The following is a 57,671-nucleotide window of genomic DNA, read 5'->3' as shown; positions in this document are numbered from 1 at the left end:
GATTTCCATCCAATCGGAAACGGCGTGTTTTGTCGTTTTTCTGGCTTTTACGGAGCCTGCCAGATGAATGGCGCCGCCGTAAAGCAGCAATTTTTCCGTGAGTGTCGTCTTGCCGGCGTCGGGGTGAGAAATGATGGCAAAAGTACGACGGCTGTTTACTTCCTCTATCAGTGACATTCAAATACCTCGTTTTCGTAATAAAATAAAATCAATATTGATTATATAGGGTTTTACTTCATTGCGCAAGCAAATCGCATTGTGGTATAATCGTTCAGACAGATGAATACCATACGGATGCAAAAGGGCTTTAGATTTCCTAAAGCCCCCTTTGTTGTGAGGTTAAAAACGGATGAATCATTTATTTTCCTTCCTGGAAACGGATGACAGTATACGCAGCGGCGCTGCGTTTTTTGCGAAACCGGGGCGGTACGGCGTTTACGGTCTCGGCGGTTCAGTCAAAGCTGCTTTTGCGGCCTGCGGCATTGCCGCTGCTCCTGCTCATTTGCTTATCGTTGCGGCAACGAAAGAACAGGTGGCGGCATGGCATACGGATCTGCGCTTTTTTGCTGCCGGCCGGGAGATATACGAGTTTCCCTTCGGCGACAGAGCTTCCTTTCATACGACTGCCAGGAGCATGGAACGGGCAGCGCTGCAAATGGAAATATTGGGTCGCCTTCGCGGAGAGAAGCCGATCATCGTTCTGGCATCTGCAGAGGAAGCGGCGCAGTATATCGTCGGGCCGCAGCAGATCGACAGCAGTGCCGTCGCTCTCCGGGTCGGGGCTGAATATGACCGGGAGAAGCTGTTGACGGATCTGGTTGCCGATGGATATGAACGCGTCGACATGGTGGAGCGGCGCGGTCATTTTTCGGTTCGCGGCGATATTATCGATATCTATGCGGTCAATTACGAAGAACCGCTGCGCTTTGCCTTTTTCGGAGACGGACTTGAAAGCATCCGCCCCTTCGACCCGATCAGTCAGACTTCTGTCGGCACTCTTTCGTCTGTGCGTATTTTGCCGTTGTCATTGGCTGCTGACGGCGGTGAATACACACTGCTTGATTACGCGGCTAACGGCGTCATTATCTGGGACGAAGCGAACCGGATTCGCGAAGCGTTAAAAAAGAGTCTCGGCGAAACGGCGGAGTACGGCCGCCAGCTGGCGCCGTGGCGCACGTGGGCAGGCAAAAATCGGCAGGGGACGGAGATTGTCCTTTCCTTGTTGTCTCAGGCTGCTGCGGAACTGGCGCCGCAGGCAGTGACGAGCTTTACGGCAAAAATCGTTGCTACATTTCAAAAACAATTCAATCTCCTTGCCGATGAGCTGCATGAATGGCTGCAGAAGGAATACAGCGTCATCTTCGTCATGACCGGCCGTGACCGGTCCCGATCGCTTGCGGCCTGGCTGCGGCAGTGCGGCTTGGCCTATAAGGAACTCGACGGGCAGATTGAAGTGACCGGTCCCGGCATGTATATCGTCAGCGGTGAAATCGGCAACGGGTTCGAACTTCCTTATGCCAAAACGGTATTCGTTGCTGAACGTGACGTTTACGGCATGCAGAAAAAACGGCTGCGGCGTCATTTCGGCAAAGCACAGGAAATCAGCGCATTTACCGATTTGAAGAGCGGCGACTATGTCGTTCACGAAATGCACGGCATCGGTCGTTATCTCGGGATCAAGACGATCGCCGTTAACGGTGTTCATAAAGATTATCTGGAGATTCACTATGCCGGACAGGATGTCCTGTATGTGCCGACAGACCAGCTTGAGCTGTTGCAGCGATATATCGGCAATGAAGGCGATACGCCGAAGCTGCACCGTATGGGTGGCAGCGATTGGCAGAAAGCGCGTTCGAAAGCGCAAAAATCGATTGACGATCTGGCGGAAAAGCTGGTGGCCCTTTATGCTAAACGGGAGGTCGTAGAAGGGTTTGCTTTTCCGCCGGACACGCCGTTTCAACAGGAATTCGAGGAAGCGTTTCCTTATGAAGAGACGCAGGATCAATTGAAGGCCGTTCAGGAGATCAAGACGGCCATGGAAGCACCGGCGCCGATGGATTGTCTTGTCTGCGGCGATGTCGGTTTCGGCAAGACGGAAGTCGCCATCCGCGCCGTTTTCAAGGCCGTTATGGGCGGCAAGCAGGTTGCTGTGCTGGTTCCGACGACGGTGCTGGCGCAGCAGCATTTTAAGACGTTTACCGAACGGTTCCGCAGCTTCGGCGTTCAATGTGAAGTACTCAATCGTTTCCGTTCGTATAAAGAGCGGAAATCGATTCTGGCCCGTACCGCAGACGGCGCCGTCGATGTCCTCATCGGAACGCACAGCATTTTGAACAAAAATGTGCAATTTAAAAACCTCGGCCTTCTCGTCGTTGACGAAGAGCAGCGGTTCGGCGTTGCCCAAAAAGAGAAGTGGAAGGCCTGGTCTGCGCACATCGACGTGCTTACGCTAAGTGCGACGCCTATTCCGCGAACACTGCATATGTCGCTTGTCCACTTGCGGCAGATGTGCATCATCGATACGGCGCCGATCGACCGTTTTCCGGTACAGACATATGTGACCGAGTACGATGCCCGTATTGTCCGCGATGCCGTTATGCGTGAAAAGAGACGGGGCGGGCAAGTCTTTTTCGTTTATAACCGCGTCGCCTCGATTGACCGCATGCGTCTCGAACTGGAAGCGCTGTTGCCGGATATCGCTGTCGGTACGGCGCACGGACAGATGACTGGTCCGCTGCTGGAACAGACAATGTTCGATTTTTATGAAGGAAAATACGATGTCCTCCTGTGCACGAGTTTGATCGAAAACGGCTTGGATATTGCCAACGCCAATACGATCATCATCTACGATGCCGACAGGCTCGGTCTTTCGCAGCTTTACCAGATGCGCGGCCGCGTCGGACGAAGTCACCGGATGGCGTATGCCTATTTTCTTTACCGTCGTAACAAGGTTTTATCGGAAGTGGCGGAAAAACGTTTGCAGGCGATAAAAGAATTTACCGAAATGGGCTCGGGCTTTAAAATTGCCATGCGCGATCTGGAGATCCGCGGCGCCGGCAATCTGCTGGGACGGGAACAACACGGTAATATAGCCAGTGTCGGTTTTGCCATGTACTGTACGATGCTGGAAGAGGCCATCGCCAAAGTGCGGCATGCGGAGCGGCGGGAAAAGCCTGTGCTGCATACGGTCTTCGAAGTTCATGTCGATGCGTTCATCGATGCCGCCTATATTGAAAACGGCGGCCAGAAGATCGAAATGTACCAGCGGTTGGCACTGGTCAGAAATACAGACGAGTTGGCGGCGTTGAAAAAAGAACTGATCGACCGCTATGGCAAACCGACGCGTCCGGTAGCGACGCTTCTGTTCGCTACGCGGCTGCGTCTGCAAGGACGCTCTCTGGGCCTGGTTTATATCGGTCAAAAAGCGGAATACATCGAACTGAAATGGCAGGAGGTAGCGGTTATGCCGCCGGCAGCTGCGTTGGAACCGGTTCTGCGGCGCCGTTGCCGTCCCGTTCCGGGCATTCCGACACTGCTGCGGTTTTCGCTGAAGAATATCCCCGATGTATTGACTTATATTGAATACATTTTTCAAGGCTTTGAGAAAGTAAGAAAGGAGAGGTCCTTTGCGTAAGACATCTTTTTTGCGAGGCGCCATGATCCTGACTGTTGCCGGCGTTGTTGTCAAAATGCTGGGCGGCGTCAACCGGATACTCCTGTCGCGTATTCTCGGCGGTGAAGGCATCGGTCTTTATCAAATGGCCTATCCGCTTTACATTTTGCTGCTGAGTATTGCCGGCGCCGGCATTCCTATTGCCGTGTCGATCCTTGTCGCCGAGAAAGCGTCGCAAAGCGCATACGGAGAAGGACGGCGGATACTGAAGATAGCGCTGTTGGCATTGGGCGGCTGCGGCGTCTTGTTGGCTGCCGCCATGATTCCTGCCGCCTCCATTCTCGTCTCTGCCGGTATCGTCAGCGACGGTCGTGTCCAGCTCTCCCTCGCCGTTTTGGCGCCGGCGCTGGCCATTTCGATCGTTACCTGCTGCTTTCGCGGTTACTTTCAGGGGCTACAGCTGATGACGCCGACTGCCGTGTCGCAAATGTGCGACCAGTTCATCCGTGTTTGCGTCATGCTTTCCCTGGCTTTTCTGCTGTTTCCGTCGGGACTGGAGAAGGCTGCCGCTGGCGCCGCTTTTGGCGCCGTTCCGGGTGCTGCGGCCGGGTTGGCCGTTATGCTTTTTTTCTATTTTCGCCATTTGCGTGCGGCGGAATATGCCGCTTTGTCTAACGGTGCGGCAGCGCGGGAATCGTCTTTGCATATCGTGCGGCGGCTGCTGACCTTGGCGATTCCCGTTGCGGCGGCCAACATGCTCTTGCCGGCAGTAGCCAGTATCGATCTTTTTATCGTGCCGCACCGCTTGACTGAAGCCGGCTATACCATTTCGGAAGCGACGACGCACTTCGGGTATTTGAGCGGTATGGCCAACGGCCTGATCCAGTTGCCGGCAATTTTGACGATCGCGTTGTCCACGAGCCTGGTGCCGGCCGTGTCGGCGGCGTATACCGGCGGTACGCGGAGCGACGTGCTGCGACGGACTCATGCCGCCATGGCCATTGCCAACTTGATTACAGTCCCTTCTTTTTTCGGCCTTGCCGTACTGGCGACGCCCATTTCACGACTGTTATATGGGACGGCTGCCGCCGGTCCCGCTATTTGCGTTCTTTCTTTGGCCGCTTTTCTGATCGGTGTACAGCAGGTGACGAGCGGCCTTTTGCAGGGGATCGGCAAGGCCTGTGTGCCCTTGTACTGCATTCTGGTTGCAGCGGTGCTGAAAATCGGATTGAGCTGGTACCTGACCGCGCTCCCCTGGCTCGGGGAAGAAGGGGCCGCATGGGCGACCAATGCGGATTTAGCTGTTGCCGCCGCTTTGAATCTCTGGTTTGCCGGCCGTTATGTCGCCTATCGAATGGATTGGCTGCACTTGGGGAAAATATTTCTGTCCGCTGCGGCCATGGCGGGAACGGCATGGATCGTTTCGGAAATATCCGGACCGCTTTTGCCGGATACGGCGGCAACACTTTTGGCCATCGGCACGGCGGCAGTCGTTTATCTTGTCAGCCTATTGGCCTTTCGCGCCGTCGACAGTGAACTGGTCGGAAAAATACCTGTTGTCGGCGCCAAGTTGAAGAACGTATCGGACCATTTAAGAAAATAAGGGGGAAATGCAGATATGAAAAAAATACGGATCGTCGGGCTGGGTCCCGGCGATGCGGGGCTGATCACCGTGGCGGCAATGCAGGCGATGCGGGAAGCGCCGTGCCTTTTGCTGCGAACGGCAATTCACCCTTCCGTCACCCGGTTGGATCAGGAGGGGATCCCGTATGAAGCGCTGGATCGTTTTTACGAACAGGGAGATTCCTTTGCGGCGGTCTACGCGGCAATCGTCGAGTATGTTTTGCAGAAAGCGGCCGATACCGATGTCGTCTATGCCGTTCCCGGCAGTCCCGTCGTCGCCGAAAAAACGGTGCAGCTTCTGGAAGCAGCGGGAAATAGAGCAGAGGTAACGGTCGAAGTGTTGCCGGGAATGAGTTTTCTGGAAACGTTGTATACACGGCTTCGCCTCGATCCCGTCAATGGCTTGACCGTCATCGACAGCAGCGATATTGCTTCGTTGCTGCCGCCGGCGGCGCCGGTTATCGTCACGCAGATCTATGACAGAAAGGTCGCCTCCGATGTCAAACTGGCCCTCATGGATATATATGGCGACGAATACGAGGCGCTGCTCGTTTATCACATCAGTTTGCCTGATGAAGCGGTCAGGCCTGTCAAGTTGTATGAATTGGACAGGTTGGAAACGATCGATCATTTGACGAGCTTGGTACTGCCGCGGCCGGCCTCACCTTCGCTGCCCTTTGATCTGACGCCCCTTGTCTCCGTCATGGCCCGTCTCCGCGGTGAAGCCGGCTGCCCTTGGGACAAAGCGCAAACCCATAAATCGCTGCGGCGGTATCTGCTGGAAGAAGTGTACGAAATGCTCGATGCCGTTGATGCCGGCGACGATGAAGGCATTTGCGAGGAACTGGGCGATATCCTCTATCAGGTCGTGATTCACGCCCGCATCGGAGAAGAAAGAGGACTTTTTTCGGCACAGGAAATTGTGGATCATGTGACGACAAAGATGATACGCCGTCATCCCCATGTTTTTGGCGAAAAAAGCCTTGAAAATAGTAGCGGTAGTGTGTTAAACTGGGATAGAATTAAGCAGGGAGAGCGCCGTCAGCGGCATCAGCATCTTTTGGACGGAGTCGTCAAGGGAATGCCGGCCTTGCTTGAATCGCTGAAGCTGCAGGAAAAATCGGCGAAAGTCGGTTTTGAATGGCCTGAAGACGCTTCCGTCTGGGACAAGCTCGAAGAAGAGCTGTCGGAATGGCGGGAAGCGTTGGGAGAGAACGATGCAGATCATGCTGAAGAAGAAGCAGGAGATGTATTATTCGTCTTGGCTAATTTATGCAGACGGCATAAAATTGAACCGGAATGTGCGTTACATCGTGCTAACAGTAAGTTCCGCCGTAGGTTTTCTCATGTGGAAGAGTGCGTGTTGCGTTCGCAACGAAAATGGGAAGACTATACACTGGCAGAACTGGATCGTTTCTGGCAGGACGCCAAAGCAATCGAACGCGGTCTATGAGGTTAGCCGGATTATTATATAGATGTAACTAATTAAAGGAGGACTTGTAATGAACAAAACTGAATTGATTGCTAGCGTAGCTCAAAAATCCGATTTGACAAAAAAAGATGCTGAAAAAGCTGTGAAAGCTGTTTTCGAATCGGTCAGCGAAACACTGAAGAAAGGTGATAAGGTTCAGATTATCGGTTTCGGTACTTTTGAAGTCCGTCATCGCAAAGCTCGTGAAGGACGTAATCCGCGCAACAATGAAGTTATCAAGATCAAAGCTTCTAAGACACCGGCGTTTAAGGCTGGCAAACAGCTTAAAGACTTAGTTAACAAGAAAAAATAATTTGTATCTACAAGGGCCGCTGTTCGTTACGGCCCTTTATTTTTCCTGCATATACAGCAGATACAGCGTATCGTTTTCCACATAAGAGAGGTAATAGTGATGGCTAGAAAAAAAGTGCTGATCATGTCTGCCTCCATCGGGACAGGCCACGCACAGGCTGCACGGGCGATAGAAGAATATTTGCGAACCATACCGGAAGAATGTGAAGTTGAGCATTTGGACTTTCTTTCCAATGATTTTCTTTCCTTCGACAATCTGGTCAAGGAAACGTACATTAAAATCCTCGATGTTTTTCCCATTCTCTACGATTTGATGTATTATTCTTCTCAAGGGTATAAGAAAGGTCTGGCGGTAAAGACTCTTATCGCCTGGGGACTTAAACGCCGAATGCTGCGCGTGTTGGCGGACAGGAAACCTGATATTCTCATTTTCACGCACCCTTTTCCCGCCGGGGCGGCAGCTCTTTTAAAGCGGCAGCACCGCTTGTCCGTTCCCCTTGTCGGCGTAATCACGGATTTTGCCATCCATCAGCTTTGGATCTATCCGCAGATCGATCAATATTGCGTCGCCGCGTCGCAGCTGAAAGAAATTTTGATCGGTCAGGGAGTCGACGGCAACCGGGTTTTGGTTTCCGGCATTCCTGTACGCAATACATTTTTACAGCACCGTTGGCAGTGGGATGAACGACATCGCCGCAATCGTAACGTATTGATCATGGGCGGCGGTCTGGGAATGGGTTCGATCAAGGAATCCCTCTCCGTTCTCGACTGCTTGACGGAGATTGATTCTTTTACCGTCGTTACGGGCCATAATGCCGATCTGTTCGATGAGCTGTCGCAGCTGAAGCAGACCATGCGGCACCCTGTGGACGTGTGGGGATACACGAATCAGATAGCGCAGCTGATGGTCAATGCTTCGCTCCTCGTTACCAAGCCGGGCGCTCTGACTTGTACGGAAGCGGCGGCGGCGCAAGTACCGCTCGTCCTGTTCAGTCCCATACCGGGACAGGAAGAGGCAAACGCTTCGTATATGCAGGAAAAAGGCTGCGCCTGCTGGGTAAAGAGCAAGGAGCAGCTGTCTGTTGTTGTTGCCGATTTGTTGGGACACCCCGACAAGTTGCAGCGTCTTTCGGCGGCAGCTCTGAATTGTCGTCGTGACGGCGCGCGGCGTATTGGCCGGCGCGTCATGCAAATGCTCGCGCCCGAAAGGAAATGGCCCGACCGTGCGGAACGGCCTTACTCACAGCCGTCTGTGTGACGTTTCGGATAAGAGCGGTGCAATACCTGCAGGTATTGGCCGCTTTTTTGTTTAGGAGGAATGATGATGAGGCAAAGAAAAAGAGGCGGTTCGCTCAGACCGGCAGCCGTTTTGATCCTGCTGATCGCCCTCTGCATCGGAGCATATTGGCTGCTGAACGGCGGTACGGTGTCAGAAAAGCTGGCCGACACGACGTTTGAAGAATTGCAGGGGCCTGAGGATGACGGAAAAAACGCCGATTATACGAAAGAGTCCGGTGAGATTCAAGCTGCAGTGACGGCCTGGCTGAAGTCGCAGGGGTATACGGCGGAAACGTTGCAGACCGAAGATCGGGAGGCGGCGCGGCGGCAGACGGGCGGCAAGATTCTCTGGACGACGGAAAGTGTCTTTGTTGCGCCGCCGCCGTCATTTTCCAAGGAAGCTTTGGAGCAAGAGTTGGCTAAAAGCGGCGGCAAAGTGACGTTATACCGTACGGAAAGCAAGCAGATCGGCGGCAGCGAGGTGACGGAATACGACATTGCGCTTTTTGACATGTTGGATAAAGAACAGCTCTTTTTAGTCGTAGCTAAGATTTATGTTGCGGCTTCCGGAACGGACAGCGCAGCGGCAAAGGCGGTCAGGGATACGCTCGCGAAGCCGGCGGGAAAGGATGCCGCAAAGAATAAGAGCAGTGCGCCGTCGGCGTCGCCGGTCAAAACGGAAGGCCGTCTGGCCATCGTTATTGATGACTGCGGCAGCAATTTGGGGCTCATTGAAGAGCTGAATGCGTTGCCTGTCAAATTGACTTATGCCGTCATGCCTTTCAAGTCGGCTACGGCGGCAAGCGCCGAAAGCGGTTATCAGGCGGGCCGCCGAATTATCGTTCATTTGCCGATGGAACCGCTGAATGTGGCTTCGTCGGAAGAGATCTTCATTTCCGGCGATATGAGTGACAGCAAAATCAAAGCGACGACGGCCGAACTTCTCGATCAGGTTCCTCATGCCGTCGGCATGAATAATCATCAAGGTTCGGCGGCAACCGCCGACAGCAGGACGATGAAGGCGGTCATGGCCGTTTTGAAGGAACGGGGTCTTTCTTTTCTGGACAGCCGTACGAACAGCGCTTCTGTAGCGGCGCAGACGGCAGAGGCCATGGGCGTTCCGGAGACGCGGAACAACTTGTTTATCGACAATGATGCCGACGTCGGAGCGGTCAAGGAGCGGCTGCGTCAGGCCGGCAGGATCGCCAAGGCCAACGGCAGCGCCGTCGTTATCGGCCATTGCCGGGCGAAGACGATTGCCGCCATTCGGGAAATGATTGATGAATTGCATCATGAAGGAATCGATTTCGTCTTTGTGACGGATCTGATGTAAATGGGGGAAGAAACTTGGAAATTTTTGGTATGACAATGTCTTTGTACACTTTTTTGCTGCTCCTTGGCGGCGGTTTTTTGGCCGGCTTTATCGACTCCATTGCCGGCGGCGGCGGTCTCGTTTCCCTGCCGGTGTTGCTGGCGTCGGGGATGCCCACTCACTTTGCCTTGGGAACGAATAAATTTTCCGCCACCTTTGGCGCCGTCATGAGTGCCTGGCAGTTTTGGCGTGCCGGAAAAGTCGACAGGGCGTTGCTGAAAAAATTACTGCCTTTTACTTTTTTAGGAGCGGCTGCGGGTTGTATGCTTATGGTTTTTCTTTCTGCAGCTCTTTTGCGTCCCATCGTCATCGCCGCCTTGATCGGCACTGCCGTTTTTGTCTTTACGAAACGTGATCTGGGCGTGCAGGTACGGTCGGCCGAAACGATTCGGCACCGCCTTGTCAAGGGGATAGCCGCCGCTTTTCTTATCGGCGCTTACGACGGCTTTGTCGGTCCCGGCACGGGGACATTTCTGATCATGTCTTTTGCCATGCTCGGCTTTGATTTTATCGTTTCAGCCGGGAACGCGAAGGTATTGAATCTGATGAGCAATGCGACTTCTCTCGCCCTGCTTATCTATTGGCGGCAGATCCTTTATTTTCAGGGGCTGGTAATGGCGGCGGCCATCTTCGGCGGCGCCTATTTCGGCTCGCGTCTGGCGATCCGCAGGGGCTCGTCGTTTATTTGGTATGTCATGCTGACGGTGACGACGGTTCTGATCGGTAAATTGCTGCTTGAATACGTCGGAATTCTTTAGAAAGGAAAGGAGCGGGCATGAGAAAAACGGTTCTTATCAGCGGCGGTACGTCCGGCATCGGCTTGGCGGCGGCGGAGATACTGCTGCGGCGGGATTGGCAGGTTGTGCTCAACGGCAGGAACCGGGAGCGGGGAGAAGCGGCGCTGCGCCTTCTTGGCGGCGGCAGCCGCGTCCTGTTTCTTGCCGGTGACATAACGGACGAGGCCGTTTGCACTGCCCTGGCCGACGAGACGGCGGCTCACTTCGGCAGCCTGGACGGTTTGGTGACGGCGGCCGGTTTTTATGATGAAAAACTGTTGGAATCTCTTACGGCGGCAGACATTCAGTCCATGTTTTCCGTCAACGTTTACGGCACCATTTATCTTTGCCGGGCCGCGTTGCCGTATTTGAAACGGCGCGGCGGCGCTGTCGTTACCGTCGCCAGTGACGCGGCGCTGCAGGGAAATGTAGCCTGCTCGCTCTATTGCGCGACAAAAGGCGCCGTCTTGGCTTTTTCCCGTTCGTTGGCGCTGGAGGCAGCGCCGCATCAGGTGCGTGTCAACTGTGTTTGTCCCGGTGATGTCAGGACACCGCTCCTGGCACGACAACTGGCTGCCGATCCGACTTTGACGGAAGCGGATCTGGCTTCGCATTATCCGCTGCTGCGTTTGGCGGAACCGGCTGAAGTGGGAAAAGCCGTCGCCTTTTTGCTCAGTGACGATGCTTCGTTCATAACAGCGGCTTCGCTGCCTGTTGACGGCGGTTTGACAAGCTGGTGAAAACATGGGAAAATATAATAAACACAGATAAACCTTTACCTATGTTCTAGTTCATACAAACGGGGTGGTTCAAATGACCGAAGCAGAATTGGAAGAAATGAAACGATTGCAAGATGAAGTCGCTAAATTGCAGGAAGAGCTGGCTAATGCGAAGACGACGCAGGATGCCGGCGAACAGAGCACGGCGCTGACGGTCTTGGACACGATAGACAAGACGACGACAGATGTCGATCTCAAGGTGGAGACCCTCTGCCGCTGGGCTGCCGCCCGTGCCGGAGCCATCGTTATTGCGCCGCTGTTGGGGACTGTCGCGCTTATGGCTAATGAAGTATACTTGGTCAGTCGTATTGCCAGAGAATATGACGTCAAGTTGACGGAGCGTGCCGTTTTGGCGTTTCTGGGCGCCATGGGCAGCCGCATGGCCGGCAATTTTTTAACGACCCTGATTCCTTTCAGCGCGATCCAAGTGCCTGTTGCCGTCGGCATTACATACAGCCTGGGACGGGTGACGCAGCGTTGGTTGAAGGATGGCATGCCTACGGACATGGCGCCGTATGCCGATATGATGTCCGAATGGAAAGACAAGGCAAGGGAACAGGTTGACAGGCTTCGCGCCAATCCGTTGAAAAACATTCCCCTTGGCGATGAAACGGTCGATTACATGAAGAAATGGGGCAATGCCGCCAAAGATGTCGTTATGGAAGTGAAGGAGAAGGGACAGGAAGCCATTCAGCACGTACGGCATCGGGATACGCTCGTAGAGGACGTTGCTGCCGAAAAGGAGCAGGCCGCCGCCGCAACTGCTGAAAAAGAGGAAGCGGAAAAGGCTGTTGCCGCCGAAGAAAAATCTGTCGAAGAACAGGTTCGCGCAGCTGTCGAAGATGCTAAAATTCCGTTGGATGAGTAATTGAAAAGGTGATACTGTATGGTAAGATGGCTAACCTTTTTTGCTCGTTTTTACACACCTGGAAAATTTATTCTTTTCCTGCGTACGGCAGGTCACAAGATTCATTTTTTGCCGAAGCTGTTAGCGGCGTATTACTGTATGCAGGATAAGGACACGCCGAACTATGTCAGGCTCGTCCTCATGGGAGCGATCGGCTATGCGATTTTACCTTTCGATTTTCTGCCGGATACGATTTTAGGATTCGGTTGGGTTGACGATGCCGCGGTACTGGCAGCAGCCTGGCGTTTTGCCGGCACCTATATCAAGCCGGAACATCGGGAAAAGGTAAAGCGTTTAATTCCCTTTGCAAAGGTGTAAATAATATGACAATTCCAACAGGGCGCGGCAGCGTTCTGTTGGAATTGTTTTGTTTTCTTTTCTCGATTATCGCTGCAACGGCAGTAACAATCAAATTGACAAACACTTTTAAACATCATAAAATTAAATGAATGTCAATTATTTGAGGAGTTATGTAGTATGGTCACCATTACAGAAAAGGTTCGTTTTTACGAAACGGATCTGATGGGTGTAGCCCATCATTCCAATCATATCCGGTGGTTTGAATGCGGCCGGTGCGCTTACTTTGAAGCGGCCGGCGTCGATCTGTTCAAATTGATGGATGAAGGAATTGTCTTTCCTATAAAAAGTGTTTCTTGCAACTATCTCGTTCCGATCCGATTTGCCGACGTCATCCGTATCGAAACCAGACTGATCAAGTTGTCCCGTGCGCAGGTCGTTTTCTCCTACCGCCTTATTCGCGACTATGACGATACGGTTTTGGCCGAAGGAACGACACAGAATGTCTTTACACATCAGGCGAGCGGCAAGATTGCGCGCCTTTCTGACAGCGATTTCCGGCGCTTCCAGAGCATGTATGAAGAGGACAAAAAAGCGGCAGGTAATGGAGGCATGTCCGTTGGATAGAAAGGAACGGCCCATCGGTGTCTTCGATTCCGGCATCGGCGGTTTGACGGTTGTCAATAAGCTGCGGACCCTGTTGCCCTATGAAAATATCATTTATTTGGGGGATACGAAGCGGAATCCTTACGGAACCAGGACGGCTGCGGAGGTCATTGCCTATACGCGGCAGATCCTTCATTTCATGGAGAAAAAAGGGGTAAAACTCGTTGCCATGGGGTGTAATACGGCGACGGCCGTAGCCTATGATACTGTTGTCAAGACGGTACCGTTTCCGTTGATCGGGATGAGCCGCGGTATTCAAACGGCGAAAGAGATCAGCTTAAAGAAACGGATCGGCGTATTTGCAACGCCGTTGACGATCGGCAAGCACATTCATCGTCGGGAAGCCGCCGCTGTCGATCCGACGCTGACGATTATCGAACAGCCGTGTCCGCCTCTTGCCGGTTTGATCGAGCGGGGAATCGTTTCCGGTCCGGAGATTATGGACGCGCTCAAAGAATACACAGCTCCCGTTCTGGCCGCCGGCGCCGATACGGCTATTTTCGGCTGCACCCATTTCCCTTTTATTCAAAATCTGTTTGAATCGCTTTGCGGCGATGCCGTTGTCTTTGTCGACCCGGCTCATGAAATGGCTCTGCAGACCCTGGATGTCCTGAAAAAGGACGATTTGCTGAAACAAGACGGCAAAGAGGGAGCCTTGCATCTTTATTTCACCGCCGAAGCGGAGCGCGGCGGCAACAGTGCGGCCCATCTGATTCCGCCCCACAAGTTTACAGTAGAAGAAATTTCATTGACCTGATGTATTCATCACAAAGGAGTCCTGCCTCGTGTTGCTGTATCTTATTTTGAACATTGTCATAGCTCTCATCGGTATCGGCGCATTGCTGTATATCCTTTTCCGCATCTATGCCTGGCATCAGGGCGACGCGCATTTCGTCATTGAAGCGCGCCATCGCAAACCGTTTGCCCTTATCAGCCTGACGGGAGATACAGCCGTTTTCGAAACGGAAGTCCCTTTTCGCAACGGCGGTAAACAATTAGGAACGATTATGGATTTTTATCCCCGGACGTTGTTGCCGCGTGAACAATTTGACAAGTGCGTCGTGCAGGCACAATTGGCGAATAAAGATGCGGAGCGGGACGACGGATATTGGGAGTCGGTCATCTATTATCCCGGCAAGGGCGGCAATCTTCGCGTGACCGTCACGCTGATCAGCAAAAATCGTACGATTCGCGAGGATTTGCAGACGTTTCCCGACATGGCTATTGATCTGGTCTACCAAGTCGTGGCGCGCAGCGAATGGTTCATTCACAAAGCCCGCATTACGCTGAAAGCATCGGAAGTAAAACGTGCATTGGAAAATGCGTAGGAGGTAATGTGACATGGCAAATTTGGAATTAATCCCGGTAAAAACGCGCATTCTGACAGATAAAGATGATATTGTGGATGTCATCGAGTCTTATGCGCGGGAACTGGTCGGGCCCGATGATATTATTTGTACGGCCGAAAGCGTCGTGGCTATTACGCAACGCCGTTATACGCGGCCAGAAGAATTGACGCCGTCCTGGCAGGCCCGGCTTATGCGTCGTTTTGTTCCCGGTGAAGGAAGTATGGCCAGCCTGTACGGCATGCAGGCGGCAATGGAGCTTGAGGGTGAATGGAAAATGCTTGTTTGCTTTATCATCGGCTTTATTGCCAAACTTTTCGGTAAGAACGGCGTGTGGTACAAGCTCTGCCGGCAGGCGTCGCTGACTGATGACGTTACCGGCACGATGCCTCCTTTCGACAAATGTATCGTTTATGGTCCTGCCGAACCGGATACGGTGGCGGAACGGATCAAGGAGCGGTTAGGTTGTTACGGGGCTTGTGTGGCTGACGTTAACGATTTGAAGCGGTCCGCCGTGCTCGGACATTCCAAGGGATTGGATCCGAATGAGATCGCCAGGATCCTGATTGATAATCCCTTCGGCAACGCTTCGCAGAAGACGCCGATCGTTATTATCAAAAATTATGCGGCCGTTGCGAAAAAGGCTGCCGGGGCGGATGCATGAAAGGGACGGCTACGATCGTCATGGCGACACATAATGACGGCAAAATCAGAGAGTTTCGAAGTGTGCTGGAACCGCTGGGATATCGTGTCCTTTCTGTCCGGGAGCTCATGCCGTCGCTGGCTGAGCCGGAAGAAACGGGACTGACATTTATGGAGAATGCATCGCTTAAGGCGGCTTATTATATGAAACATACGGGATTGCCTTGTCTGGCTGACGACTCGGGACTTATCGTCGATGCATTGGACGGCAGGCCCGGTGTTTTTTCGGCCCGATATGCCGGAGAAGACTGCGATGATGAAAAAAACAACCGGAAGTTGATTCGCGAATTGGCCCATGTTCCTTACGAGAAGCGGACTGCTTCGTATGCCTGCGTTCTCGTTCTGATCCGTCCTGACGGCAGCAAAGAAACGGCGGAAGGACGGTGCGATGGCATCGTGCGTGACGTTTATGCCGGCGCCGGCGGTTTCGGTTATGATCCCTTGTTTTATCTTCCCCAATTAGGAAAAACGATGGCGGAACTGTCCTTGGCAGAAAAAAATCAGATCAGTCATCGCGGCCGGGCGCTGCGGCAATTGGCGGACCGCCTGAGTCATGAATGACATTCGGGTCGGCTTGGTAAGTGACAGTCACGGACATTTTGCGGCACTGGAAAAAATGACGGCAGCAGTGCCTGCTGTTGACGCTTGGATCCATTGCGGGGATTACTGTGAAGACGCAGACGATCTGGCTGTTTATACGGACCGTCCGGTCTATGTTGTCCGCGGCAATAATGATTACTTGGCGCCGGCGTCGGTTCCGGAGTACGGCGTCGTTTCCTTCGGCGATGTGCCCATCGTTGCCGTTCATGGCCATCAGTGGTACGGTGCGGAGCGAATGAAAGGACTGTTGGCCTTAGGAGAAGAGAAAAAAGCTTTGTTAGTAGTTTTCGGTCATACCCATCGGCGGTTCATGACTGAACAGCACGGCATAACGCTCGTCAATCCCGGGAGTGTCGCATTGCCGCGCGACGGATGTCGCGGCACCTTCGCCGTTGCCCTTTGTGCAGACGGTATCTTGAAAGATATCCGATTTTATGAAATTTGATCCTATTGGCAGAGGTACGATGTTACGATGACAGTGAAAAAGAATAAACTAAAGCTCTATGGTTTTAATAATTTGACGAAAACGTTGAGTTTCAATATTTATGATATTTGTTACGCCGATACGGAAGAAGCGCGGCGGCATTACATTGAATATATTGACGAAGAATACAATGCACAGCGCTTGACGGAAATATTGAAGCAAGTTGCTTCCATTATCGGCGCAAATATTTTGAACATTGCCAGTCAGGATTATGATCCGCAGGGAGCCAGCGTCACAATACTTATTTCTGAAGAAGAAATGAAAGAAAGTGATGCCGATGTCGTCTGTCATCTCGATAAAAGTCATTTGACGGTGCATACTTATCCCGAAAGCCATCCGCAAAAAGGCGTGACGACCTTCCGTGCCGATATAGATGTATCCACCTGCGGTCGCATATCGCCCCTCAATGCATTGAATTTTCTCCTCGACAGCTTTGACTCTGATATCGTTACCCTTGATTATCGTGTCCGCGGGTTTACACGTGATCTGACGGGGAAAAAGTTATTTATTGATCACCGCATTAATTCTATTCAGAATTATATTGCGCCGAAGACGCGCAATCGTTACAATATGGTAGATGTCAATGTTTACCAGGAACATATCTTTCATACGAAGATGATCTTGAATGAATTTGACTTAAATAACTACCTGTTCAACACGACAGCCGATGCGTTGACGGAAAAAGACCGCAGGCTGATCAGGCAACAGCTGCGGCAGGAAATGATCGAAATTTTTAACGGCCGTAACATGCCGTCAATTCGTTAAAAAAGCACTTTTCTCAGTTGACAAACAGTGATGACGTTGGTATAATTTATACCGTTGACGGGGCATAGCGCAGTTTGGTAGCGCACCTGGCTTGGGACCAGGGGGTCGCAGGTTCAAATCCTGCTGCTCCGACCACTGTCGCATGCGGGTGTAGCTCAATGGTAGAGCGCCAGCCTTCCAAGCTGGTTACGTGGGTTCGATTCCCATCACCCGCTCCATTTTTTATTACAACCTCGTCTTTGACTCAGTAGCTCAGCTGGATAGAGCAACAGCCTTCTAAGCTGTGGGTCTAGGGTTCGAATCCCTACTGGGTCACCATCAGCATACAAGCGGTCTTTCCTTATGGAGAGGCCGTTTTTTTGTTAATTGGGGCGTCTGTTTTCGTCGTGGTGACGTAAACATTTTCTCCGGTCATGGAGAGGGGAACCGTCGGCAGCGACGGGAAAAGGGCAGTTGCACGCAAGGTTTTGTGTTGGCGCTTATAGCAATAAATGAATTTTGTTCTTAAAAAACAGGGTGACGACAGTAGAGGAAAAACTGACGGTTGCAGTTCAACAGTCGTTGGCGTATACTGTAAAGCGTATTGGAAAACAGGAGGTATGCAAAATGTCATCAAAAACAGGTATCCTTTGCATCGTCTTGACAGCCATAGCCTTTGGGACGATGGAAATAGCGCTAAAAATCGCAGGAACGGCGTTTACGCCTTTTCAGCTGACTTTTCTTCGCTTTCTTGTCGGCGGGTTGCTGCTTTTGCCGCTTGCTGTGCGCGATGTGCGGCAGCGAGGCATTCGCCTGAATAAGGGGGACTGGATGTATCTGGCCGTTTTGGGACTGGTAAATGTTTGCTTCAGCATGATCCTGTTTCAAATCGGCGTCAACATGGCCAATGCAGGGTTGGCGGCCATCGTCTTCTCCAGCAACCCGGTTTTTGTCATGATCTTTTCTTATTTTATCATTCATGAAGCCTTTACGAGGAGAAAGGCGATTACCCTTGTGCTCAGTTTGGCAGGACTGATCATTGTCGCCGATCCTGTCGCCATCGTGAGGAGCGGCAATTTCGGACTCTGCGTTTCTGCTGCCGCCGCCGTAGTATTCGCTTTATACACGACTCTCGGCAAATTGCGTATCGAAAAATTGGGCGGCAACGTGGAAAACGCCTTCAGCTTTCTTATTGGATGCGCCTTTTTGTTGGTTTTCTTGCACATTCACGGCGATCCTGTTTTTGGCGGAATTAATTCACAGACGATCTGGTCACTTTTATATTGTTCCCTTGTCGTTACCGGTTTCGGCTATCTGTGCTTCATGAAGGCCATCGAACTGACTGGGCCGTCGAATGCGTCGTTTGCGTTCTTCCTCAAACCCGTTATTGCTCTTGTTCTCTCTGCCGTGATTTTATCCGAGCCGATTACGTGCGGCGCCGTTATCGGTTTGCTGTTGATACTGATCGGCTGTACGATGGCCGGCCCTATTGAGCGGATTCTTTTTCCGAAAAAGGTGCGGGATGGGCAATAGCCTGTCGCAATGATTGCGGCAGCGGCTGCCGAAAAATAACACGCATGGTCTACATAGTTATATCGTTTACCCATTAAGAAGGCACCGTATGCAATGATACGGTGCCTTCGGCGCATATGTTCAGCGTTTATTCTTTTTCCGGGAAATCCAATCCCCGCCGCTTTGAATCAGATTTACACCGATAATGAGGATGATGATCGTCGCCAGCATGACGTCGGCGCGGAACCGCTGATAGCCGTAACGAATGGCGATGTCGCCGAGTCCGCCGCCGCCGATGGCACCGGCCATTGCCGATGCGCCGATGAGATTGACGATGAGGACGGTAACATTGTTAATAATTGTCGGCAGCGCTTCCGGCAAGAGTACCTTACAGATGATCTGAAAGGGTGTGGCCCCCATGGATTGCGCCGCTTCAATGAGTCCGAAGTCGACGTCGCGGATCGAGGTTTCGACGAGGCGGCTGAGAAAAGGAATTGCGACGATCGTCAGCGGGACACAGGCTGCTAACGTGCCGATTGAAGTGCCGGCAATAATACGGGTCAACGGGATGATGGCGACCATGAGAATAATAAACGGCACGGAACGGACAATATTGACGACAGTGCCGAGAATACGATTGATGAAACTGTTTTCCAGAATATGGCCTTTCGATGAAGTGACCAAGGTGACGCCGAGAGGGATGCCGATCAAAGAGCCGATGAACGTCGCTACACAAACCATGAATACCGTTTCTTCTATGCCTTGCGTCAGTAATTTAATGATTTCCGGGGACATAACCTAAAACCTCGCTTTCAATGGGTAATTCCTTGATGTATGAAAATGCTGCCGTTTGTGTTTCCATGTCGCCCATGATGACGATGACGAGATACCCGAAGGGCTCGTCCTGGATATAGTCGATGTCGCCGTAGAGGACGCTGACGGCGGCATTTGATTTTTTGGCGATATTCATCACGACCGGATCTTTCGTAATCTCGCCTTTGAAGCGAAGGCGCACGAGCATATTGCGGTCAGGCGCCGGTTGGTCGCTGATGCCCATTTTACGGATTCCCTCGGGGATTTCCGTATTGATAACGGATTTGACGAAGTCCTGCATCGTTTGTGATTGCGGGGCCGTAAAAATATCGACAACCCGCCCTTGCTCCTTAATAACGCCGCCTTCGATAACGGCGACGCGGTCACAGATTTCTTTAATGACCGCCATTTCATGCGTGATCAGGACAATCGTAAGGTTCAGGCGTTTGTTGATATTCTTCAACAAATCGAGGATCGATTTCGTCGTTTGCGGATCGAGGGCCGATGTGGCTTCATCGCAGAGGAGAATTTTTGGATCGCTGGCCAGGGCCCTGGCGATGCCGACGCGTTGTTTCTGGCCGCCAGATAATTGGGACGGATAATTGTATTGGCGGTCCGTCAGGTCTACGAGATCAAGCAATTCATCGACCTTTTTTTTGATCACCTCTTTTGAGGCTCCGATCAATTCGAGGGGGAAAGCAATGTTGTCAAAAACCGTACGTGAAGACAGGAGATTAAAATGTTGAAAGATCATGCCGATGTTTTTTCTTTCCCGGCGCAACTGGCTGTCGTTCATTGCCGTCAGCTCTTTGGTATTGATAATGACTTTGCCGCTCGTCGGTTTTTCCAGCATATTGATGCAACGCACCAACGTTGATTTACCGGCGCCGCTCTTGCCGATGATGCCGAATATCTCGCCGTCTTCGATCGTCAGATCAATGCCGTTTAAGGCGGTGACCTTCGCCTTGTCGCCGTAAGTTTTGGTGATATTTTCCAGGATAATCACGGTATCAGCTCCTTAAAACACAGTTTGTAAAATAAAAAAAGCCGTCAACAGTTGACGGCGCACCAGAACTAAGCTCATGTCATCTGTCGGAATCTCCGATGGAATTGGCACCTTCCCGAGTGGGGGTTGCCGCAGCTTCATAGGGCCAGTCCCTCTGCTGCTCTGGATGAACAGTATATTATGCTGTTGCCGTTTATCTTATCATGAACGGGAAATGATGTCAAACGGGAGTTGCCGTTTATTGCAAAACTTTCACAGCAGGAATTTGCATGTCGCTGTTGAATATATAAAATATAAGGGGAAATACGGTGCAAGCTTTATTTCCTTTATGAAAGGAAGGGATTTTTATGGCAGCAGTTGTAAGAGGTAAGAATATTGAAATTACTCCGGCATTAAAGGAGTACGTACTGAAGCATGAGAAAAAGGTTACCAAGTATTTCGATAGCGAAGTGAATTTGCAGGCCGTTCTTTCTATTGAAAAAGACACTAAAATTGCTGAACTTACAGTCAAGGTCGACGGCGTCGTGCTGCGGGTTGTAGAACGTAATGACGATATGTATGCCGCAATTGATCTCGGCTTTGACAAGATCGTGCGTCAGATTCATAAATATAAGACAAAAATTGCGCGCCGCATGAAGGGCGATTCCTTCCATGCCGCGTTGGTAGAAGGCCCTGACGCTCCGGAAGAAGAATTTGAAGTTGTCAGAACCAAGAAATTTGCCGCACGGCCGATGGATGTGGAAGAAGCAATTCTGCAAATGAATCTCGTCGGTCATGATTTCTTCGTTTTCCTCAACTCTGACACGGATACGATCAGTGTGGTCTATAAACGGAAACATGGTAAATACGGACTTATTGAGCCGGAATTCTGAGCAGTTGATCCCTTGCCTTTGTGGCAAGGGATTTTTTTGCAAAAAGACATGCTTTTTAAGTATATATGTATAGTTGACATAGGTATTAGCTATATTTTCGTTTTACTTGTATACTGAAAGCAAGATGGAGATAGTAAGATTGAAGGAGGGACAATGAAGAAAAATAAAAAAATTATTTTATGGATCGTAAGTATACTGAGTGTATTGGTATTGTTGCCGGGAGGAATGTATATGATGAGAAATAGAGCGGTTGTCACGTCAAGGGAGCAAACTGCGGCGGCGCCCCATAGTCTGCAAGATAAACGAGTCTTATTGGTCTATTACTCCTGGTCGGGAACGACGAGAGACGTTATATATGAGATACGGAAAAAGACAGGCGGCGACGTGTATGAGTTAGTGCCTGAAAAGCCTTACACGGGGTCTCATAGTGAAGTATCGGAACAGGCAAAAGAGGAGCAGGAGCAGGCATATCGGCCAAAGATCAAGAACCCTCTGCCTGATCTTGCGTTGTACGATGTCATCATCTTAGGCTATCCGATTTGGTGGTATGAAGAACCGATGATCGTCGACAGCTTTTTGGCAGCGGCGACGTGGGAAGGAAAAATCATTCTTCCCTTTTGCACCAGCGGCGGCAGTACTGTCGATCAAAGCGTTGACAATATACGCCGGCAAGCTCATGGAGCCACGGTGCTGCCGGGTTTGACTTTGCCGAACGGTTCCGGGACGGACGGTCTTTCCGAGTGGCTAAGTGAAAGCGGGTTTTAAGCGACTTTTCGTGACAGGGACCAACAGCTTATCCCGTTGCTGCGGAAGGAGCGCCGCATGCAGGCCATACGGCACGAGAGGATAACCGTTCCGAGAAGGTAGCGCTCACGATACGGCAGCGATCGGGAGAGATCTCTTTAAAAATGACGCGGCAAGGGGATAGGGTGAGTTGCTTCAATGAGGCGATTGGTTTCGATATCGACAGTATTCAGATCTTTCTTTTTCCGTTTTCGTCCTTGTCCGGCGCTGTGTCAAGTCGGATGGAACCCGTGGGCGGCGAACCTTGATTCCGGCAGAGAAGAAAATGCGCGTGAAGGAGACGGCAATGATGAAATATATGCAAGCGAAATGGAGTGTTCTTTTATTAGCAGCCTGTTTATTGCTCCTGCTCTCGGGCTGCGTTCCGAGCAAGGCTGACGAATCATCTCTCAGTCAGGGAGAAACGGCGTTGAAGCAGGTTATGGACGGACAGGATAGGGAGGAGGAAAAAAGGATGTATACCATTAAAGTGACGGTGCGTGGACAAAGCTTATATGGCACGCTGGAAAACAATGCAGCGACAAAAGCCTTGTTAAAACAATTCCCTTTGCACTTGCACATGGTCAATCTCTATGGCCGTGAAATGACGTACCGCTATGGTCAAGGCGCTTTGCCGACGGAACATTTACGGGCCGATCGGTATGACGTGGGCGATATCGTTTACTGGGCGCCGCGCGGCAGCTTTGTCATTCTTTATCAACAGAACGGCGAAGAATTTGAACGGCAGCAGTTAGGTCATTTGAACGGCGATTTGAGTATCTTCGCCGACGGCAGCGATGCAGATGTGACCATCGAAAGAGTGGAATAGGAACGTTACGGGACGAAAGGCGTCATTCATCAACGATTTACGGCTATAGAGGAGTGAAAAAGCATATAATGACGCTATCATCAGTGAAGGGTCAGGATAGCGATGAAACGTGATTGCTGCAATATTAGTTGGCTGTTGCTCAAAAAGAAAATATTTCCCGATCAACAGCCTTGCTTCCTTTGACGCAGCTGACTTTCAGCCGCCAATGGGGAGCGGAGGTGAAGGCGCCGCTTTTTGTGCGCTGCCGGCATGTTGTCCTTACCGACGCCGGTCTTATGTTGCGGCGCAGAGGCGAGGAAATTTTCACTTAGTCGAGTGGAAGAAATGGCTGCCGGCCTTTGGTCCGGGTAATGCCTTTCTCACTGATTTCAAAGAAGTATTTCAAAGAGCGTATATCTGGGGCGGCAGAGAAAAGAATAACACAGACCGGCAGATGATGAGAGGAAGGATAGAGATGAAAAATAAGGAACAATATGAAAAAGAATTGATCTTCCCCATAGGCAGGACGAACGATGATTATCAAGCGTATTTTGACGGTCAAAGTTATTTGGCGTCCCTGTCGGAAGAACAGGTCGTGATTCACAACATCACCTTTGAACCGGGCTGCCGTAATCATTGGCATAGTCATCGTGCCCTCAAGGGCGGCGGACAGATGCTGATCTGTGTCGGCGGCCGGGGCTATTACCAAGAATGGGGCAAAGAAGCCGTCTTAATGATGCCGGGAAGCGTTGTTCACATTCCGGCCAATGTCAAACATTGGCACGGCGCAGCGGCAGATTCATGGTTTTCCCATTTGTCGATCGGTATCAGCGGCGAAGGGGTTAGTACAGAATGGCTGGAAGCTGTCAGCGAGGAGGATTACAGCGCCGTTCATAAGAGATAAGAGATAAGAGAGACGTGGTATTGTTTGGCGCGTTTTTTCAATAAAAAAAGACATCCCTCGCGAGGGATGTCTTTTTGCTTGGTGCGAGTGGAGGGACTTGAACCCTCACGTCGTGAGACGCCAGATCCTAAGTCTGGTGCGTCTGCCATTCCGCCACACTCGCATGGTCGAATACGCTACGTATTTTACCACAAGCGGTAATAGGCGTCAATGGAAGTTCAGCGCAGCGAAAGTCCTACGGGACAGTGGTCGCTGCCTTCGATATCGGTATAAATATGAGCGTCTTGCAGACGGTCGGCGAGCGTTTGAGACGCTAAAAAGTAATCGATGCGCCAACCGGCGTTGTTTTGGCGCGCTTTGAAACGGTAGCTCCACCAGGAATAGATGCCGGCCGTATCAGGGTAGAAATAGCGCCACGTATCGATAAAGCCGCCGGCGAGAAGATCGGTCATCTTTTGCCGTTCTTCATCGGAAAAACCGGCGTTGTTGCGGTTGGTTTTCGGGTTTTTCAGATCGATTTCTTCATGGGCCACGTTCAGGTCGCCGCAGACGATAACCGGCTTCTTATCGGTCAGGCCGAGCAGATAGGTGCGAAAATCGTCTTCCCATTTCATGCGGTACGGCAGTCGGACCAATTCGCTTTGGCTGTTCGGCGTATAACACGTGAGAAAATAAAAATCGGCGAACTCCAGCGTTATTAACCGGCCCTCGTGATCGTGTTCGTCAATGCCCATGCCGTAGGTTACGGCTTTCGGCCGGATACGCGTAAAGACGGCGGTGCCGCTGTAGCCTTTTTTGTCGGCGTAGTTCCAATATTGTTCATAACCGGGCAGCGTCAATTCGATCTGCCCTTCCTGCAATTTTGTTTCCTGCAGACCGACGATGTCGGCGTCCAGTTCGTTGAAAATTTCTGTAAAGCCTTTTTTCATGACGGCGCGCAGGCCGTTTACATTCCAGGAAACCAGTTTCATGATCTGTTATCCTTTCGTTTCGGTACTGTCCGAAGTAATTCGAATTTGGTATAATTGAGCTTGTAAAGACAAAAGTCTGTTGATTGAAGACAGTTTGCTTTATTGATCCTATTGTATAGAAACTTCATTAGGTTGTCAAAATCAGATGGGTAAGGTGACGGAGATGGCGATTCATGCATTAGCAGGTACGAGAATAAGAAAGGAAGATTACATCGATTTGCAGCAGTTGGCGACGGCCTACGCAACGATTCAGCCCGATGTAACGCAGCCGGCGCAGCGTGTCCGCTTCGGCACGTCGGGGCATCGCGGACAGGCCGGGAACGGCAGTTTTACGGCCGCCCATGTAGCAGCCGTCACGCAGGCCGTTTGCACGCTGCGCCGTTCTTTCGGCGCGTCGGGGCCTCTTTTTGTCGGCGCCGACACTCATTTTTTGTCCAAATTGGCTTACCATACGGTTCTTTCCGTGTTAACGGCGAACGGCGTCGAGGCCTTTGTTGACAGCGATGATGACTTCGTTCCCACGCCGTCCGTATCCCGGGCGATTTTGCGTTATAATCGGGAACGCACGCAGGGACTGGCCGACGGTCTCATCATTACGCCGTCCCACAATCCGCCGGAGCACGGCGGGATCAAATACAATCCGATCAGCGGCGGCCCTGCCGAAACGGCGATTACGCAAGCCATAGAAGCGGAGGCGAACCGTTTGCTGGCAGGCGGGAACCGAGAGGTCAGAAGCGTTGCTGCCGGCGCGGCCTGCGGGACGCCTTACGATTTCAAGGGGCTGTATGTCGGCGAACTGGAAACCATGCTGGACATGGACGCTATTCGCCGCGGTAATAGCCGTATTCTGGTCAATGCCTTAGGCGGTTCGGGAATGAACTACTGGCGTAAGATCTCGGAACAGTACGGAATTCCCATCGATTTCGTCAATGATTCGTACGATCCGCAATTCACCTTTATGAATTATGACCACGACGGCAAGGTGAGGATGGATTGCTCTTCGTCCTACGTCATGTCTGCCGTGGCGACGGCGGCTACGGCGTATGATCTGATTTTGGCCAACGATCCCGACTATGATCGCTTCGGTGTCGTGTCGGGACGCGACGGCATGATCTCCGCCAACGCGTATTTGACCGTTGCGGCTCATTATCTGTTGACGCATCGGCAGTTCAGCGGCAAGGGAATTGCCAAGACCGTCGTGACGACGGATTTGCTGTCACGCGTGGCAGAACAGTTGGCAGTGCCGGTCTATGAGGTACCTGTCGGGTTCAAGTATTTCGGGTCTCTGTTTTCGGCAGGAAAAATCGCTTTTGCCGGCGAAGAAAGTGCCGGCGCCTCGTTCGTTGCCAAAGACGGCGCCGTTTGGACGACCGATAAGGACGGTATCGTAATGTGTCTGCTGGCAGCGGAAATCAAGGCTGTTACCGGAAAATCTCCCTTGCCGTATTATACTGACCTGTGCGCTTCGCTGGGGCGGCCGGTGGCAGTCCGCAGTGACGCGCCGGCATCGCTGGAAGAGAAGGATAAAATCAGCAGGTTGACGGCGGCTGACGTGTCGGAGACCTCTCTTTGCGGCAGTCCCATCTTGTCCGTTCTCTCGAAATCCCCGTATGGCGATTACGCTGTCGGCGGCGTCAAGATATCCCTGGCAAACGGCTGGATCGCTGCCAGGCCGTCGGGAACGGAGGACATGTATAAGCTGTATGCCGAAAGCTTTGTATCTGAAGAACATGCAAATGAATTGCTGGAAGAAGGAAAAAATTTAATTGCTAAAGCCTTAGCCAAATAAATATAAACAGATAGAAAAAGGTAGTTTATGCATCGTTGCCGTTATGGAATTTGCAACATTAACATGCTATAATAACGTATATGACAGTCAAATATAGAGGAGTTGGCATATTTATGAAGGTGGTTATTACTGTTGTCGGCGTAGACCGTACGGGAATTATTGCTTCCGTCAGCCGCATCATGGCGGAACAGGCAATCAATATTTTAACGATTAATCAGGTGATTTTAGACGGTATTTTCAATATGGTTATGATCGTCGATACCGAAGGGGCCGCTATCGGATTGAGCGAATTGCAGACCCTGCTGAAGGCTGCGGGAGATGAATTGGGCGTGGAAATTCGGGCACAGAATCAGGAAATTTTCAATGCCATGCACCGCATCGGATAAGGAGTGACGATATGCTGACGATTCATGACGTATTAGAAACGAATCAGATGATTCAGAAAAATAATCTTGACGTTCGAACGATAACGCTGGGAATCAGTCTTCTCGACTGTTGCGCCGCCGACGGCAAGACATTGTGCCGGAATATTTATGATAAGATCACGAAATATGGGGAAAACTTGGTGAAAACGGGTGAAGATATTGGCCGTGAATTCGGCGTGCCCATCATCAACAAGCGCGTTTCCGTAACGCCGATCGGTATTGTAGCCGATTCCAGCGACCTGGAAAACTACGCGCCTGTTGCGCAGGTTATGGACAAGGCGGCGAAAGAAATCGGCATCGATTTTATCGGCGGTTTTTCCGCGCTCGTCGAACGGGGATATACTGCAGGGGATCGAAAGCTCATCGCTTCCATCGCCGAGGCGTTGAGCACGACCGATCTCGTCTGTAGTTCCGTTGCCGTCGCTTCGACTAAGGCCGGCATCAATATGGACGCCGTTGCCGAAATGGGCCGCGTCATCAAAGAATTGAGTTTTCTGACAAAAGAAAATGATGCTTTAGGTTGTGCCAAACTGGTAGTCTTTTCCAACGCCGTTGAAGATAATCCCTTTATGGCCGGCGCTTTTCACGGCGTAACACAAGGCGATGCCTGCGTCAGCGTCGGCGTCAGCGGGCCCGGCGTCGTGAAGCGGGCTCTGGAAGAAGTGCAGGGAGCCCCCTTTGATGTCGTTGCCGAAACGATCAAGAAGACGGCTTTCAAAATCACGCGTGTAGGGCAGTTGGTCGCGATGGAGGCTTCCAAACGCCTGCACGTTCCTTTCGGTATTATCGATCTTTCTTTGGCGCCGACTCCGGCGGTCGGGGACAGCGTTGCCGCCATCTTGGAAGAAATGGGACTGGAAAGTTGCGGAGCCAGCGGTACGACGGCGGCGCTGGCATTGTTGAACGACGCCGTAAAAAAAGGCGGCCTTATGGCGTCTTCCCGTGTCGGCGGCCTGTCCGGCGCCTTCATTCCCGTCAGTGAAGATAAGGGGATGATCGAAGCGGTTGCTCGCGGCAGCCTGACGTTGGAAAAATTGGAGGCCATGACCTGTGTCTGTTCCGTCGGACTTGATATGATCGCCGTTCCCGGCGATACGCCGGCGGCGACTGTCGCGGCAATTATTGCCGACGAAGCGGCGATCGGCATGATCAATAATAAGACGACGGCAGTCCGCCTGATCCCGGTTCCGGGTAAGAACGTCGGCGATGCCGTGGAATTCGGCGGTCTCTTGGGACATTGCCCCGTCATTGCCGTCAACTCCTATAAAGCCGATGATTTTATTGCCCGCGGCGGTCGTATTCCGGCGCCGATGCGCAGTTTGACGAATTAGAGCGTAGCAGCGATTTCAGAGAAAGTAGGCGTATTTCGTGCAAGCATATTTTGTGCCTTTTTTTATTTCCCTCATTTTGGCCTATGCGTTGACTCCGGCTGTCAAGAAGCTGGCTATTAAAGTCGGCGCCGTGGACCGGCCCAACGCCAGAAAGGTGCATACCCGTATCATTCCGCGTCTGGGAGGATTGGCGATTTTTGCCGGGTTTATCGTTTCCGTTCTTTTTTGCATGCCCCTGACGAGCGAGCTTTTCGGACTGCTGGCAGGTTGCACGGCGATCGTCGCTCTGGGCATTTGGGATGATATTTGCAATATTCCGGCGAAGGTGAAACTTGCCGGTCAGATCATCGCCGCAGCCATTCCCGTAGCTTTCGGGATTCGGATCGAATGGCTGACCAATCCTTTCGGGACGCTTATCGTGCTGCCTGACTGGATCGCCGTACCGGTGACGATTTTTTGGATCATCGGCTTTACCAACACCGTTAACCTTATCGACGGCTTGGACGGTCTGGCCGCCGGAGTCTCCGTCATCGCGTCCATTGCCATGTTTTTTATTGCCGTCACGATGAATCAGTACCTGCCGGCAATGATCATCGTCGCCATGGCCGGCGCTTCGCTCGGCTTTTTGCAATATAACTTCAATCCGGCAAAGATTTTCATGGGCGATACGGGCAGCATGCTGCTCGGCTATACCATGGCCGTCGTCGCCGTCCTCGGCCTGGTGAAAACGGCGGCTACCGTGGCTCTCGTCGTGCCGGTCATCGCTTTGGGGCTGCCTATTTTGGATACGCTCTTTGCCATTGTGCGCCGCAAGATGAGCGGCGTACCTGTTTTTCAGCCTGACAAGGGGCATCTGCACCATCGCCTTCTGGCTTTAGGCATGACGCAAAAACAGGCCGTACTGATTATGTATCTGATTACGTTGATCTTAGGCCTTGTCGCCGTGTTTGTGGCGACGGTCAGCTATAAGACGGGAATAATCACCGTCCTTATTGTACTGACGGCGATTATTTATACGGCGAAGCGCATCGGCATCTTACGTAAAATGCCGAACCCGGCGGCGCAAAAGCCGGTAAAATGAATTTGGAGGTGGCACGTTTATGCTCAAGGTGATGACCATATTCGGTACACGGCCTGAAGCGATCAAGATGGCTCCAGTCGTCTTGGAACTGAAAAAGCATGCTGCAGAAATCGAGACGGTCGTTACCGTTACGGCGCAGCACAGGCAGATGCTGGATCAGGTCTTGAAGTTGTTCCGTATTCGGCCCGATTACGATCTGGATATCATGTCGCAGGGCCAAACGTTATATGATATTACGACACGGGCGCTGCAGGGGCTGAAAACCGTGCTGGAAAAAGAAAAACCCGATCTCGTCCTGGTTCACGGCGATACGACGACGACCTTCGCCGGAGCGCTGGCGGCGTATTATCAGCAAATTCCCGTAGGGCATGTCGAAGCCGGCCTGCGCACGGGAAACATCTATTCCCCTTTTCCGGAAGAGATGAATCGCAAGCTGACCGGCGCCATGACGGCCGTTCATTTTTCGCCGACGCCTACGGCCAAGGCAAACCTTCTTCGCGAAGGCATTGCGGAGAACTCCGTCTACGTAACGGGAAATACGGTAATCGACGCGCTGATGAATACGGTTCGCGACGATTACCGTTTCGCCGATGACGAGTTGCAGGGAATCGATTTCGGCCGGCGCCGGATGATTCTGCTTACAACGCATCGGCGGGAAAATCTCGGCGAGCCCATGCGGCATATTTATAAGGCATTGCGTTCTATTATCGACGAAATTCCCGATACGGAAATCGTTTTTCCCGTCCACCGCAATCCGCTGGTGCGCCGCGTTGTCGAAGAAGAATTGTCCGGCGCCGCGCGAATACATCTTATTGAACCGCTTGAATATGAACCGTTTGCCAACTTAATGAATCGCAGCTGTCTGGTCCTCACCGATTCCGGCGGCATTCAGGAAGAGGCGCCGTCGTTGGGCAAGCCCGTCTTGGTCTTGCGCGATACGACGGAACGCCCTGAAGCCATTGCAGCCGGTACGGTGCGATTGATCGGCACCCGTAAGGATGTCGTCTATGGGGAAACAAAAAAGCTGTTGACTGACGATGCTGCTTACGAGCAGATGAGTAATGCCGTTAATCCTTACGGAGACGGCTTAGCGGCGAAACGGATCGTTCAGGCGATTTTGTATGTTTTCTGTAAATTTAAAGAAAAACCGGAGGAATTTCTTTAAAAAATTCGCCGTCCCTTCGGCGAATTGCAGTAAACTGATACATGAAAATAATGATAAAAAGAAACCATACGTAAAAAGTTGCTTTCAGAATATTATGAGTGATAAAATGAGTATGCAGTCTTTTTTACGAGGGCATTTTGTTGCCGTAAACGGACTGCTCTATGAAAACGGATAAGTGTCGTGGTGGCAGATGATTCGGAAAAACGGAAAAAATACAGGTTTGCTGCATTTAATTGCCGTCGCCGCTTCTTTGGGGCTGACCCTGTTCGTCAATATCGTCGTCGGCGTTCTGATCGGGCGCTTTATTGACGGGTTCTTGAACAGTGAGCCTTTCGGTTTGATCTTTTGCGCACTTCTGGGAGCGGCGACCGGATTTTGGTCCTTGTACAAGCGGGCGCTTGCACTTTATCAAGAAGAAGATGAGCGCTGAACGCGGCGCGAAGGGGAGTGCCCATGGACGAATTTGTACGGTATGTAAAAAAAACGCTGCTCCGCCTCACGGCCTTGACCCTTGTCGGCGCTGCCGTCATGGCTGCCGCCGGAAAATACGGACTCCTTTCCGGTTGGTTTATCGGCAGTCTGCTCAATATTGTTTATTTTTTGATGCTGAGCAGTCGCCTTTTCCGTTCTGCAAAGATGCAGCCGGTTAAAGCGCTGCATTTCATTCGCACCGGCGCCGTTATCAGGCTTTTACTGATCGTGCTGGCCGTTATTTTGGTTTTACAGTTTCCGCAGATTAATATCTTCTCTTTTGTAGGCGGCATTTTCACCTACAGATTATTGATCTTTGCAGAAACCGTGAGTATTTCCGTACGACATTCTGAATAAGGAAGGAGGTGGAATTCTTGGAACTGCACACGGGGCATCATCTGATAATTCAGTTTTTGGGAATGGACGTCAATATGGATACGATCTACTTGACGTGGCTAGTAGCGCTGTTGGTCATTATCGTGACCGTAAGTGCGACGAGAAGCAGGGCGCTTGTTCCTTCGGGATTGCAAAATGCCGTTGAAATGATCATTGAGGCTCTTTTGGCCCAATTCAAGGAAACGCTGGGGCCGAAGTGGCAACAAGTCGTCTCTGTCTTATTAACATTCTTCTTATTCATCCTTTTCAGTAATGAACTCGGTCTTTTACCGAGCCCGCATCTGTTGGCTTCACCTACGAATGACTTGAATACGACGCTGGGATTGGCACTGGTATCGACCTTCATGGTCCATTACGTGGCACTGAAGAATCAAGGAGTCAAGAAGCATGTCAAGCATTATTTTGAACCCTTTGTTCCTTTTGTCCTCATGAATATTCTGGAAGAGTTTACCAAACCGTTGACTTTGGCCTTCCGTCTTTTCGGCAATATTCTGGCCGGAGAGATACTGCTGGAAGTTTTATATAAACTGGTGCCGGCAGGGGTGCCGATCGTCTGGTTGATTTTCAGTCTGTTCATCGGCCTGATTCAGGCTTTTATTTTCACAATTCTGGTTACGTCGTATTTGGCAGATTCCTTAGAATCCGATTAAGAACAAATGCGCAGAAACAAGTAAGATTTTCATTTATCTACATTCAGGGAGGAATTATATCATGGATCATTCATTAGTATTGGCATTTTCCGCATTAGGTGCAGCAATTGGTATCGGTTTGGCAGCTTTGGGCGCCGCTATCGGTGACGGCCATGCAGCCGCTAAAATGCTCGAAGGTACGGCGCGTCAGCCGGAAATGGGCGGTAAGCTTCTCGTCAACATGTTGATCTCCGTAGGCCTGATCGAATCCATGCCTATTATTGCAGCCGTTATCGCCATCGTCTTAGTATTTGCCAATCCGCTTATCTGATATGCTTTGGCATAGGTATGATAAAAGGAGGGAAATACCTTGGTCACCATCAACGGTACATTGATCTTCCAATTCATCAACTTTTTTATCCTCGTCGCTATTTTGGCGAAATTCGCCTATAAGCCTATTTTAAAGGTGTTGGAAGACCGCAAGAATAAGATTGCCGATGATCTGAGCAGTGCCGAAAACGCACGTGAAGAAGCTGAACAGCTGAAGCTCGACTATCAAAAGCAATTGCAGACAGCCCGGGCAGAAGCGCAGGCTATTATTGACAAGGCCGTCAAACAGGCCGATGTGGAAGGGCAGGCACATTTGGATGCCATTCGCCAACAGATAACCAGAGAAAAAGAGTTGGCGCAGGCGCAGATTGCCAGCGAGAGAGAAGCTGCTATCCGTGAAATGCGTAATGAAGTAGTGAACCTGTCTATGGCTGTGGCAGAAAAGCTGCTCAAAAAGAATATGGATACAGATATGAATTCAAAGCTCATCGCCGAATGCATCGAACAGATGGATGCGCGGCAGGCTAACGGTAACTGATCATGATACCGGAAGTCGTTTACAGTAAGTACAGCCAGGCAATGTTCGATATTGCCACGGAACAGCAGAAACTTGACGAATATGGCAGGGAATTGAAAAGTGTGCGGGATACGCTTCGGGAAAATCCCGAGTTGCGTAAATTTCTGGCTCATCCCCTGGTGCCGCAGGCCGCGAAAAAGGATACGATCAGGCAGGTTTTTGCCGATGTTCTGTCGCCCATTGTCTGTCAATTTCTTTATGTCATGGTAGATCGGCGCAGAGAAGCCGCGATTGCCGAAGCGATCGAAGGGTTCATCGATTTGTCACGTGCTGCGCAGAATATCGATATTGCCAAGATCCGTGTCGTCAAACCGTTGTCGGCCGAAGAAGAAGCTAAACTTGTAGCCAGCCTTGAAAGTATGACAGGCAAGAAGATCGAACCGTTATACTACACCGATCCGTCTATTATCGGCGGCGTCGTCATCCAGATTGGTGATCAAGTAATCGACGGCAGCTTGCTGCGGCAGCTCCGTAATATGAAACATTCACTGCTGAATGTGAATGTAACGAATGAGGTGACGGACGAAAAATGAATATGAAGCCAGAAGAAATTACGGCGATAATCAAAAAACAGATCGAAGACTATAACGTCGAAACCAATGTCGACGACGTCGGCACCGTCCTGGAAGTCGGCGACGGCATTGCGCACATCTACGGCCTGGATAAGGCCATGTCCGGCGAATTGCTGGAACTTCCTCACGACGTGTACGGCCTCGTCCTGAATCTGGAAGAAGATAATGTAGGCGCCGTTTTATTGGGAAATGATGAATTGATTAAAGAAGGCGACACCGTTCGCCGTACGGGCCGCGTTATGCAGGTTCCCGTCGGAGATGCCCTGATCGGCCGTGTCGTGAATCCGTTGGGCGTGCCCATTGACGGCAAAGGCGCAATCAATACGACCGAATCCCGTCTCGTAGAATTGCGTGCCTCCGGCATTGCCGACCGGCAACCTGTCAAAAAGCCGTTACAAACTGGGTTGAAGGCTATTGACTCCATGGTTCCCATCGGCCGCGGACAACGTGAACTGATCATCGGTGACCGCGGTACCGGTAAGACCGCTATCGCCATTGATACGATTATCAACCAGAAAGACAGCGATGTCATCTGCGTCTATGTCGCTATCGGGCAGAAAGCTTCGACGGTAGCGCGCGTTGTGCGGACGCTGGAAGAACACGGCGCGATGGACTATACCATCGTTGTCGCTGCCGGTGCATCTGACGGCGCGCCGCTCCAGTACCTGGCTCCGTATTCCGGCGTTTCCATGGGCGAATACTTCATGTATCAGGGAAAAGATGTTCTTTGCGTTTATGATGATTTGTCGAAACATGCCCAGGCTTATCGTGCCATGAGTTTGCTTCTCCGTCGTCCGCCGGGACGTGAAGCCTATCCCGGTGACGTATTCTACTTACATTCCCGCCTGCTCGAACGCGCTGCCAAGCTGTCCGATGAATTGGGCGGCGGTTCGATTACGGCCCTGCCGATCATCGAAACGCTGGCAGGCGATTTGTCCGCATATATTCCGACAAATGTTATTTCCATTACGGACGGACAGATATTCCTGGAAACGGAACTTTTCAACTCCGGCGTCCGTCCGGCTATTAACGTCGGCCTTTCCGTATCCCGCGTAGGCGGTTCGGCGCAGATTAAGGCCATGAAGAAGATCGCCGGCACACTTCGTCTGGATCTGGCGCAATATCGCGAATTGGCCGCTTTTGCGCAGTTCGGATCCGACCTCGATAAAAATACGAAAGCGCAAATCGATCGCGGCGAACGGACGATGCAAATGCTGATTCAGCCGCAGTATCAGCCGATGGCGGTCGAAGATCAGGTAATGGAAATTTATCTGGCTGTCAAAGGGTACCTGATGCCTGTTCAGGTCGATGAAATTACGGAATTTGAAGAAAAATTCATCGCCTACATGCATGCAAACCATCCCGAAGTGGGCCAGCACATTAAAGAAACGAAGGAACTTGCACCAGCGGACGAAGAAATCCTCAAAAAGGCGATCGCCGAATTCACGAAGGATTACGGCGCATCCCACGAATTAGTCAAAGAGGAGGAATAGTCTATGCCGAGTGCACGCGAAATAAACAGGCGGATTAAGTCCGTTACCAATACGCAGCAAATCACGAAGGCCATGAAGATGGTATCTTCCGTGCGTTTGCGCCGTGCACAGGAACGGGCTTTGGCAACGGCTTCTTATACAGAAAAGATAGAAGGCATGTTGCAGCGCCTGTCGGCGGCGGCCGGCAGCAGTGACAGCCCTCTTTTCGAACAGCGTGACGTCAAACGCACCTGCTATATCATCATCGGCTCCGACAAAGGTCTGGCTGGCGCCTTTAACGCCAACATCAACAAGACCATGACCGCCGTCCTGCAAAGCCGGGATAAAGATGCGCTCACCATCTACGCCAGCGGCAGGAAACCGAACGAATACTTAAGGCATCTGCGGGTGACGCCGGCAGAACGGTGGAGCGGTTTTTCCGATAAGCCGCAGTTCACGCATGCGCAGCAGCTGGCTGATAAAGCTGTCGCCGCCTTCCTTGACGGTACCGTTGATGAAGTGTATGTCATCTATACGAAATTCCGCTCGGCGTTGTCGCAGGAAGTCATTACGGAACGGCTGCTGCCGATCATGCCGGCGACGGTAAAGAAAGAAGGGCCGTCGGAAGAATATTTCTTCGTTCCCGATGCGCAGCAGGTGTTGGAAACGCTGTTGCCCCATTATGTGCAGATGTTTTTGTACAACGGCCTTCTCCAATCGGCGGCCAGCGAGTTGGGCGCGCGGATGACGGCCATGACGTCGGCGACGGATAATGCCGGCGAATTGATCGAACGGCTGACAGTTAACTATAATAAAGTACGTCAGGCAGGCATTACGAATGAATTGACGGAAATCGTCAGCGGAGCGAATGCCCTGTAAGCAGCGCGTATATACATGTATTAGAGAGGAGAACCTCTTCATGAGTAATAATATTGGGAAAGTAATTCAGGTTATCGGACCTGTAATTGACGTGCGGTTTTCTGCAGAAGAAGACTTGCCGGCAATTTATACCGCCATTCATGTTACCGGCGGTGAAGGCGCTCAGTCCGTTGACCTCGTAGCTGAAGTCATGCAGCACCTGGGCGATGACGTCGTCCGTTGTGTTGCCATGAGCTCTACCGACGGGCTGGTACGCGGCATGAGCGCCGAAAATACGGGAAACCCCATCAAGATTCCCGTAGGGAAAGGCGTATTGGGACGTATTTTCAACGTCCTCGGTGAAACGGTAGATAAGGTAGACGATAAAGTGGAAGCCGATGAATATTGGCCGATCCATCGTCCCGTTCCGAAATATGAAGACCAGTCGCCGGAAACGGAGATCCTTGAAACGGGGATCAAAGTCGTCGATCTGATCGCGCCGTACGTAAAAGGCGGCAAGATCGGTCTCTTCGGCGGCGCCGGCGTCGGCAAGACGGTTTTGATCATGGAACTGATCCACAATGTCGCGACGGAACACGGCGGCTACTCCGTATTTACCGGCGTAGGCGAACGGACGCGTGAAGGCAACGACTTGTGGAACGAAATGAAGGAATCAGGCGTTATTAATAAGACGGCATTGGTTTACGGACAGATGAACGAACCGCCCGGAGCCCGTATGCGCGTCGGCCTGACCGGTCTTACGATGGCGGAATATTTCCGCGACAAAGAACATCAGGACGTTTTGCTCTTTATCGATAATATTTTCCGTTTCATTCAGGCCGGTTCGGAAGTATCGGCTCTGCTCGGCCGTATACCGTCGGCCGTAGGCTATCAGCCGACGCTGGGAACCGACGTCGGCGCCCTGCAGGAACGCATTACGTCGACGAAGAACGGTTCCATCACGTCGGTACAGGCCGTTTACGTGCCTGCCGACGACTTGACGGACCCCGCGCCGGCAGCCACCTTCGCGCATTTGGATGCGACGACGGTTCTGTCGCGTCAGATCGCCGAACTCGGTATTTACCCGGCCGTCGATCCTCTCGATTCGACGTCTCGTATCCTCGATCCCCACATTATCGGCGAAGATCATTATGAAACGGCCCGCGCCGTACAATCAATCTTGCAGAAGTATAACGACTTGCAGGATATCATTGCCATTCTCGGTATCGACGAATTGTCGGAAGAAGATAAGCTGACAGTTGCCCGTGCCCGTAAGATTCAGCGTTTCCTGAGTCAACCCTTTGCCGTTGCCGAACAGTTTACCGGTCAGGAAGGCCGCTACGTTCCCTTGAAGGAAACGATTGCAGGCTTCAAAGAAATTCTTTCCGGCAAGTGCGACGATATGCCGGAACAAGCGTTCTACATGGTCGGCAATATTCAGGAAGCATATGAAAAGGCCAAGACTCTGAAAGGAGAATAGGCGATGGCAGAAACCGGCAGAACCATCCGCTTGGAAGTCATTACGCCTGATGTTACCGTCTTTAACGATGACGTGAATTTCGTTCGCGTTCGCGCGTTGGACGGGGATTTGGGCATCATGCCGAATCATGCGCCGCTTATCGCCTCTTTGCGTATTTGGCCGCTAGTCTACGACAAAGAAGGCACGCGTGACTGCATGACCATTGCAGGCGGATTTTTGGAAGTCAATGAAAATAAGATTACCGTCATTACGCCGTCATCGGAATTGTCAAAACAGATTGACAGACGACGTGCGGAAAAAGCGAAGGAACGGGCTGAAAAGCGCCTTAGCGAACGGGCGGAAAATCTTGATGCCGAACGGGCTCAATTAGCCTTAAAACGGGCGCTGAGCCGAATTAAAGCCTGTAACGGGCCGAAAGATATATAACGAAGAAGGATTGCCGATGCGACAGGTTGCAGGCAATCCTTCTTTTTTTATGATTCCGGCGTCTTGCAGTTGAACGAGAAAGCGTTATAGTGTATTATGTAAAACTAGGTTGATATACACAGGCTTTACCGCGCCTGTTTCTGTCATTGATAAAATAAGGATGATATAGATGCTGGAATTTCCGATTAAGAGAACGATCGTCATTGACGATACGAAAAAAAAGAGCAGAAGTCGCAAAAAAAAAGGTGACGATGCGGAAAAGACCGTCATCAGCGGCACTGTCAATCTGCCGAAGCGAGAACCGCTGAAAAAGATGGATCCGCTGCCGAAAAACGCCAAAAATCTGGTCATTGTCGAATCGCCGGCCAAGGCGAAGACGATTGAACGCTTCCTGGGTCCGTCCTACAAGGTGCTTGCCAGCCGCGGCCATCTCCGGGATCTGCCGCGCAACCAGTTCGGCGTCGACATTGAAAACGAATTTAAGCCGAGTTATACCAATATGTATGACAAGAAAAAATTGATTGACGAGCTGCGGCATGAATACGTCCGCTCGAAAAAAGTATATCTGGCGACTGACCCGGACCGTGAAGGCGAGGCAATTTCCTGGCATTTGGCCCATATTCTCGATATGGATCTGCACGAGCCGTGCCGCGTCATGTTTCATGAGATTACGAAAAAAGCCGTCCTCAGCGGAATAGATGAGCCGCAGCCCATTGATTTGCCCCGCGTCGACGCGCAGCAGGCACGGCGCGTTCTCGACCGCATCGTCGGTTACAAGCTCAGTCCCCTTTTGTGGAAAAAAGTCTGCAAGGGCTTGAGTGCCGGTCGCGTGCAGTCCGTCGCCGTGCGCCTGATCTGTGAACGGGAAGAAGAAATCGCCGCCTTCGTGCCGGAAGAATACTGGACCGTCAGCGGCGTTTATGCGACGGACGACGGGTTGGAGCTGCCGGCGGAACTGGCGAGAATTAACGGCAAAAAAATCAGAATCAATACGGCGGAAGAAGCGGAAGAGATAGCCGCCGCCCTGCAATGGGAAAAAAATAAACGCAGTCAGGATCCCGATCTGATTACGAAAGTCGAAAAACGGCGCCGCAAACGGATGCCGCAGCCCCCTTTTACGACGTCGACAATGCAGCAGGAATGTGTCGGTAAACTTAATTTCGGCGCGAAAAAGACGATGATGTTGGCCCAACAGCTCTATGAAGGGCTTGATATCGGCGACAAAGGCCACGTCGGCCTGATCACGTATATGCGTACCGATTCGACGCGTATCAACGATGATATGGTGCAGGCGGCGCGGGAATTTATTTCCGCCCGTTACGGTTCCGAATATGTTCCTGCCAAGGCGCATACGTATAAGACCAAGCAGTCGAGTCAGGACGCGCACGAGGCCATCCGCCCGACATCGCTCGAATTGACGCCGGCAGCGGTGGCGGCCTACCTCTCGCGTGATCAGCTGCGTCTGTATACGCTGATTTGGAACCGGTTTTTGGCGAGCCAGATGGCGCAAGTCGAAACGGAACATATGACGATCACCATTATGAGCGGCGATTACGAAATGCGCGCCGCCGGTTATACCGTCCTTTTCAAAGGATTTACGGAATTGTATGAAGATGCCAAAAACGACAAGACCGCTGCCGTTTTGCCGCAGCTTAAGACCGGTACGGTCGTTCATAATCGGAAAATCGACAGACAACAGCATTTTACGCAGCCGCCGCCGCGATACACGGAAGCCAGCCTGATCAAGACGCTGGAAGAAAAGGGGATTGGCCGCCCCAGTACGTATGCGCCGATTATGGATACGATTCAGAATCGGAATTACGTTGAAAAGAAAGACAAACAATTTGTTCCGACAGAGTTGGGCGTCGTCATCGTCAACTTATTGAAAGAATATTTTGAAGGGATTATCAACGTCAGCTTTACGGCCCATATGGAAGAAGAGCTTGACGCTATCGAACAGGGCAGCGATACATATGCCCACGTTCTCGGCGAATTTTACGACGTCTTCCGACCGGAGATCGAAGAAGCCGAAGGACATATGGAAAAAGTCACCGTAGCCGGCCAGGATTCCGGGCAGGTTTGCGAACGCTGCGGCGCGCCTATGGTCTATAAATTCGGCCGTTTCGGCAAATTTCTCGCCTGTTCGAATTTTCCCGACTGCCGCAATACGAAAGCCATCGTCGAAGACCTCGGCATTACTTGCCCCCAGTGCGGCAAGGGGACGCTGATCAAGCGCAAATCAAAGCGGGGCCGTATCTTTTACGGCTGCAGCACCTATCCGGAATGCGACTTTGTCCTTTGGAACGAGCCTGTCGATAAAAAATGCGCCAAGTGCGGCAGCATCATGACGGTCAAGCATTATAAAAAAGGACCGGACAAACTGTTTTGCAGCAATAGCGAATGTGAAAATCATAAAAAAGGTGAGATCGTAAATGAAGAATAGCGTACTTGTTATCGGCGCCGGTCTGGCGGGGTCCGAAGCGGCCTGGCAGCTTGCGCGGCGCGGCATTCCCGTCGAATTGGCAGAAATGCGGCCCGCCGTGCCGTCGCCGGCCCATCATACGGAACTTTTTGCAGAATTGGTTTGCAGCAACTCGTTTCGCGCCGCCAATATTGAAAATGCCGTAGGTCTGTTGAAAGAAGAAATGCGGCGTCTCGGCTCGCTGATCATGACTGCCGCCGACAGGCACCGCGTGCCGGCAGGAGGCGCGCTGGCCGTCGATCGCTTTCCCTTCAGTCAAACGGTGACCGAGGCGCTGCGGCACCATCCGTTGGTTACGGTTCGCCAAGAAGAAATACAGTCCCTGCCGGACGATCAGATCGTCATCGTCGCTACAGGGCCGTTGACCAGTCCGGCCATGACGGCGGCGATACAGCGGCTGACAGGGGAGGCGTACTTCCACTTTCACGACGCGGCGGCGCCGATCGTCACTGTCGAGTCCCTCGATATGACGAAGGTCTACCGTGCCGCCCGTTACGGCAAAGGCGGCGCCGATTATTTGAACTGCCCCTTTACGGAAGAAGAATATAAGCGATTCTGGCAGGAATTGACGACGGCTGAATGCGCCGAACTCCATGACTTTGAAAAAGATGACAGCGTCTTTGAAGGCTGTATGCCCGTCGAAGTTATGGCCGGCCGCGGTATCGACACGCTGCGGTACGGACCGATGAAGCCGGTAGGGCTCGAATTGCCGGGAAGCGGCGCCTTGCCTTACGCCGTCGTGCAGCTTCGTCAGGACAACGGCGGCGCGACGCTATACAATATCGTCGGTTTTCAGACCCACCTGAAATTTCCCGAACAGAAACGGGTCTTTTCCCTTATTCCGGGGCTGGAACACGCCGAATTTGTCCGTTACGGCGTCATGCATCGCAATTCGTACATCAATTCGCCGGAGCTCCTGCTGCCGACGCTGCAATACCGCAAGGAGCCGCGGCTCTTTTTCGCCGGTCAGCTTACGGGCGTGGAAGGCTACCTGGAATCGGCGGCGATGGGGCTGCTGGCAGGCGTCAACGGCGCCAGGCTCTTACAGGGCAAAGCGTGCCTGACCCTTTCCGGGCAAACGGCCATCGGCGCCCTAAGCCGGTATATTGCCGCCGGTCCGAACGAAAACTTCCAGCCGATGAATATCAACTTCGGCATTATGGACCCCCTCGGGCTCAAAAAGAAAATGAAAAAGCGGGAAAAAAATGCCCTTCTGGCACAGCGGGCGTTAGCGGAGATCGACCAGGTTAAGGAGTGGATATAAATGGCTGAGGCAACATTTCATGCTACGACGATCGTAGCCGTACAAAAAGACGGGAAAGTCGCCATTGCCGGCGACGGCCAGGTGACGATGGGGAATTCGGTAATCATGAAGGGAACGGCGAAAAAAGTGCGGCGTCTCTATCACGGCAAGATCATCAGCGGTTTTGCCGGCTCCGTAGCCGACGCCTTTTCCCTTTTTGATAAATTTGAAGACAAGCTGAACGAGCATAACGGCAATCTCGTTCGCAGCGCCGTAGAGCTGGCGAAAGATTGGCGCAGCGATAAGATCCTGCACAAGCTGGAAGCGCTGCTTCTGGTAGCGGACAAGGACAAAATCCTCCTCTTGTCCGGCAACGGCGAAGTTATTGAGCCGGACGACGGAATTTCCGCCATCGGCTCCGGCGGCATGTACGCCTTGGCGGCGGCGCGGGCGCTGCAGCAGAACACGACGCTGTCGGCCGCTGAAATTGCCGAAAAATCGCTGCACATTGCTGCCGACATCTGTGTCTTTACGAATCACCATATTATTGTCGAAGAATTGTAAGAAACGAGGTCTGATGATGAACGAAAGTGAATTGACGCCGAAACAGATCGTGGCGGAACTGAATAAATATATTGTCGGTCAGGCAGCGGCGAAAAAATCGGTCGCCGTCGCCTTGCGCAATCGCTGGCGCCGCAAACGGCTGAGCGAAGAGATGCAAAGCGAAATTATTCCCAAGAATATTTTGCTTATCGGCCCGACGGGCGTCGGCAAAACGGAAATTGCCAGGCGGCTGGCCCGTCTCGTCGGCGCGCCTTTTATCAAGGTCGAAGCGACGAAATATACGGAAGTCGGCTACGTCGGCCGTGACGTGGAACAGATGATACGCGATCTTGTCGCCAATGCGATCCGCATGGTACAGGAAGAAGAAGGACAGCGGTATGAAGCCAAGGCCGAAGGGGAAGCCAACAAGCGGATTCTGCAGGTACTCTGGCCGAAAAAAGAGGCGACGTCCGCGCAGCCGAACAATCCGTTGGGACTTCTTTTCGGCGCGCCCGAAGAAAGTCCGGCACAACCGGCGCCGCAGCCGCAGGACGCGCCGTCGGGAAAACGGCAGCAGTTGCTGGAAGATATTGCCGCTCACCGTATGGATGACAGGGAAATCGAAATTGAAGTGACGGAGCAGGATAAGGCGATTCAGGGGATTCTGACGGGCAATTCGACGGAAGAGTTGACGAATAACTTCCAGGAAATGCTCGGCAGCATTATGCCGAAGAAGAAAAAGAAGAAAAAAATGTCCATTGCCAAAGCCCGTGAAGTATTTAAGGAAGAAGAACTGGGCAAGTGTCTCGATATGGACGTCATCATAGAAAAAGCCGTCGCGGCGACGGAAGAAGCCGGTATCGTCTTTATCGACGAATTTGACAAGATCGCCGAAAAAGGACATGCCGGCGGTCCCGACGTTTCCCGTGAAGGCGTGCAGCGCGATATCCTGCCCATCGTCGAAGGCGCGACGGTCAACACCAAATACGGCCCCGTCAAGACGGATCACATTCTCTTTATCGCTGCCGGCGCCTTCCATGTATCGAAGCCGTCCGACCTGATTCCCGAACTGCAGGGCCGTTTTCCGATCCGCGTCGAACTCCAGTCGCTGACTGTCGACGATTTCCGCAGCATTCTGACCGAACCGAATCAATCGCTGGTAAAGCAATACCGGGCCCTTCTCGAAGCCGACGGCATTACGCTGGAATTTACGCCTGACGGGATCGGCGCCATTGCCGAGTACGCTTATCGCGTCAATTTGGAAACGGAAAACATCGGCGCCCGCCGTCTCCATACGATCTTGGAAAAAATTCTGGAAGAAGTGGCCTACGAAGCGCCGGACAGGGAGGAAAAAGAAGTAGTCGTCAATGAGGCCTTCGTCGCCGGTAAACTGAACGACGTCGTCCAAAACGTCGATTTGAGCCATTATATTCTGTAAAGGAAACGCTATGAGACCTTACGCCAAATTATACTTGACACGCAAAGGGGAAAGGGCCGCGCGGAGCGGGCATCCCTGGGTTTTCGGAGAAGAAGTGACCGCCGTTGACGGCGCTTACGAGACCGGTGATCTCGTCGACGTCTGTTCCGATAAGGGACGCTATCTCGGTACGGGTTTCGCCAACGACATTTCCAAGATCCGCGTGCGCCTTCTTTCGAACAATGCCAACGATACCTTTACGGAAGATTTCTGGCGGCGCCGTGTCCGATATGCTGTCGCCTATCGCCGTACCGTAATGGGCGAAACCGATTTTTCCTGCTGCCGCCTGATCTTTGGCGATGCCGACCAACTGCCGGGCCTGACGGTCGATCTTTATCGCGACGTTCTCGTTGCGCAAACGCTGTGTTACGGCATGGATACGGTCAAGGACGTCATCTTTCGCGCCCTGGTTGAAGAGTTGAAGCAATACGGTGTCGCCGTCCGCGGCATTTATGAACGGAACGACGTGAGCGTCCGGGAACTCGACGGCCTGACGATGAACAAGGGTTGGTACGAAGCGGACTTTTTGCCTTCGCCGGGCTCCGTTATTACGGAAATTGAAGAAAACGGCATCACTTATGCAGTCGATGTGGAAAACGGACAGAAGACGGGTTTCTTTCTGGACCAGAAATATAATCGCCTGGCTGTCGCCAAACTGGCTGCGGGACGCCGCGTCCTGGACTGTTTCACCCATACGGGCGCCTTTGCGCTGAACGCCGCTTCAGGCGGCGCGCTGTCCGTAACGGCTGTCGATATATCCGCCGAGGCCGTAGCGCAGACGAATGCGAATATTCGCCGCAATCACCGGGAAGATCGCGTGTTTGCCGTTCAGGACAATGTTTTCGATCTGCTGACGCAGCTGTCCGAAGAAAAGCGGCATGATTTCGATTTTATCATCCTCGATCCGCCGGCTTTCACCAAATCCGGCCATACGCTTCGCAATGCTGTGCGCGGCTACAAGGAGATCAATCGGAAGGCGATGAAGCTCCTGCCGCGCGGCGGCTATCTGGCGACCTGTTCCTGTTCCCATTTCATGACGGACGAGCTTTTCCGCGCCATGCTGCGTGACGCGGCGGCCGATGCCGGCGTTTGCCTGCGCCAGATCGAAGGCCGTCAGCAGTCGCCGGACCACCCGATTCTCTGGAACGTGCCGGAAACGAATTATCTGAAATTCTATCTTTTTCAAGTCGTCTGATGCCATAAAAATAAAAATAGCTATCTGAACGCAGCCGATGAAAACAAGGAGCCCCTTCGTCAAGAAGGGGCTCCTTGTTGTTAGTCTTCATTGTGCAGAACGGATATTTTCTGTTTGAAGTGGATGGCCGTATCGAATTCTTCTTCGATTTCACGGCCCGGTCCGCCTTCCCGCTTGCTGACGAGATAGATGGCCAGGCAGGAGAAGAGGAAGCCGGGAACGATTTCATACAGGCCGAACCAGGCGAATTGTTTCCAAATCAGTACGGTCAGGCCGCCGACGAGGATGCCGGCGAAAGCGCCGTTGCGGGTCATTTCCCGCCAGAACAGGGACAGTAAGATCGTCGGGCCGAAGGCGGCGCCGAAGCCGGCCCAGGCGTATGCCACCATGGTCAGAATGTAATTATCCGGATTGGCGGCCAGTACCAAGGCCAGAGCGGAGACGAGGAGAACCGTGAAACGGCTGACATAGATCAGTTCCCGTTCGCTCGCGTCTTTGCGGATAAAAGCATTGTAAAAATCCTTGGAAATAGCCGAAGACGTGACCAGAAGCTGGGAAGAGGCCGTGCTCATGATGGCGGCCAGCACGGCGGACCAGATGAGACCGGACATGAAAGGCGGGAAAAGATCCTGACTCATGATGAGGAATACTTTTTCCGCATCGGCGCCGACCAGCGTTTCCGTCAGCGCCACTTTGCCGACAAGGCCGACGAGGACGGCCGCCGTCAGGGAGATGATGACCCAGGTCATGGCGATATGCTTGGCCTTGCGCAGTTCGCCGGGATTGCCGATGGCCATGAAGCGGACGAGGATGTGAGGCTGGCCGAAGTAGCCGAGGCCCCAGCCGATGGCGGAAATGATGGCGATGATCCCGGTCATGGTACTGTCGGGGACGAGCTGGAGCAGCTGCGGCGACTCCGTGACGAGACGCTCGGCGATGACGCTGCCGCCGCCGACGGCAAGCGCGCCGGTGACGGGGACGAGAACGATGGCGAAGAACATCATGCAGCCCTGGATAAAATCGGTCCACGAGACGGCCATGAACCCGCCGAGGAAAGTGTAGAAGACGACGACACAGGCGCCGCAGAGAAGGGATGTCGTATAGTCCAGTCCAAAGACGGTTTGAAACAGTTTTCCGCCTGCGACGAAGCCGGAAGATGTATAGATGAGGAAAAAGATCAGGATGAAGACGGCGGAAATCAAGCGGATGATGTTGGAATCATCGTGAAACCGGTTTTTCAGGTAATCGGGGATCGTCAAGCTGTTGTTGGCGACTTCCGTGTAGTTGCGCAGGCGCTCGGAAACGAAATGCCAGTTCAAAAAGGTGCCCAGACACAGCCCGAGAGCCGTCCAGAATGCGGAAATGCCGATGGCGTAGGCGAAACCCGGCAGCCCCATGAGCATCCAGCCGCTCATATCGGAAGCTTCGGCGCTCATGGACGTGATCCAGGGGCCGAGGCTGCGGCCGCCCAGAATATAGTCGCTGAGGCGCTGCTGCGAGCGGGAATAGTAGATGCCGATGCTGAGCATGGCGAGCAAATAGATGGCAAAGGCCGATAAAACAAGAATATTTGTCTGGAACATAAAAAAACTCCTTTATTCGATGATTACTTTTCATTGTACTGTAATTTCAGCACAGGAGCAAGAAAAAGTAAGAAAAAAGCGCTTTTGCCGCAGGCGGAACCGACAGGGGATTTGACGTGTGCCGCGCCGCTATTGTATAACAGGAGTAAATTGAAATTTATCATCATATGGAGATGAAAACGATGCATATCATACGCCTGGAAGAAGTTAAAAAAGCATACGGCACGCGCGTCCTTTTCGAGGATCTTTCCCTTGCCGTCGACAGCGGCCAAAAGACGGGACTCATCGGACTGAACGGCGCCGGCAAAACGACCTTGCTCCGCCTTGCCGCCGGACAGGAAGACTGCGACGGCGGTACGGTCTGGCGAAATCCGAAAGGACGAATACATTTTTTGCCGCAAGAACCGCAGTTCGATCCGGAGAAGACGGTACTGGAAAGCGTTCTTGACGGCGACCTGCCGGTCATGAGACTCCTGCGCCGCTATGAAGGAGCCCTTGCCGCCGGCGACGACGCGGCCGTAGCCGGACTGACGGCGGCGATGGATGCCGCTGCGGCCTGGGATCTGGAGCACGAAGCGGCGATTATTTTGCAAAAATTGTCCGTAACGGAACTGACGGCTCCTGTCGGCGCCCTTTCGGGGGGCCAGCGAAAGCGGCTCGGTCTGGCCCGGGCGCTGATCATGTCTTGTGATCTGCTGATTCTCGACGAACCGACGAACCACCTCGATGAACTGACGATCATCTGGCTGGAAGAATACCTGCGCAACAGCAAGAGCGCCATCCTTGTCAGTACGCACGACCGGTATTTTCTCGACCACATCGTCACCTCCATCGTCGAACTCGACGACCGCAGGCTGTACAGCTACGAAGGCAATTACGGCGACTACCTGCTGCTGCGGCAGCAACGGCTGGAAGAAGCGGCGGCGTCGGCGGCAAAGCTGCGCAACGTCATTCGCCGTGAGACGGCCTGGATCCGGCGCGGCGCGCAGGCGCGATCGACGAAGCAGAAAGCGCGGCGCGACCGCTATGAAGCCCTTTGCGCCGGCGAAACGGCCAAAGCCGACGAAACGGTGGGATTTTTTGATACGTCTCGTCGGCTCGGCAAGACGATTATCGACATGGACGGCGTCGCTTTCGCCTATACGGGACAGGAAGAGCTCTTTCGCAATCTGACCTATCGCGTCGTCAAACATGACCGCCTGGGGATTGTCGGGCCGAACAGCGTCGGTAAATCGACGCTGCTGAAGGTCTTGGCAGGAGAACTGCAGCCGACGCGGGGAACGCTGCGTACGGGCAGCACCGTTTCCTGCGGCTTTTTCCGACAGCATGTGCCGCCGTTGGACGAGGAACTGCGCGTCATCGACTACGTCAGAGAAACGCGCCGCTTTCTTACCAATCAATTCGGTCAGACGATTTCGGCCGGTCGATTGCTGGAACAATTTCTCTTTACCGACGAAATGCAATACACGCCGATCCGCAAACTTTCCGGCGGGGAACGGCGCCGCCTTTATCTGCTGCGGCTGCTCATGGATCAGCCTAACGTGCTGCTCCTCGATGAACCGACGAACGATCTCGACATTCCGACGCTCACCGTTCTGGAACGATACCTCGACACTTTCCAGGGCGTCGTCATCGTCGTTTCTCACGACCGGTATTTTCTCGACCGCGTCGTCGATAAGCTCTTCGTGCTCGAAGGACGGGAATGGCGCCGCTACGACGGCGATTACAGCGATTATCTGGAAAAAGCGGCGCTGCCGCCGCCGGAAGGAGCGGTAAAAAAAGAAAAGACGGCGCCGCAAAAAGAAAAAGCCGACAAAAAAGAACGGGGCCTGACGACGCGGGAAGAAAAGGAAATGGCGACGCTGTCTGCCGAACTGGAACGCTACGAAGCCCTGGCCAAAGGCCTCGCCGCCGCCATCGCCGCCGCCGGCAGCGATTACGCCGCCGTAGCGCCCTATTTGGCGGAGCAGGAAGAGACGGCGGCGAAAATCGACGCCATGACGGAGCGCTGGCTGGAACTGGCGGACAAAGCGCGTCAGCCGGAATAAGGCGGCTTTCCGTCAAGGGCGGCGAAGGAAAACGCGTCCATAGTTCCGCACGGCGCAGGCGGCAAGCGGCGGCGTCGCCGTTTAGGAGAGAGACGCCGTTTTTCTGAACAGGCGATGAAAATAAGGTGATAACGGTACGGAATAGGTCGCCTGGATACAGAAAACGATAAAAAGGCCTGACGGTTCTTATTTCGTAATAACAGCGTATGCCGAATCGGAATATGATTGATGTAAAAATGATTAAGTAATTTCATTCGGAAACTATGGAAAAAAATGGCTGTTTGTATTACTCTATAAAAAGAAGTTGTACTATGTGAAAAAAATAATTTATCTTTTCCTGTCTTACGTTCATATAGAAGGAGCCGTCTAATGCTTAATTTCCAGTCACGTTTTAAAGAACTTGCGCGTCGCGTACCTATCGATGAGCACAACTGCTCCGTCCAATTTGAAGAAAGTAAGTGCAAAAATTGTACGTTGTGCCGTCGCGTCTGCGCCAATACGCAGACCGTGATGGATTACTATTATTTACCCAGTACAGGCGATATGCCCATTTGCGTCCATTGCGGCCAATGCGCTTCGGCTTGCCCCTTCGATGCGATCACGGAAGTGAACGACGTCGAACGGGTCAAGGCGGCCATTGCCGACCCCGATAAGATCGTCATGTTCCAGACGGCGCCGGCCGTGCGCGTCGGTCTCGGCGAAGCCTTCGGCCTGGAGCCGGGAAGCTTCGTCGAAGGGAAAATGGTCGGCGCGCTCCGCGCCCTCGGCGCCGACTACGTATTCGATACGAATTTCGGCGCCGATCTGACGATCATGGAAGAAGCGATGGAACTGCTCCACCGACTGCAAGCCGAAGAAATTCCTATCCCGCAGTTTACGAGCTGCTGCCCGGCGTGGGTCGAGTTTGCCGAAATCTTCTATCCCGACCTGATTCCCCATCTTTCTTCGACGAAGAGCCCGATCAGCATCTTGAGCGCCGTCGAAAAGACGTGGTTCGCCGAAACGAAGAATATTGATCCGAAAAAGATCGTCAACGTCTGCGTGACGCCGTGTACGGCTAAAAAAGCGGAGATTCGCCGTCCCGAATTCAACGTGTCGGCCAATTTCTGGGACATTCCCGAACTGCGCGATACGGACATCTGCATTACGACGCGCGAATTGGCAGGCTGGATCAAGGAAGCGGGACTGGATTTCGAACAGTTGCAGGAAGGCGCTTTTGACCGCGTCTTCGGCCAGGCTTCCGGCGGCGGCATCATTTTCGGCAACACCGGCGGCGTCATGGAAGCGGCCATTCGTACGGCGTATTACTTCTTTACCGGCCGTACGGCGCCGAAAGATTTCATCCCCTTTGAAGACGTACGCGGCCTTGAAGGCGTGAAGAAGGCCAGCGTCGCCTTCGGCCATTTCGTCCTGCACGTTGCCGCCATCAGCGGTCTCGGCAACGCCCGCGTCTTCATCGACGATCTGATCAAAAACGACCTCTTCGAAAACTATTCCTTTATCGAAATCATGGCCTGTCCCGGCGGCTGTATCGGCGGCGGCGGCCAGCCCAAAGTCAAGGCACCGCAGGTCAAGAAAGTGAACCAGGCCCGCATGGACCGGCTCTATCAATACGACGCCGAAGCGCAGATCAAATCGAGCTGGGAAAATCCGGAAATCAAAGCCCTTTACGAAGCCTTTCTCGAAGAACCGCTGTCGGAAATGGCGGAAACCTATTTGCATACCTATTTCGACGACAAATCGGATCTCTTGGGCAGAATGAAGAACGTCGAACCGGAGACGAATCCCATGTCCAATCGCTTTAAGGCCCATACGAACAACTTAGTATAAAAAGTGAACATATAAGCATATAGGATAACGCTGCCCATTATCTGAAAAAATTCAGATAATGGGCAGCGTTTTTTGCGTGGACAAGGACCATGACAAGACTTTTTCCACGGAAACAGCGGCAAATATCATTATGCAATTGACATGCATTATCGTATTTAGTATAGTATATATGTACCTTAACGGTACAAGCCGGGGACAGTGGAGAAGAAGGCGGCAGCCGGTACGGAAGTAATCTTGAGGAAATAAGGACAACTCATCGGTGAAACCGGACATTGGCATCCTGCTTTTTTACCGTTGCTCCATGGCAAAGGACAGAAAAGGAGAGGATCAAATGAAAAAGAAAATCGTTACATCATTGGTCATGACGATGGTAACAGGAGCGGCCTGCGCCTTTGCGGCCAATCCCTTCGTCGATGTGCCGGCAGACAGCTGGGCTTATCATTCCGTCGTTACCTTGGCCGAAGCGGGCATCATCCAGGGCGTTGACGGCACGCACTTTGAAGGGGGCCGCAACATTACCCGCTATGAAGCGGCTGAAATCGTCGCCAAAGCCATGGCGCACCAGGACCGGGCCACCGTCGAACAGCGGGCCATGATCAACAAGTTGGCCGATGAATTTTCCGCTGAGTTGAACAGTCTCGGCGTTCGCGTTTCCGACTTGGAAAAAAAGGTCGGTAACGTCCGGCTGACAGGCGACGCGAACGTGCATTATCAGCATTGGGACAAGGCGTTCAAAAACGACGCGTCCTGGGAATACGCCGTGCACCTCCTGGCGACGGCCGATGTCAACGACAAGACGACGGTCAATTTCGGCCTGAGCACAGATGACATGAGCTTTGCCGACGAAGGCTCCGCTTCGGGCAACAAAGATCACCATGTGTACGCCGACCACGCCAATGTCGAATACCGCGCCGGCAACATGAACTTCCTCGTCGGCCGCTATGATTATCAGATCGGCAACGGCTTGGGGCTCCAGTACAGCGACACCTTTGACGGCGCCCAAGCGCAGTATGTCGGCAATCGCTTCACCTTGACCGGCGGCTACGGCAAGTTCAAGGAAGGCGGCATCAATAACGTCAAAACCGGCTATGTTTCTCTTGACGGCGCTTTTGAAAAATTCGGCGCTGGCCTCTATTACAATCAGTTCCACGGCGAAAGCGTCGATGAAGACGGGACCCATGAAGCGGTCAATGCCGACAAGCTCTACGGCGGGTATCTTTCCTTCCGTCTCGGCCAAAAGCTGAACCTCATCGGCGATTACCAGCGCGTTTCCTTTAAGGATGATACGGCGGACGCCAACCTCTGGGGCGCCAAGCTCCAGTACGGGGAAGCCGATGCGGCGGAAAAAGGCACGTGGGACGCCTGGGTCGACTATGTGAATGTCGATCAGAACGGCTTCGGCGGCTCGACGGGCAATTGGCGCGACGACGATTTCCTCGGCTGGGACGGCGGCGTCAGATCATGGGGCGTAGGGTTTGACTACACCTTGGCGAAGAACGTCATGCTCGCCGCAGGGCAGACTTTCGGTTCCAAAACGAAAAAAGGCGATACCGATCCGAAAGAATATACCAGCGTGGAACTCGATTTCTTCTTCTAAATCGGCAATACGAATACAGCGGACTGACAGGCCGGATACAGTTAGCTGACAAGGCCGGTACAGTTCGGTTACAGTTTGGTTAAAAAGCGGGATAATTCGCATGGTTATGCGGATTATCCCGCTTTTGACAAGGCGAAATTCCGGCAGTATACTGACGTCACAGCAGCAGGAAAAAGCGTACTGCCGCTGTCGGGAGCAGACAGGAAGAAACGCAAGGCGCGTAAACGAGAGGAAACCAGGACAACTCGCCGCTGAAACCTTGCAGATCCTTCGTGAAGCCCTCGCCTGCAAATACGCAGGACACGCGAAGATCCTAAAAGGAGTGAAGTATGATGAAAAAGAAAATACTCGCAGTTTTAGCAGCAACGATGGCAGTCGGCGCAACGTGCGCTTTCGCCGCCAATCCCTTTAGCGACGTGCCGGCAGACAGTTGGGCTTACCAATCCGTCGTCACCTTGGCGGAATCGGGCATCATCCAGGGCGTTGACGGCACGCATTTTGAAGGCGACCGCAACATCACCCGTTATGAAGCCGCCGAAATCGTGGCCAAAGCCATGGCGCACCAGGACCGGGCCACTGTCGAACAACGGGCCATGATCAACAAACTGGCCGACGAATTCGCCGACGAACTGAACAGCCTCGGCGTTCGTGTTTCCAATCTGGAAAACCGCGTCGGCAACGTGAAGCTGACAGGCGACGCCCGTCTCCGCTATCAGTACCAGGGGGACAGCGCCCGTTCCACCGGATTGAATGATGACAATTCCTGGGACTACCGCATCCGCCTCCGCGCGAATGCCAATGTCAACGACCGGACCAATGTCGAACTCGGCGTCAGCACGAACAACCAGAGTTTCGGCAGCGACACGGCCGCTTCCGCCGATACGGACTCGTCCCTCTACGTAGACCGCGCCAACGTCCGCTACCGCCTGGGCGGCAATACGGACCTGACTGCCGGCCGCTACAACTACATCTTGGGCAACGCTTCCGGCTACCAGTACGGCGACACCTTTGACGGCGCGCAGCTCAAGTATGACAACGGTAAATTCGCCGCCACGGCAGGGTACGGCAAATTCAAGGAAGGCGCGCTGAACAACGTCAAGACCGGTTACGGCGAACTGGAAGGCTTCTTTGATAAGGGATCCGTCGGCGTCTACTACAACACCTTCAACGGCACGCCGAACGCGTCGGTATACGACGAAACCGTTGGCGACACCGTCGCCAGCAAGGATACGCCGGACGATATCTGGGGCGCTTACGGCACGGTCAATCTCGGACAGAAATGGAACCTCTTCGGTGAATACCAGCGCGTCAACAACCAGGATTCCAACACGGTCAACACAAAAGACGCCGACGTCTGGCTCGGCAAGCTGACCTACGGCAAAGCCGACTTTGCGGCGCCGAAATCGTGGGATGCGTGGGTTGAATACCTCAATGCGGGAGACGGCGCATACTACGGCTCGACGAACAGTTGGAGACGCGCGGACCTGCTGGAAAACGTACAGTCCTGGGGAGCCGGCGTCGATTACACCGTCGCCAAGAACGCGCAGCTCCAGGTCATGCAGTCCTTCGCTTCGAAGACGAAGGACGGCAGCGCCGCCGATCCCGATGAACAGACGCGGGCGCAATTCGTCTTCTCCTTCTGATCGAACAGGCGAAATGAGGAGCAAAAAATAAAAACGAGAAATAAGAATACGGGAAAAGCAGCTCTGTAGAGCTGCTTTTTTCGTTTTGCAGACGCCGTTTACGAAATGGCGGCGGAAGGGTTTCAAAACGAAGGTATGGAGACTGGAAAAATTAAAATACAGAAGGGGCCTTGACATCGGCAAAACACATCTGCTATACTCATTCCAGTGATGCAGCATCCATATGGGGCTGCAAGGGTACGTGAAAGGCAGAACGAGAAGAGCGGAGCGGCGAGGAAACGTGGACAACTCCCGAGGTACGTTCAGCTCCAGTATGTCTATTCGTACCGAATAATTATATTTTTCTCAAAAAGGAGTTGTTTTGCATGAAAAAGAAAATCATTGCATCCTTAGTAGCAACGATGGCTGTCGGCGCTACCTGCGCATTCGCAGCTAATCCCTTCGTTGACGTACCGTCAGACAGCTGGGCTTACCAGTCCGTCGTTACGTTGGCAGAATCCGGCATCATCCAGGGCGTTGACGGCACGCATTTCGAAGGCGACCGCAACATCACCCGTTATGAAGCTGCTGAAATCGTTGCCAAAGCAATGGCTCACCAGGACCGCGCCACTGTTGAACAGCGCGCCCTCATCAACAAATTGGCTGACGAATTCTCTGACGAACTGAACAGCCTCGGCGTTCGCGTTTCCAACTTGGAAAAACGCGTCGGCAACGTAAAATTGAGCGGTGACGCTCGTATCCGCTTCATTCATCAGAAAGATAGTGTTGAAAATGATGCATCATGGTCCGCTCGTGTTCGTCTCCAAGGCAATGCCATGATCAACGACAGCACGAAAGCCGTTTTGCGCGTAAGCACGAACAATATCAGCTTTGCTGATACCAAAAATGCTTCTTCTGAAGATAATAAGCTTTATTTCGACAAAGCCTATGTTGACCACAATTTCGGCAGCAACTGGGATCTGATGGTCGGCCGTTATCAGTATGTATTAGGCAATGCCTACGGCTATGAATACGGCGATACCTTCGACGGCGCTCAGCTCAAATACAACAACGGCAAGTTTGCCGCCACTGCCGGTTACGGTAAATTTAAAGAAGCTAATTTGAACGACGTAAAGACGGGCTACGGCGAATTGGAAGGCTTCTTTGACAGAGGCGCCATCGGCGTTTACTATAACAGTTTCAATTTGGCTGATTCCGCTGCTGCATATGCACCGGATAACCTCTGGGGTGCTTATGCCAGCTTGAAACTGGGCCAGAAGACGAATCTCCTCGTCGACTATACGAAGATTCAGAACAACGGCGCTATCGATGATGCTGACGTCTGGGCTGCTGTCCTCAAATATGGCAACGCCAACTTCGCAGCACCGAAGACGTGGGACGCATGGGTTGAATATATCAATGCCGACCCGAACGCTTTCTATGGTTCGACGAACAGCTGGAGAAGAGATAGTCTCCTCAACAACGTCAAATCTTGGGGCGTAGGCGTTGACTACACCTTTGCCAAGAACGCGCAGTTCCAGGTAATGCAGTCCTTCGCTTCCAGCGCTAAGAAAGGCGATGCAGATCCGGAAGAAGAAACACGCGCTCAGTTCATGTTCGTATTCTAATCTCTTTCGCAGGGATAAAAGACCGCTCGTAAGAGCGGTCTTTTTTTGTCCTGCCGGCAGGGATATGGTATAATAAGGCATCATCTTTCAGGAGGTCCGTAATGAAGATTTATGTTGACGAAGAAGAGCGGGAGCTGCACGTCTATGACCGCGTCGCCGGCAACGTCGATTACGCCCGCCACGTCCTCTGCGCGGAAGAGCGGCTGACGACGACGGAGTACGGCGAATTTTCCTTGACGGCGGCGGAGTTTGCCGTCTGGGAAAAGCGGCTGGCAAAACTCCAGGAATCGGAAGATATCCGCTTTGCCATTCATCCCGTCGTCGATGCGGCGGAGCTGGACGACTACATCTATGAAGATACGATGTACTGCACGTCGGCGGCGGAGACGATTGACATGGAAAACATCAGTCTGAAGGAACTGCAGGCGGCCCTGACGGCGAAAGACGCGGCGTGGCTGACGGAGAACCGTTTCCCGAAGACCTTGAAAAAACTGATGACGTAAGACGAAAGGCGGCCGGCAGGCCGCTTTTTTGTTGCCATTTTGTAAAAAAGCGGTAAGTCTTCAACGGGGAAGCGCTGTCGAGAGCTGTTCTTTCTTGCATCATCTTATCAAATGTGGTATCCTAATTCATGGCTGTTTCTGCTATGTTGAGGAGATCTGCATGAAAAAACTCTGTACCTGGTTCTTGGGGATCGTGCTGACGCTGACGGTCGTGACGGTGAGCATCTTTGCTTACTGGTACTTCGCCGCCGCGAATTACCGGCTGACCGGCGTGCCCGTACTGAATTATCACCAAGTCAATTATAAATTTCAAACGGTGCTGACGATGCGTCCCGATAATTTTGAACGGCAAATCAAGTACCTTCACGACAACGGCTACCACGCCATTACGCTGCAGCAGTTCGAAGATTACATGAACGGCGGCGATTTGCCCGACAAGCCGGTGCTGATTACTTTTGACGACGGCTATGCCGACAACTATGAATACGCCTATCCGATTCTGCGCAAATACGACATGTTCGGCACGATTTTTCTGATCACCGATTTCGTCGGCAGGCCCGGGTACCTGACGTGGCAGCAAGTCGGGGAAATGAGCGCCGATCACATGGAATTCGGCTCCCATACGCTCAGCCACCGGCCGCTGACCGGGTTTGACCGGGACGGGGCGCGGCATGAGCTCGTCGATTCGAAAAAGGTCATCGAGTGGCGTCTCGGCAAGCCTTGCCGCTTTATCGCCTTTCCGGAGGGAAAGTTCAATGATATGACGTTGGAGGAAACGAAGGACGCCGGTTACCGGTACGCCTTTACTGTCGATACGGGCCGCGATTTCCCCTGGGATTCGCCGTATGATCTCGACCGCGTCGCCTTCTTTGAAGGGCCGATCAGCTTCGAGCACTTCCGTTTTCGGCTGATTTTCAGCGCCTTCAGTTCTATCCTCTGGAAAGCGCACGCCTACTTTTCGCATATGGAATTTACACGGCCCTTGGGAGAATGCATTCCCCAGCCGTAAGAAAAAGCTCCGTCTCTCTGTAGAGAGCGGAGCTTTTTTCGCCGTTTCGGCGCGACCTTCGTAAAGCCGGTTTTTTACGCCGTATCTTTCGCTATGCAGGGGCCGTCGGCGGAACCGTACGGCAGGGAAGGGAGCGCCGTTCGCGTCAGAAGAATCGGCCGACGCCGGGAACCTTGCGGACGTCTTCTTTGGTCAGGCCGCCGCTGAGACCCATCAGGGCGATGTAGACGGCGCTGCCGGTCAGCGTCGTGACCGTCAGGCGCAGGAAGAGGCCGAAATACGGCGCGATCAGGGCGTAGAGGCCGTACATGACGGCGCCCATGAAGCCGGCGATGACGACGTTGCGCACGATGCTTTTCAGATCGGGAATATAGTTCGTGTATTTGTAGATGAAGATCAGATTGAGACCTGCGGCAACGCCGATGTCGGCGACCGTCGCGTATGAGGCGCCGCTGATGCCGAAGGCGGGAATGGCGACGAGAAACCAGTTGCAGAGTACTTTGACGACGCAGGCGATGATCATGTTGATGACCGGAATCTTCGGCTTTTTCAGGCCCTGGAGAATGGCCGTCGTGATCTGGTGCATGCCGAGAAAGCAGATGGCGACGGCGATGGCGCGCGTGGCGTCCGTCGCCGCCGGCGCGTTGTAGATGAAGGTGACGACTGGTTCGGCCAGGACGTAGAGCATGACGCTGAAGGGAATCGTCACCAAGAGGGCGATGCGGACGGCGCCTGCCGTGCGGTCGTAAATGGCGGCGCTGTCGTCCAAGGTGAAACTGTGGCTGATGGCCGGCACGAGGCTCATGGCCATGGCGGCGGTCAGGATCGTCGCCAAGTTGATGAGGGGCACGGACATGCCCGTCAGGTAGCCGAAGAGCTCAGTCGCCTGCGCCGTCGCGTAGCCGGCGACTTCAAGGCGGCGCGGCACGATGAGCAGGTCGAGATTGGACACGATGGGCAGCATGATGCTGGCCAGGGAAATGGGGACGGATAAGACGACGAGACGTTTTAAAATGTGCGTGATCTTTTCTTTTGCAAAGAGCCGGGCCGTTTTCGGCAGAGATCGCTTCCTGTCTCTTATACCCCTCTCGCTGTGTATAAGCGACAGGAAGAAGGCGGCAGCCGGTACGGAAGTAATCTTGAGGACATAAGGACCCCTCCTCGGTGAACCCGGCCATTGGCCTCCTGCTTTTTTACCGTTGCTCCATGGCCACGGACAGCCCCGGCGCGGATCACCCGATCGGCAGCGCACCAGTCTGAACTCACGTCA

The 57,671-nt window shown here is 52.7% G+C and carries 56 protein-coding genes, 4 tRNA genes and 1 riboswitch (1 of these 61 running past the window's edge); of the genes, 52 read left to right on the top strand and 8 right to left on the bottom strand.

Annotated features, from left to right (window positions below; genetic code table 11):
- On the bottom strand, positions 1-177 hold the 5' end (the start) of the coding sequence (locus C0977_RS04500; protein ID WP_101912591.1) for a peptide chain release factor 3. 1,437 nt of this gene lie to the left of the window's left edge; the window shows 177 of its 1,614 coding nt (coding positions 1-177); the start codon lies at positions 175-177; its stop codon lies beyond the left edge, outside the window.
- Positions 178-349: 172 nt separating this feature from the next.
- Here C0977_RS04500 and mfd point away from each other — a divergent pair, with 172 nt between their 5' ends.
- From mfd to C0977_RS04395, 21 genes are all read left to right on the top strand, one after another.
- Positions 350-3,634: a transcription-repair coupling factor gene (gene mfd / locus C0977_RS04495; RefSeq protein WP_101912590.1), complete on the top strand. Its 3,285-nt coding sequence runs from the start codon at positions 350-352 to the stop codon at positions 3,632-3,634.
- Positions 3,627-5,216, top strand: coding sequence for a putative polysaccharide biosynthesis protein (locus tag C0977_RS04490; RefSeq protein WP_101912589.1), 1,590 nt, complete (start codon positions 3,627-3,629; stop codon positions 5,214-5,216). The genes mfd and C0977_RS04490 overlap by 8 nt, the downstream gene beginning before the upstream one ends.
- Before the next feature lie 15 nt (positions 5,217-5,231).
- Positions 5,232-6,689 carry a nucleoside triphosphate pyrophosphohydrolase gene (mazG, locus tag C0977_RS11250; RefSeq protein WP_023052782.1) on the top strand — a complete coding sequence of 486 codons (1,458 nt, stop codon included), beginning with the start codon at positions 5,232-5,234 and terminating at the stop codon, positions 6,687-6,689.
- 49 nt (positions 6,690-6,738) lie between these two features.
- Positions 6,739-7,020, top strand: a complete 282-nt coding sequence (locus C0977_RS04480) for an HU family DNA-binding protein (protein ID WP_023052866.1) — start codon at positions 6,739-6,741, stop codon at positions 7,018-7,020.
- Positions 7,021-7,119: 99 nt separating this feature from the next.
- A complete protein-coding gene (locus C0977_RS04475; RefSeq protein ID WP_101912588.1) occupies positions 7,120-8,277 on the top strand; it encodes an MGDG synthase family glycosyltransferase in 1,158 nt (385 codons plus the stop codon).
- A gap of 60 nt (positions 8,278-8,337) precedes the next feature.
- The gene (locus C0977_RS04470; RefSeq protein WP_101912587.1) at positions 8,338-9,630 is read left to right on the top strand and encodes a divergent polysaccharide deacetylase family protein; all 1,293 of its coding nucleotides are present in this window, start codon (positions 8,338-8,340) and stop codon (positions 9,628-9,630) included.
- 29 nt (positions 9,631-9,659) lie between these two features.
- Complete coding sequence (locus C0977_RS04465) at positions 9,660-10,427, top strand: TSUP family transporter (protein WP_101912721.1); 768 nt, start codon at positions 9,660-9,662, stop codon at positions 10,425-10,427.
- Positions 10,428-10,444: 17 nt separating this feature from the next.
- On the top strand, positions 10,445-11,185 hold the full coding sequence (locus C0977_RS04460) for an SDR family NAD(P)-dependent oxidoreductase (protein WP_023052814.1): 741 nt from the start codon (positions 10,445-10,447) through the stop codon (positions 11,183-11,185).
- A gap of 73 nt (positions 11,186-11,258) precedes the next feature.
- Positions 11,259-12,092 carry a hypothetical protein gene (locus C0977_RS04455; protein ID WP_023052919.1) on the top strand — a complete coding sequence of 278 codons (834 nt, stop codon included), beginning with the start codon at positions 11,259-11,261 and terminating at the stop codon, positions 12,090-12,092.
- A gap of 18 nt (positions 12,093-12,110) precedes the next feature.
- Positions 12,111-12,449: a YkvA family protein gene (locus C0977_RS04450; RefSeq protein ID WP_023052850.1), complete on the top strand. Its 339-nt coding sequence runs from the start codon at positions 12,111-12,113 to the stop codon at positions 12,447-12,449.
- A 159-nt stretch (positions 12,450-12,608) separates the two neighbouring features.
- Positions 12,609-13,055 (top strand): acyl-CoA thioesterase, encoded by a 447-nt coding sequence (locus C0977_RS04445; RefSeq protein WP_023052813.1) that lies wholly within the window; start codon positions 12,609-12,611, stop codon positions 13,053-13,055.
- Positions 13,048-13,851, top strand: coding sequence for a glutamate racemase (gene murI, locus C0977_RS04440; protein WP_023052797.1), 804 nt, complete (start codon positions 13,048-13,050; stop codon positions 13,849-13,851). The genes C0977_RS04445 and murI overlap by 8 nt, the downstream gene beginning before the upstream one ends.
- Before the next feature lie 28 nt (positions 13,852-13,879).
- Complete coding sequence (locus C0977_RS04435; protein WP_101912586.1) at positions 13,880-14,422, top strand: hypothetical protein; 543 nt, start codon at positions 13,880-13,882, stop codon at positions 14,420-14,422.
- Positions 14,423-14,435: 13 nt separating this feature from the next.
- Complete coding sequence (locus tag C0977_RS04430; protein WP_023052796.1) at positions 14,436-15,104, top strand: coenzyme F420-0:L-glutamate ligase; 669 nt, start codon at positions 14,436-14,438, stop codon at positions 15,102-15,104.
- A complete protein-coding gene (locus C0977_RS04425; protein ID WP_101912585.1) occupies positions 15,101-15,703 on the top strand; it encodes an XTP/dITP diphosphatase in 603 nt (200 codons plus the stop codon). Before C0977_RS04430 ends, C0977_RS04425 begins: the two co-directional genes overlap by 4 nt.
- Positions 15,696-16,187: a metallophosphoesterase family protein gene (locus tag C0977_RS04420; protein WP_101912584.1), complete on the top strand. Its 492-nt coding sequence runs from the start codon at positions 15,696-15,698 to the stop codon at positions 16,185-16,187. The genes C0977_RS04425 and C0977_RS04420 overlap by 8 nt, the downstream gene beginning before the upstream one ends.
- Before the next feature lie 27 nt (positions 16,188-16,214).
- A complete protein-coding gene (gene speD, locus C0977_RS04415; RefSeq protein ID WP_023052894.1) occupies positions 16,215-16,991 on the top strand; it encodes an adenosylmethionine decarboxylase in 777 nt (258 codons plus the stop codon).
- 58 nt (positions 16,992-17,049) lie between these two features.
- Positions 17,050-17,126: transfer RNA gene (locus C0977_RS04410), tRNA-Pro, on the top strand.
- Between the two features lie 9 nt (positions 17,127-17,135).
- Positions 17,136-17,209 (top strand) — tRNA-Gly (locus tag C0977_RS04405).
- A gap of 23 nt (positions 17,210-17,232) precedes the next feature.
- Positions 17,233-17,309 (top strand) — tRNA-Arg (locus C0977_RS04400).
- Between the two features lie 288 nt (positions 17,310-17,597).
- A complete protein-coding gene (locus C0977_RS04395) occupies positions 17,598-18,503 on the top strand; it encodes a DMT family transporter (RefSeq protein ID WP_234987570.1) in 906 nt (301 codons plus the stop codon).
- Between the two features lie 120 nt (positions 18,504-18,623).
- On the opposite strand, the gene C0977_RS04390 is transcribed toward C0977_RS04395, so the two are convergent.
- Positions 18,624-19,277 (bottom strand): methionine ABC transporter permease, encoded by a 654-nt coding sequence (locus C0977_RS04390; RefSeq protein ID WP_023052915.1) that lies wholly within the window; start codon positions 19,275-19,277, stop codon positions 18,624-18,626.
- A complete protein-coding gene (locus C0977_RS04385; protein ID WP_101912583.1) occupies positions 19,258-20,301 on the bottom strand; it encodes a methionine ABC transporter ATP-binding protein in 1,044 nt (347 codons plus the stop codon). Before C0977_RS04385 ends, C0977_RS04390 begins: the two co-directional genes overlap by 20 nt.
- 77 nt (positions 20,302-20,378) lie before the next feature.
- Positions 20,379-20,474: riboswitch (SAM riboswitch) on the bottom strand.
- 174 nt (positions 20,475-20,648) lie between these two features.
- Between C0977_RS04385 and hpf the strand changes: the two genes are divergently transcribed.
- From hpf to C0977_RS10985, 4 genes are all read left to right on the top strand, one after another.
- Entirely contained in the window at positions 20,649-21,173 is a 525-nt protein-coding gene (gene hpf / locus C0977_RS04380; protein WP_101912582.1) for a ribosome hibernation-promoting factor, HPF/YfiA family, read from the top strand.
- Between the two features lie 231 nt (positions 21,174-21,404).
- A complete protein-coding gene (locus tag C0977_RS04375; RefSeq protein WP_159459033.1) occupies positions 21,405-21,938 on the top strand; it encodes a flavodoxin in 534 nt (177 codons plus the stop codon).
- A 325-nt stretch (positions 21,939-22,263) separates the two neighbouring features.
- Entirely contained in the window at positions 22,264-22,785 is a 522-nt protein-coding gene (locus C0977_RS04370) for a cyclophilin-like fold protein (protein ID WP_196806838.1), read from the top strand.
- Between the two features lie 454 nt (positions 22,786-23,239).
- Positions 23,240-23,668, top strand: coding sequence for a cupin domain-containing protein (locus tag C0977_RS10985; RefSeq protein WP_200814217.1), 429 nt, complete (start codon positions 23,240-23,242; stop codon positions 23,666-23,668).
- 79 nt (positions 23,669-23,747) lie between these two features.
- Here C0977_RS10985 and C0977_RS04360 read toward each other — a convergent pair.
- Both C0977_RS04360 and C0977_RS04355 read right to left on the bottom strand, forming a co-directional pair.
- Positions 23,748-23,831: transfer RNA gene (locus C0977_RS04360), tRNA-Leu, on the bottom strand.
- Positions 23,832-23,886: 55 nt separating this feature from the next.
- The gene (locus C0977_RS04355) at positions 23,887-24,639 is read right to left on the bottom strand and encodes an exodeoxyribonuclease III (protein ID WP_200814216.1); all 753 of its coding nucleotides are present in this window, start codon (positions 24,637-24,639) and stop codon (positions 23,887-23,889) included.
- A gap of 145 nt (positions 24,640-24,784) precedes the next feature.
- On the opposite strand from C0977_RS04355, the gene C0977_RS04350 reads away from it, so the two are divergent.
- From C0977_RS04350 to C0977_RS04250, 20 genes are all read left to right on the top strand, one after another.
- The gene (locus tag C0977_RS04350) at positions 24,785-26,428 is read left to right on the top strand and encodes an alpha-D-glucose phosphate-specific phosphoglucomutase (protein ID WP_234987569.1); all 1,644 of its coding nucleotides are present in this window, start codon (positions 24,785-24,787) and stop codon (positions 26,426-26,428) included.
- Positions 26,429-26,541: 113 nt separating this feature from the next.
- Positions 26,542-26,814, top strand: a complete 273-nt coding sequence (locus tag C0977_RS04345) for an ACT domain-containing protein (protein WP_101912578.1) — start codon at positions 26,542-26,544, stop codon at positions 26,812-26,814.
- 11 nt (positions 26,815-26,825) lie between these two features.
- On the top strand, positions 26,826-28,184 hold the full coding sequence (locus C0977_RS04340; RefSeq protein WP_101912577.1) for a PFL family protein: 1,359 nt from the start codon (positions 26,826-26,828) through the stop codon (positions 28,182-28,184).
- A 37-nt stretch (positions 28,185-28,221) separates the two neighbouring features.
- Positions 28,222-29,265, top strand: coding sequence for an MraY family glycosyltransferase (locus C0977_RS04335; protein ID WP_023052828.1), 1,044 nt, complete (start codon positions 28,222-28,224; stop codon positions 29,263-29,265).
- 19 nt (positions 29,266-29,284) lie between these two features.
- A complete protein-coding gene (wecB, locus tag C0977_RS04330) occupies positions 29,285-30,430 on the top strand; it encodes a non-hydrolyzing UDP-N-acetylglucosamine 2-epimerase (RefSeq protein WP_101912576.1) in 1,146 nt (381 codons plus the stop codon).
- 190 nt (positions 30,431-30,620) lie between these two features.
- Positions 30,621-30,860, top strand: coding sequence for an AtpZ/AtpI family protein (locus C0977_RS04320; RefSeq protein WP_101912574.1), 240 nt, complete (start codon positions 30,621-30,623; stop codon positions 30,858-30,860).
- A 23-nt stretch (positions 30,861-30,883) separates the two neighbouring features.
- Positions 30,884-31,258 carry an ATP synthase subunit I gene (locus C0977_RS04315; protein WP_101912573.1) on the top strand — a complete coding sequence of 125 codons (375 nt, stop codon included), beginning with the start codon at positions 30,884-30,886 and terminating at the stop codon, positions 31,256-31,258.
- A 17-nt stretch (positions 31,259-31,275) separates the two neighbouring features.
- Positions 31,276-31,947 (top strand): F0F1 ATP synthase subunit A, encoded by a 672-nt coding sequence (gene atpB / locus C0977_RS04310; protein ID WP_101912572.1) that lies wholly within the window; start codon positions 31,276-31,278, stop codon positions 31,945-31,947.
- Between the two features lie 61 nt (positions 31,948-32,008).
- Positions 32,009-32,257, top strand: coding sequence for a F0F1 ATP synthase subunit C (atpE, locus tag C0977_RS04305; protein WP_023052769.1), 249 nt, complete (start codon positions 32,009-32,011; stop codon positions 32,255-32,257).
- 39 nt (positions 32,258-32,296) lie between these two features.
- Positions 32,297-32,794: a F0F1 ATP synthase subunit B gene (atpF, locus tag C0977_RS04300; protein WP_023052885.1), complete on the top strand. Its 498-nt coding sequence runs from the start codon at positions 32,297-32,299 to the stop codon at positions 32,792-32,794.
- A 2-nt stretch (positions 32,795-32,796) separates the two neighbouring features.
- Complete coding sequence (atpH, locus tag C0977_RS04295; protein ID WP_023052905.1) at positions 32,797-33,366, top strand: ATP synthase F1 subunit delta; 570 nt, start codon at positions 32,797-32,799, stop codon at positions 33,364-33,366.
- Entirely contained in the window at positions 33,363-34,898 is a 1,536-nt protein-coding gene (gene atpA / locus C0977_RS04290) for a F0F1 ATP synthase subunit alpha (protein ID WP_023052810.1), read from the top strand. The genes atpH and atpA overlap by 4 nt, the downstream gene beginning before the upstream one ends.
- A gap of 3 nt (positions 34,899-34,901) precedes the next feature.
- Entirely contained in the window at positions 34,902-35,756 is an 855-nt protein-coding gene (atpG, locus tag C0977_RS04285; RefSeq protein WP_101912571.1) for an ATP synthase F1 subunit gamma, read from the top strand.
- Between the two features lie 40 nt (positions 35,757-35,796).
- Positions 35,797-37,215 carry a F0F1 ATP synthase subunit beta gene (gene atpD, locus C0977_RS04280; RefSeq protein ID WP_023052869.1) on the top strand — a complete coding sequence of 473 codons (1,419 nt, stop codon included), beginning with the start codon at positions 35,797-35,799 and terminating at the stop codon, positions 37,213-37,215.
- Between the two features lie 3 nt (positions 37,216-37,218).
- Positions 37,219-37,641, top strand: a complete 423-nt coding sequence (locus C0977_RS04275; protein ID WP_101912570.1) for a F0F1 ATP synthase subunit epsilon — start codon at positions 37,219-37,221, stop codon at positions 37,639-37,641.
- A gap of 169 nt (positions 37,642-37,810) precedes the next feature.
- Positions 37,811-40,084 carry a type I DNA topoisomerase gene (topA, locus tag C0977_RS04270; protein ID WP_101912569.1) on the top strand — a complete coding sequence of 758 codons (2,274 nt, stop codon included), beginning with the start codon at positions 37,811-37,813 and terminating at the stop codon, positions 40,082-40,084.
- Positions 40,074-41,387, top strand: a complete 1,314-nt coding sequence (gene trmFO, locus C0977_RS04265; RefSeq protein WP_101912568.1) for a methylenetetrahydrofolate--tRNA-(uracil(54)-C(5))-methyltransferase (FADH(2)-oxidizing) TrmFO — start codon at positions 40,074-40,076, stop codon at positions 41,385-41,387. Before topA ends, trmFO begins: the two co-directional genes overlap by 11 nt.
- Positions 41,388-41,930, top strand: a complete 543-nt coding sequence (gene hslV / locus C0977_RS04260; protein ID WP_101912567.1) for an ATP-dependent protease subunit HslV — start codon at positions 41,388-41,390, stop codon at positions 41,928-41,930.
- Positions 41,931-41,946: 16 nt separating this feature from the next.
- Positions 41,947-43,347, top strand: coding sequence for an ATP-dependent protease ATPase subunit HslU (gene hslU, locus C0977_RS04255; protein WP_036242302.1), 1,401 nt, complete (start codon positions 41,947-41,949; stop codon positions 43,345-43,347).
- A gap of 10 nt (positions 43,348-43,357) precedes the next feature.
- A complete protein-coding gene (locus tag C0977_RS04250) occupies positions 43,358-44,581 on the top strand; it encodes a class I SAM-dependent rRNA methyltransferase (RefSeq protein ID WP_101912566.1) in 1,224 nt (407 codons plus the stop codon).
- Positions 44,582-44,661: 80 nt separating this feature from the next.
- Here the strand turns inward: C0977_RS04250 and putP are convergent, their stop codons facing one another.
- Positions 44,662-46,164: a sodium/proline symporter PutP gene (gene putP, locus C0977_RS04245; protein WP_101912565.1), complete on the bottom strand. Its 1,503-nt coding sequence runs from the start codon at positions 46,162-46,164 to the stop codon at positions 44,662-44,664.
- Between the two features lie 182 nt (positions 46,165-46,346).
- Between putP and C0977_RS04240 the strand changes: the two genes are divergently transcribed.
- From C0977_RS04240 to C0977_RS04225, 3 genes are all read left to right on the top strand, one after another.
- Positions 46,347-48,212, top strand: coding sequence for an ABC-F family ATP-binding cassette domain-containing protein (locus C0977_RS04240; protein WP_101912564.1), 1,866 nt, complete (start codon positions 46,347-46,349; stop codon positions 48,210-48,212).
- 369 nt (positions 48,213-48,581) lie between these two features.
- Entirely contained in the window at positions 48,582-50,042 is a 1,461-nt protein-coding gene (locus C0977_RS04230) for a [FeFe] hydrogenase, group A (protein WP_023052822.1), read from the top strand.
- A 331-nt stretch (positions 50,043-50,373) separates the two neighbouring features.
- Positions 50,374-51,639, top strand: a complete 1,266-nt coding sequence (locus tag C0977_RS04225) for an S-layer homology domain-containing protein (RefSeq protein WP_036242305.1) — start codon at positions 50,374-50,376, stop codon at positions 51,637-51,639.
- Between the two features lie 157 nt (positions 51,640-51,796).
- Here the strand turns inward: C0977_RS04225 and C0977_RS10835 are convergent, their stop codons facing one another.
- Positions 51,797-51,943 (bottom strand): hypothetical protein, encoded by a 147-nt coding sequence (locus tag C0977_RS10835; protein ID WP_159459032.1) that lies wholly within the window; start codon positions 51,941-51,943, stop codon positions 51,797-51,799.
- Between the two features lie 28 nt (positions 51,944-51,971).
- Between C0977_RS10835 and C0977_RS04220 the strand changes: the two genes are divergently transcribed.
- From C0977_RS04220 to C0977_RS04205, 4 genes are all read left to right on the top strand, one after another.
- Entirely contained in the window at positions 51,972-53,282 is a 1,311-nt protein-coding gene (locus C0977_RS04220) for an S-layer homology domain-containing protein (protein WP_101912562.1), read from the top strand.
- A gap of 365 nt (positions 53,283-53,647) precedes the next feature.
- The gene (locus C0977_RS04215; protein WP_101912561.1) at positions 53,648-54,889 is read left to right on the top strand and encodes an S-layer homology domain-containing protein; all 1,242 of its coding nucleotides are present in this window, start codon (positions 53,648-53,650) and stop codon (positions 54,887-54,889) included.
- 101 nt (positions 54,890-54,990) lie between these two features.
- On the top strand, positions 54,991-55,392 hold the full coding sequence (locus C0977_RS04210) for a hypothetical protein (RefSeq protein WP_023052920.1): 402 nt from the start codon (positions 54,991-54,993) through the stop codon (positions 55,390-55,392).
- Between the two features lie 160 nt (positions 55,393-55,552).
- Positions 55,553-56,401, top strand: a complete 849-nt coding sequence (locus C0977_RS04205; protein WP_023052804.1) for a polysaccharide deacetylase family protein — start codon at positions 55,553-55,555, stop codon at positions 56,399-56,401.
- Positions 56,402-56,546: 145 nt separating this feature from the next.
- Here the strand turns inward: C0977_RS04205 and C0977_RS04200 are convergent, their stop codons facing one another.
- Positions 56,547-57,653 (bottom strand): polysaccharide biosynthesis C-terminal domain-containing protein, encoded by a 1,107-nt coding sequence (locus C0977_RS04200; protein WP_234987568.1) that lies wholly within the window; start codon positions 57,651-57,653, stop codon positions 56,547-56,549.
- Positions 57,654-57,671 lie beyond the last annotated feature (18 nt).

Source organism: Megasphaera vaginalis (ex Bordigoni et al. 2020) (assembly GCF_900240295.1).
Taxonomy (GTDB): domain Bacteria; phylum Bacillota; class Negativicutes; order Veillonellales; family Megasphaeraceae; genus Megasphaera; species Megasphaera vaginalis.
This window is presented reverse-complemented; position numbering and strand designations above follow the sequence as displayed.

Excerpts from the sequence above, each read along its gene's own strand:
- mfd (WP_101912590.1), top strand. The coding sequence starts at position 350 with ATGAATCATTTATTTTCCTTCCTGGAAACGGATGACAGTATACGCAGC.
- mazG (WP_023052782.1), top strand. The coding sequence starts at position 5,232 with ATGAAAAAAATACGGATCGTCGGGCTGGGTCCCGGCGATGCGGGGCTG.
- C0977_RS04480 (WP_023052866.1), top strand. The coding sequence starts at position 6,739 with ATGAACAAAACTGAATTGATTGCTAGCGTAGCTCAAAAATCCGATTTG.
- C0977_RS04475 (WP_101912588.1), top strand. The coding sequence starts at position 7,120 with ATGGCTAGAAAAAAAGTGCTGATCATGTCTGCCTCCATCGGGACAGGC.
- C0977_RS04470 (WP_101912587.1), top strand. The coding sequence starts at position 8,338 with ATGATGATGAGGCAAAGAAAAAGAGGCGGTTCGCTCAGACCGGCAGCC.
- C0977_RS04465 (WP_101912721.1), top strand. The coding sequence starts at position 9,660 with ATGACAATGTCTTTGTACACTTTTTTGCTGCTCCTTGGCGGCGGTTTT.
- C0977_RS04460 (WP_023052814.1), top strand. The coding sequence starts at position 10,445 with ATGAGAAAAACGGTTCTTATCAGCGGCGGTACGTCCGGCATCGGCTTG.
- C0977_RS04455 (WP_023052919.1), top strand. The coding sequence starts at position 11,259 with ATGACCGAAGCAGAATTGGAAGAAATGAAACGATTGCAAGATGAAGTC.
- C0977_RS04450 (WP_023052850.1), top strand. The coding sequence starts at position 12,111 with ATGGTAAGATGGCTAACCTTTTTTGCTCGTTTTTACACACCTGGAAAA.
- C0977_RS04445 (WP_023052813.1), top strand. The coding sequence starts at position 12,609 with ATGGTCACCATTACAGAAAAGGTTCGTTTTTACGAAACGGATCTGATG.
- C0977_RS04430 (WP_023052796.1), top strand. The coding sequence starts at position 14,436 with ATGGCAAATTTGGAATTAATCCCGGTAAAAACGCGCATTCTGACAGAT.
- C0977_RS04425 (WP_101912585.1), top strand. The coding sequence starts at position 15,101 with ATGAAAGGGACGGCTACGATCGTCATGGCGACACATAATGACGGCAAA.
- C0977_RS04420 (WP_101912584.1), top strand. The coding sequence starts at position 15,696 with ATGAATGACATTCGGGTCGGCTTGGTAAGTGACAGTCACGGACATTTT.
- speD (WP_023052894.1), top strand. The coding sequence starts at position 16,215 with ATGACAGTGAAAAAGAATAAACTAAAGCTCTATGGTTTTAATAATTTG.
- C0977_RS04395 (WP_234987570.1), top strand. The coding sequence starts at position 17,598 with ATGTCATCAAAAACAGGTATCCTTTGCATCGTCTTGACAGCCATAGCC.
- C0977_RS04390 (WP_023052915.1), bottom strand. The coding sequence starts at position 19,277 with ATGTCCCCGGAAATCATTAAATTACTGACGCAAGGCATAGAAGAAACG.
- hpf (WP_101912582.1), top strand. The coding sequence starts at position 20,649 with ATGGCAGCAGTTGTAAGAGGTAAGAATATTGAAATTACTCCGGCATTA.
- C0977_RS04375 (WP_159459033.1), top strand. The coding sequence starts at position 21,405 with ATGATGAGAAATAGAGCGGTTGTCACGTCAAGGGAGCAAACTGCGGCG.
- C0977_RS04370 (WP_196806838.1), top strand. The coding sequence starts at position 22,264 with ATGATGAAATATATGCAAGCGAAATGGAGTGTTCTTTTATTAGCAGCC.
- C0977_RS10985 (WP_200814217.1), top strand. The coding sequence starts at position 23,240 with ATGAAAAATAAGGAACAATATGAAAAAGAATTGATCTTCCCCATAGGC.
- C0977_RS04355 (WP_200814216.1), bottom strand. The coding sequence starts at position 24,639 with ATGAAACTGGTTTCCTGGAATGTAAACGGCCTGCGCGCCGTCATGAAA.
- C0977_RS04350 (WP_234987569.1), top strand. The coding sequence starts at position 24,785 with ATGGGTAAGGTGACGGAGATGGCGATTCATGCATTAGCAGGTACGAGA.
- C0977_RS04345 (WP_101912578.1), top strand. The coding sequence starts at position 26,542 with ATGAAGGTGGTTATTACTGTTGTCGGCGTAGACCGTACGGGAATTATT.
- C0977_RS04340 (WP_101912577.1), top strand. The coding sequence starts at position 26,826 with ATGCTGACGATTCATGACGTATTAGAAACGAATCAGATGATTCAGAAA.
- wecB (WP_101912576.1), top strand. The coding sequence starts at position 29,285 with ATGCTCAAGGTGATGACCATATTCGGTACACGGCCTGAAGCGATCAAG.
- C0977_RS04320 (WP_101912574.1), top strand. The coding sequence starts at position 30,621 with ATGATTCGGAAAAACGGAAAAAATACAGGTTTGCTGCATTTAATTGCC.
- C0977_RS04315 (WP_101912573.1), top strand. The coding sequence starts at position 30,884 with ATGGACGAATTTGTACGGTATGTAAAAAAAACGCTGCTCCGCCTCACG.
- atpE (WP_023052769.1), top strand. The coding sequence starts at position 32,009 with ATGGATCATTCATTAGTATTGGCATTTTCCGCATTAGGTGCAGCAATT.
- atpH (WP_023052905.1), top strand. The coding sequence starts at position 32,797 with ATGATACCGGAAGTCGTTTACAGTAAGTACAGCCAGGCAATGTTCGAT.
- atpA (WP_023052810.1), top strand. The coding sequence starts at position 33,363 with ATGAATATGAAGCCAGAAGAAATTACGGCGATAATCAAAAAACAGATC.
- atpG (WP_101912571.1), top strand. The coding sequence starts at position 34,902 with ATGCCGAGTGCACGCGAAATAAACAGGCGGATTAAGTCCGTTACCAAT.
- atpD (WP_023052869.1), top strand. The coding sequence starts at position 35,797 with ATGAGTAATAATATTGGGAAAGTAATTCAGGTTATCGGACCTGTAATT.
- C0977_RS04275 (WP_101912570.1), top strand. The coding sequence starts at position 37,219 with ATGGCAGAAACCGGCAGAACCATCCGCTTGGAAGTCATTACGCCTGAT.
- topA (WP_101912569.1), top strand. The coding sequence starts at position 37,811 with ATGCTGGAATTTCCGATTAAGAGAACGATCGTCATTGACGATACGAAA.
- trmFO (WP_101912568.1), top strand. The coding sequence starts at position 40,074 with ATGAAGAATAGCGTACTTGTTATCGGCGCCGGTCTGGCGGGGTCCGAA.
- hslV (WP_101912567.1), top strand. The coding sequence starts at position 41,388 with ATGGCTGAGGCAACATTTCATGCTACGACGATCGTAGCCGTACAAAAA.
- hslU (WP_036242302.1), top strand. The coding sequence starts at position 41,947 with ATGAACGAAAGTGAATTGACGCCGAAACAGATCGTGGCGGAACTGAAT.
- C0977_RS04250 (WP_101912566.1), top strand. The coding sequence starts at position 43,358 with ATGAGACCTTACGCCAAATTATACTTGACACGCAAAGGGGAAAGGGCC.
- putP (WP_101912565.1), bottom strand. The coding sequence starts at position 46,164 with ATGTTCCAGACAAATATTCTTGTTTTATCGGCCTTTGCCATCTATTTG.
- C0977_RS04240 (WP_101912564.1), top strand. The coding sequence starts at position 46,347 with ATGCATATCATACGCCTGGAAGAAGTTAAAAAAGCATACGGCACGCGC.
- C0977_RS04230 (WP_023052822.1), top strand. The coding sequence starts at position 48,582 with ATGCTTAATTTCCAGTCACGTTTTAAAGAACTTGCGCGTCGCGTACCT.
- C0977_RS04225 (WP_036242305.1), top strand. The coding sequence starts at position 50,374 with ATGAAAAAGAAAATCGTTACATCATTGGTCATGACGATGGTAACAGGA.
- C0977_RS04220 (WP_101912562.1), top strand. The coding sequence starts at position 51,972 with ATGAAAAAGAAAATACTCGCAGTTTTAGCAGCAACGATGGCAGTCGGC.
- C0977_RS04215 (WP_101912561.1), top strand. The coding sequence starts at position 53,648 with ATGAAAAAGAAAATCATTGCATCCTTAGTAGCAACGATGGCTGTCGGC.
- C0977_RS04210 (WP_023052920.1), top strand. The coding sequence starts at position 54,991 with ATGAAGATTTATGTTGACGAAGAAGAGCGGGAGCTGCACGTCTATGAC.
- C0977_RS04205 (WP_023052804.1), top strand. The coding sequence starts at position 55,553 with ATGAAAAAACTCTGTACCTGGTTCTTGGGGATCGTGCTGACGCTGACG.